The sequence below is a fragment of the Pseudomonas sp. PvP025 genome, from assembly GCF_017832155.1.
Lineage (GTDB): Bacteria > Pseudomonadota > Gammaproteobacteria > Pseudomonadales > Pseudomonadaceae > Aquipseudomonas.
In genome coordinates this window covers 5,624,471-5,665,944 of sequence record NZ_JAFIBJ010000001.1, presented here as the reverse complement: position 1 = coordinate 5,665,944, position 41,474 = coordinate 5,624,471, and the positions used below count along the sequence as shown (strand labels likewise).

The following is a 41,474-nucleotide window of genomic DNA, read 5'->3' as shown; positions in this document are numbered from 1 at the left end:
ACTTATATATTGATCCTTATTTTGTTGGCGGGCACTTTATCAAAAATGTTTTTTTGATATTACACAAGTTCATCCCGCAGAACCTCGCCAAACACTTAAATCTTTCACATAAAGAACAAGCCGCCCTCAGGCGGCTCATTATCAAACTAAATCTGTAATTGGTTTAAAATAATCCACCTAGTACTTTTGGTTCCCAATTCATGATTACCAACTCTCCACTAATTTCGGCTTTCCCCTGCCGCTGGTTCGCCGTGCTGTAACGGATGTCCACCGTTTCAAAGTGAAACCCCTCAAATACCCGCCGGATATCAGGGTGATCGTTGATGCACACCATCACCTTGCCTTTGCAACGTCGCATGAACTCGGCCATCCGCTCGTAGTTTTCGAAGGGGAAATCTACGCCATAGCCTGCGGTCTGCCAGTAAGGCGGGTCCATGTAATGGAAGGTATGCGGCCGGTCGTAACGTTCGGCGCATTCAAGCCACCCCAGATTCTCGACGTAGGTACCAGACAGCCGCTGCCAAGCTGCAGACAGGTTCTCCTCGATCCGCAGCAGGTTAATAGCCGGCCCTGTGGTCGCGGTCCCGAACGTTTGCCCGCTGACCTTCCCCGCAAAAGCATGGTGCTGTAGGTAGAAAAACCGCGCCGCCCGCTGGATGTCAGTGAGCGTCTCTGGCCTGGTCATCTTTTGCCATTCAAATACCTGACGTGAGCTGAGCGCCCACTTGAACTGGCGCACGAACTCTTCCAGGTGGTTCTGCACGACACGATACAGCGTCACCAGGTCGCCGTTAATGTCGTTGAGAACTTCAACCGGCGCAGCCTGTGGACGCATGAAGTAAAGCGCGGCGCCGCCAGCAAAGACCTCGACATAGCATTCATGGGGCGGAAACAGTGGAATTAGACGATCTGCCAGGCGGCGCTTGCCGCCCATCCACGGGATAATAGGTGTGCTCATAAGTGATCCTTGTTTTGGAAATTGGATTCGCTTAGGCTTCGCACCCCCTGCGCAGTGGGGCGAGGCCTTGGTTGGAGCACTCGGCGTGTTCGAGTGATTCAGCGTCGAACCGGTGTTGACGCACCGGTTCGTCGCCTCGTTTACTGCGCAGGGGGTTTTAAGCCCCTACGGGAATTTCATAAGGTTTGAAGCGCACGACCTCCTCCCCAAGCCAGTCATTCACCTGCGCCATACGCGCCTGAATCGGCTCCAGTTCATTAGCCGCGTAAATCTGCGCCGCCTCCCTGATCGACCCAAACCCGCCTGCGTTTTGCGGCACGATGCCCATCAACTGCGGCGGGATACGTAAGCTGGCCAGGACGTCGTCGCGGGTCTGATTTTTGATCGAGTTGAATTCGTCTTTGGCCGTCACTTCACTGACAGGAATGATCTGCAGCCCGTCTTTTTTGCCGTTCGGCGAATACACAAACAGGTTGCGGAAGTTGCCAGGCCCCTTGGAGTCCTTCAGCGCCTTGCGTAGGGAGTCGACGTCCGCTTCGTTCTGCGCGGCGTCGGTCATGTAAAGAATGAAACCGGCATGACTGCCGTTCTCGTAATACTTGCGACGGAAAAGCGTGGCTGACTCATTCAGCAATGCCGACTGCAGGGCGCTGATCCACTCGGGCAGGCCGTAGACTTCCTGATGCAGATCCGCCTCCCGCAGATGGAAAACGGTGCCTGGCTCAAATTCATGCTCTTGCTTCCAGCCCTGGACCATGAACTGCCGGCCGTCCTTGCCCTGGCGCATGTACTTCGCCAGGGGTGGAACCAGCTCGCGCACCGGACCAAGCATTGAGCGCCGGGCCTCCAGATAACCGTTTCCAAGGCACAGGAAGTCCAGAGCGAACTGTTCGAACGCCGCGCGCGATAGCAGCCGATGCGGGATGAAGGTCTTGCTCAACAGGTTGCGCTTGAACATTAAGCCCGAGTGCAGATGCACGCTGGAGCCCACCGACCGTGCCAGCCCATCCAAAGACAGCGGCGGCTCGTACCAGCGCCCGTTAAACCAGCACTCCAGATAATCGAACACCTCCCAACCGCTCAGTACGGGTGACGGGTCGCCGAAGCTGAACGCCTCCATCTTGCTGTCACTGCGCGGGATAAACTCTTGCGTTACCACGCCGGGTGCCTGAGCCAGTTGCTTGTTATTTCTGCGGCGGTTCGACATCAAAAAATCTCCATCCGCCCGGTATTGGCAGAGGTCTGCCCCTCCAGCGGTTCGTTGTGCAATGCGTGAAAGAGCGCCCATGCCAGATCGGCGTGGCCGGTGTTGTCGTTGCGGCCGGCGGTGTAAGTAAACTGGCGGCCGCCGGCGGTGATGGTTTTGCGGATCGCCATCAGCGACTGCGCCATGTCAGTCCAGCCGGCGTCGAACTCCAGCCGGCCCCGGTGGATCACGTCGTAAGCCTTCAGCACCAGGCGCGTCTTAACCTCGGGCGAATAGCTGAACGTGGTGACATTGGGGAAGAATTGGCGCACCAGCTGCGCCACGCCGCTGCCCAGGCCGGTGACGTCGATCCCGATGTACGTCACCCAGTAGCGGTCGCAGACGGCTTTAATCACGCTGGCCTGCGCCGCGAAGTCCATCCCACGGAATTGGTGACGTTCCAGCACCCGGAACTTGCCGCCCGGTACCAGCGGCGGCGCGACCACCACCAGGCCGGAGCAGTCGCCGGTTTCCGCAGGGTCATAGCCCACCCACACCTGACGATCACCAAACGGGCGCATGGCAAACGGCTTGTAGTCCTCGGCCCATTCGACCCAGCTGTCAACCATGCACGGCTGTAGCACCGTCAGCGGGAAAATGCTCGCACCGTCGTCAACGAACTCGCACATCAGCAGGTTGGCGAACGCCTCGGGGCTGTACTCGCGGCGCAGCTCTTCGATGTCGAACAGGTCGCATCCGCCCTGCTCAGCGTCGAGAATGGTGACGATCTGGCGCCACAACCGGTCCTCGCAGAATCGCCCTTGCTGGAGCGCGCCATGGGAAACATCGACCTTGGTGTGCTGCGCCGCCGGCTTGCCCTTGTTGAAGCGCTCCCCAGTCCAGAACGTGTACGCCTCATGAGCCATGGTCGACGGCGTCGAGAAGTAAGTTTTGCGCCACTTCTTGTGCATCGCCATACCCGACGCGACTTTGTTCAGCTCTTCGAATTTGAACGTCCAGAAGAATTCGTCAAAGTAGAAATTGCCGTGATAGCCCTGGGCGGTGCGCGCATTGGTACCGAGAAAAAACAGCTCGGCGCCATTGGGCAAAACGATGGGATCGCCGGTCAGCTCGACACCAATGACCTCGCGGGCGAACGCCTGGATGTACCCGCGAAACAGGTACGCCTGGTTCTTCGAAGCCGATAAGAAGATCTGATTGCGACCCGTCTCCAGCGCATCAATGAACGCCTCGCGAGCAAAGTAGTAAGTGGCGCCGATCTGCCGGCTTTTGAGGATGACGCGAGTGCGCTGGTTTCCCGCCCGATACCAATCTTTCTGGTAGTCGAAACACCCATCGATAAACGCTTCGCGCAGCAGCTCGATCTGGTCTTCGCTGATGTCGTTTTTTGGCGTCTTCTTCTTCGGCCCTTCGTTGCGCTTGGCAAGGTTGGGGTTGAGTTCGGTTTCGGTACCGCCCCCCTGAAAACGCTGAATACGCGCCTGGCGCTCCAACTGCCGGTGCAACAGGTCAATTTCCTTGAAGTCACCGCCGCTCTTGCCTTCCTTGAGGATCAATTGCACCAGGCGCGCTTCCAGTGCGCCCCCAATCCGCTCAACGTTGTCGGCCCGGTCCCACTCGTCACGGGCCTTCCAGCTGTGTAGCGTTTTTTCCTTTTCGCCCGTAGCCTCGGCAATCTCGCAGATACGCCAACCCATCCAATAGAGAAACTTGGATTGGCGTCTGGGATCGATGGGGAGCAGTTCGGTCGTAGTCATGGCCGCGATGCTGCCGCTCTGGCCTGCGACTCAGTAGCGCCGCCCCTTGTAGATCCGCCCTCTACAATCTCGTCCCGTTGCCGCAACTCGCGCGCGTCACGACCATGCCCCTCATTGCAACGCACTTAGCGCCCAACGCATTGAGGATTCCAGGCATGAAGAAATTTCGCAGTAATTGGTTCCGTGTCGCCGTCGAGGGCGCTACCTCGGACAAGCGCACCATCAAACGCAGTTGGCTGGAACAGGCGGCGAAAAACTTCAACCCATCCACCTACGGCGCCCGGATCTGGCTGGAGCACTTCCGCAGTTTGCTGCCAGACAGCCCGTTCAAAGCCTACGGCGACGTGCTCGCGGTCAAGACCGAAGAAGTTGAAATCAACGGTCAAAAGAAGCTGGCCTTGTTTGCACAGGTCGAGCCGACGCCCGACCTGATCGCTATGAACAAGGCCAAGCAGAAGATTTACACCTCCATCGAAATCGACGACAGCTTCTCGGATACGGGGGAGGCGTACATCGTCGGCCTGGCTGTGACCGATTCCCCGGCCAGTCTGGGCACCGACGTGCTGTCCTTCTCGGCGCAGAAACCAGAATCCAGCCCATTCAAGGACCGCCACTACTCAGCGACGTCGATGTTCACCGAGGCCGTGGAAACGGAACTGCGGTTTGAAGAAGTCGAAGACAAACCCAGCCTCAGCGCCCAGCTTTTCAGCAAGGTTCAGGCGCTGCTGGGCGGCAAACAGGCGAAGGACGATGCAGAGTTCGCCCAGATCGGCCAGGCCGTCGAAGCGATCGCCGACCACGTCAAAGACCTGCCGGATCAAATTGCCGCCGAGAAGAAATTCTCCGGTGAACTGAACACCAAGGTCGAGCAGCTCAGCAGAGACCTGGTCGAGCTGAAAACGACCCTCGGCAACACACAAGACCACTCCCAAGCCCAGCGCCCACCGGTAACCGGCGGCGGCAAACAAGCCCTGGCTGAATTCTGACCTGCGGCCTCAACCGCCCAGCCCCCTATCGGAGACACCCATGCGTAACGACACTCGAAAACTCTTCACCGGCTACCTCGCCCAAGTGGCACAGATCAACGGCGTCGAATCGGCCACCGCCACGTTCAGCGTGGACCCGACTATCCAGCAGCGACTGGAAACCAAGATTCAGGAATCGAGCGAGTTCCTGACCAAAGTCAACGTCATCGGCGTCGACGAACAGGAAGGCGAGAAGGTCGGTTTAGGCGTCGGCGGCACCGTTGCCAGCCGCACCAACACCAAGGTCAAGAAGCGTGAGCCCAGCAGCATTGGCACCCTGTCCAGCGACAAATACCGGGCTGAGCAGACCGACTTTGACACCTACGTCAGTTACAAGCAGCTCGACGCCTGGGCGAAGTTCCCTGACTTCCAAACTCGTCTTGCCAGCGCAATTGCCCAACGTCAGGCGCTCGACCGTATCCAAATCGGTTTCTACGGCACTTCGGCCGCCGAACAAACCGACCGCACCGCACACCCATTACTGGAAGACGTCAACATCGGTTGGCTCCAGCAGTACCGCACTCACGCGCCTGACCGAGTGCTGAAAGAAGGTGCCGTCGCCGGCAAGATCACTATCGGCAAAACCGGTGATTTTAAGAACATCGACGCCTTGGTCTACGACGCCATCCAGCTGCTTGACCCCTGGTATCGCCGTAACCCCGGCCTGGTAGTGCTGACTGGTCGCGAGCTGGTCCACGACAAGTTCTTGGCCTTGGTCAATAAGGACCAGGACGCGACCAATACCCTGGCGAGCGATCTGATCATCTCGCAACGCCGCGTCGGTGGCCTGCCCCTGTACGAAGTGCCGTATATGCCGGAAGGCGCCATCCTCATCACCACCTTCGCCAACCTGTCGGTGTACTGGCAGATCGGTGGGCGCCGCCGCTACCTCAAAGAGGAGCCGGAGTGGAACCGCGTCAGCAACTTCGAATCGTCGAACGAGGCCTATGTGGTCGAGGAATACGGCCTTGGTTGCCTGCTGGAAAACATCACCCCGGTCGAAGAAGCCGGCAGCGAGGGTTAACCCCATGGCACTCAGCATCGCTCAAGCACACCAGCGCCGCGCACGCGCGGCCATGGAGGCAGCTAAAACGGCACCACAGCAATCCATGGCCGGTGCCACTGCCTACGAGCACCAACTGAATCAGCTGCTGCAGGACCGCTTGCGCTTGAAGGCCATCCAGTCCAACGAAGGCAAGGCCGCACTCAAACTGCAACTGCTGCCTGAGTACATCCCGTATGTAGAGGGTGTGCTCCAGGCTGGCAACGGCGCCCAGGACGACGTGATGACTACCGTCATGATCTGGCGCATCGATGTCGAGGACTACAGAGGCGCCCTGGACATTGCCGACTACGTGCTCAAGCACAAGCTGATCATGCCGGACCGTTTCGAACGCACTACCGGATGCCTGGTGGCGGAAGAAATCGCCACTGCAGCACTGAAAGCTCAAAAGGCCAATGGTTCTTTCGACTTGGCGATCCTGCACCGCACGGTAGAGCTGACCAAAGACGAGGACATGCCCGACCAAGCCCGCGCCAAGCTTTTCCTGGCGACCGGCCGCGCCACCCTGAATGGCATCACCGCCGAGGAACCCGGTCAACCGGGGCAGATCCAGGCGGGCATTGATTTGCTCAAGCGCGCCATCGAGTTGCACGACGGATGCGGCGGCAAAAAAGATTTGGACGGCGCCGAACGCCTCCTGAAAAAACACGCTGCCACCGGCAGCTAACCGAGCGTCCCCACGCACCCCGCCGGCTCGGGGCGGATCGGCCAGGCCGCTCCTCCTGAACGTGAAGCCCCGACCACCGGCGATCTATCGGAGCCGTCATGAACACCGTCTTTGCCAATCTCTACCAGAGTGCTTTCACCCCTACGGAATCCGAACGACGCATGTCTGCAGCGGCTGAACAGTACGTCGCTGAAACAGAGGCATACGACCGCACCGTCTGCACTGGCCCCGTCATATGCGGCGCCATCATGCCTGCCAACTCGCACGAACGGGGCCTTTCGAATCGCAAAGCTGTGCGGGCGTTTGACTACCTCTGCACGCAACATCCCGAACTCACAACGCAGCAGATCCGGCGTGAGATTACCCGCGCGGACAGCCGGGGTCCTTCCCTATGAGCGCATTTGTAGCCAGCGGCACCGCCGCCAGCGGCCACATCAACACCGACCCGTTCTGGCCGTCGATTGACCTGGATAGCTTGCGCGCCACCCTGCGCATCGACTCCAGCGTCACACCGGCCCGCTTGGAAACCGCCGTAATCGCTGCCGCTATCAACCTCAACCGCGAGCTGAGTGACTGGCGAACAGCTCAACAGGCAGCTGGTTACGCCACCCTGGATACCGTACCAGGTGATCGGATTGAAGACGTATCTGTGCAGGCCCACCTCTACCGTCGCGCGATCGAGGCTGCAACCGGAGCCGAAGTATGCGAGCGCTACCGCGATTACAGCGCCACCAACACCGGCAACAAACAGGCCGAAGAGGTCGCCCCCACCATCGACGACTACCGCCGCGACCTGCGCTGGGCCATCCGTGATTTTCTCAGGAAAAACCGCACCACGGTGGAGCTGATCTGATGACCGTCGCCGTCCGCGCCAATCAAAACGACACCGTCGACGCCCTGTGCTGGCGGTATTACGGCCGAACCGCGGGCGTCACCGAAGCGGTGCTGCAGGCGAACCCCGGCTTGGCAGACCACGGCCCCGTCCTGCCGCAAGGTCTCGTTATCAACATGCCCGAAGCCCAGACCAGCGCGTCACAACGGCAGATGGTGAACCTATGGGACTGACCCACTGCTACCAAGGAAACCCACACCATGGCTGATCCGACTTCCAGCGTTGTGTCCGGCCTGCTCATTGGCTTGGGCCTGGCAAGCGTCACGCCAGTCATCGACGACGGGGCGCTGTTCGGCGCCATCCTCGGCGCTTGGCTGGTCACCAGCACCAAGCGCGACCTCAAGGTCTGGCAGCGCCTGGGCTCTCTGTTCCTATCGGCCGGGGTGGGCTACCTGTTCGCCCCCATGGCCTTGCAAGCAATCCCGTTCATCACCAGCGGCGGTAGCGCCTTCCTCTGTGCCCTGGTGGTCATCCCGATCAGCATCAAACTGATGGTGTGGGTGGAAAAGGCGGACATCTGGGACATCTGGCGTCGCATCCGAGGGGGCACCTGATATGCCGAACATCGAACTGGCCGTGCAGTTGATCGCGGCAATCGCCTACTTGCTGAGCGCTCTGCGCCTGGCCTGTTACACCCGAGGGGATGCGCGGTACCGGCGCAGCATCTCCCTGCTGGCAAGCCTGTTTGGCGGAGTGCTCTGCATCTGCGGTCTGGAAATCCTACTGGACCGTCAGCCGACGAGCTTCGGCCAGGCCGCAGCCATCGTGCTGCTCTGCATCCTGATTTTCCGTTCACGCGGCAACGTCGCCGCCCTATTGAGGCCCAGTGCATGACCACCACCCTTCGCCACGGCGACCGCTCGCAGGCGGTGCTTATTCTGCAAAAGAACCTCAACAGGTACGGTGCCAACCTGGTACCTGACGGCCACTACGGTGACGCCACCGAGATCGCCGTACGCGCCTACCAGTTGAAAGTTGGCTTGGTAGCCGATGGCGTTGCCGGTACCAAGACCCAATCCAGCCTGGCAGGCGGCGACTGTGCCCAACTGCTGCGCAACCACGACCTGGTAACCGCTGCTGAACGCCTCGGCGTGCCGCTGGCGACTATCTACGCCGTCAACGAAGTGGAATCGAAAGGCAAAGGCTTCCTGGAAAACGGTAAGCCGGTGATCCTGTTCGAACGACACATCATGTACCGACAGCTCGCGAAGGTTCGACACCCTGGCGACGATCCGGCGGAAGTCAAGCGCCATGCCGATGAACTCGCCGCGACCAATCCCGCCCAGGTCAACCCGAAGGCCGGTGGTTACATCGGCGGTACCGCCGAGCACCAACGCCTGGCCATGGCCCGCCAGATCGACGACACGGCCGCACTGGAATCGGCGTCCTGGGGCGCCTTTCAAATCATGGGCTACCACTGGCAACGTCTTGGCTACGCCAGCGTGCAGGACTTTGTGGCGGCAATGAGCGCCGGCGAATCGCAGCAATTCGACGCCTTCACCCGCTTCATCGAGACGGACCCGGTGCTGCACAAGGCCCTGAAGGCCCGCAAATGGGCCGAGTTTGCCCGTCTCTACAACGGCCCGGACTACCTGCGCAATCTCTATGACACCAAGCTTCAGCGCGCATATGAGCGGCACGCCAGCTGCGAGTGCGGGCAAGGGGTGGCGGCATGATCGACTTTGAAGCGGTTCAAAAACTTAGGGTGCAGGACGGTGACCTTTTGGTGGTACCGGAATCGACCGAACAGGAAGACATGGTGCGGCTAGCCGAGTGCATCCAGCTGATGAACAACGCAAGGGCGGTAATCGTGCGCGGCCCAATTAAACAGCTCGACACCGCTGCCATGAACAAACATGGCTGGTACCGGGCGTGAGCACCCTGCGCCAGGTTCTGTACGGCATCGTGCTGCTCGGCGCCCTGGCGCTGCTGATCTGGGGCCAGCAACAGCGCATAGACGCCGCCGAGGGCAAAGCCGCGCGGGCGAATGACGCCGCCAAAACGGCCCGCGAAGACGCGAACCGCAACCTGGCGACCGTCAACACTCTCGCCACCACCCTGCAGCAGGAGCGCGAAAGCCAGTCCGCTCTGCGCGCCCAGCAGGATCAACTGCGCCAGGCCCTGGCAAAGCGCGCACGAACCATAGAGGAACTCAAACGTGAAAACGACGAACTACGCGACTGGGCTGCTCGGCCTTTGCCTGACGCTGCTCGCCGGCTGCGTGAACGCCCCGCCCTCACCGGCGCCGCAGCTTACCGTGACTGGCTGTCCGGCCGTGGTGCCGTGCCAGCTGCCGGCGACAAGCCCAGCCAATAACGGCGACCTACTCAACGACGAAGACCGCGCCGAAGCCGCCTGGGCCGATTGCGCAGCACAGGTCGACATGGTCTACAAACACCAGCAGGCCCACCCATGAACAAGCCCGAAAGCCTGCGCGCCCACCTGCTGGCCACCGTTGCCGACTTGCAGCACAACCCCGACCTTTTGCTGATCTTCATCGACAACGGCAAGGTGCGCTGCACCGCTGCGGCGACCCTTTCTTTTGAGTACAGCTACGATCTGCAGATCATCTTGACCGCCTTTGCGGGTCACCCTGACAGCGTCATGCTGCCCGTACTGGGGTGGATCAGCATCAACCAACCGGAGCTGCTGGAAAACTACGAAAAAATGCAGACCGGTATTCAGTTCGAAGCCGACATTCTTGATAAAGAAAAAGTGGATCTGGGCCTTACATTGCGGCTGACGGAACGAGTGGTGGTAGGCACGGATGATCAAGGTAAAACCACTGTTCGCCATGTCGGTGAGCCACAACGAGTGGCTGGTTATCTCGATCCGCGTTGGATACCGGGTTCCCAAGGCAACGCCAGCGAATGGATGGCTCACGATGACAAATAAGCTGGAAGCGCTTGAGACCTGGGCGTCCGGCCTGCTTGAGCAGCTGCAGCCAAGTGCGCGCAATCAGCTCGCCCGCTCCATCGGTCAGGAACTGCGGCGCAGCCAACAAAAGCGAGTACTGACACAGCAAAACCCGGATGGCAGCAAGTTCGCACCACGGAAAAAGCGGGACTTGCGAGGCAAGCAAGGCCGTATCCGGCGTAAGGTTGAGATGTTCAAAAAGCTGCGTACCACGACCTACATGAAGGCCCGAGGCGACAGCAATGCGGTTACCGTAGGTTTCACCGGGCGCATTGCTAGGATCGCCAGAGTTCACCATTACGGATTGAAGGACCGCGCGGAGCGCGGCGCTATAGAGGTGCGATACGACCGACGTGAACTATTAGGCTTCAATGAAGAAAGTCTGGATTTAATCAAAGACAGCCTACTAGCTCACTTAGCGCAATAAGAAATTACTATTCTTGCTTTCCGTCCCTATTTTTAATTGCCTCTAACGCAGACAAAGGTAGAGCCTCATAGACTTCCCTTACATGTTTCGGCTCCGAAATAGTTCTTTCAACAATAAGATTTATCAACTTAAACAGCATTGTGGCGGTATCTTTATTGTCACGCAAATCGATCTGTCCGGGATGCACTGCGCTGTTGCCAATTACTCTTACTACATCTAGCGCCTGCTGAACGCGTGTATCGAGCCCAGAAGCGACAAGGGCCTTGATATCTTTATTGATATTTTCTCCAGGCTGACCAAGTTCTTTACACAATTTTTGAATAGCGAGTCTCAGTAGCGCTGCTGCACCTCTAGGAGACTGTTCCAATATCAAACTGGCCTCTTCATAATCCTTACGTATATCCTCTGACATATCAGGATTCGCCGGAATACTGATTCCAGTTTGAGGATATATAAGCCGATCAGATATCCAAAATGCAACGCCATCACAATTGAAGCACTTACTAACATGAGCATTGAATAAGTCCACCTTCACAGACTCATACCCGTTTTTTTCCTCAGAAAAAATATCACCTGCCGCCATCCTATATAGCCATTTTACAAATCCTTTGTGCGCTGCTTCGTCTTCCGGAGATTTAGCCGTGTACCCATCAGCGTAATGAGGAATTTCGCTCTTTGTTATTAAGTGGGGAAGCGGTGCATCCTGCGTTTTGGCATCCATTAAAACCCTATACCAAAATTGTTTAGCAAGCGCCCCACATCTAGGACAATTAAATGCTGTTTCCGCAATAGATGGTGTTACGTACTTCATATTCACCCCCCAAAAAAAACACTGACGGCAAAAAAATAGACGTTCGATACTTCTTTTTCTGCCACTAACAAGCTTCCTCGCTATCAATATACACCTGTCCCGAGTTAGCGCTTGTAGCTGACCTTCTCACAAGCCCAGCAAGATGCAGTCTCGCGTGTGTAGACCCACCATCGGCGCCATGAACGATCTCGCCGCCCTCTCTCGACTGCTCGAAAACCTCATCCGCTTCGGCGTCATCGCCGCTGTGCAGATGGAGCCCCCGCGTGTGCAGGTCACGACCGGAACACTGACCACCGCCTGGCTGCCCTGGCTGGCGTTGCGCGCCGGGTCTGATCGCGAGTGGGACCCGCCGACCCTCGGCGAGCAGGTGATCCTGTTCAGCCCATCCGGCCAACTCGCCAACGGGATCGTCGTGACGGGCGTGTTCAGTGACCACATCCCGGCCAACGGCAACCGCGAAGGCCTGCACCGTCGTACCTACGCGGACGGCACGGTGATCGAGTACGACAGCGTGGCCCACCATCTCAACGCCACGCTGGCCGACGGTGGCACCACCAATCTGATTAGCACCGGCGGCATCAACCTGGTCGGCGACATCACACACAAAGGCGACTACATCCAGACCGGGAATCAGACCGTCACCGGCCGAATCGACGTTTCGGAAGACGTCGTCGCGGCAAAGGTGAGCCTGGTAAATCACCTGACCTCTGGCGTTAAGCAAGGCAGCGATCAATCTGGGGTGCCCATCGCATCATGAACCGACACACCGGCGGCGCCATCAGCGAGCGCGAGCACATCAGTCAGGCGATCACCGACATCCTGACCACCCGCATTGGCACGCGTGTAATGCGCCGCGAATACGGCAGCTTGGTGCCCGAGCTGGTGGATCACCCCTTCAACGACGTCAACCGTCTGCGCGTTTATGCAGCCACGGTCATGGCCCTTATGCGCTGGGAAACCCGCATCAGCCTGAGCCGTGTGCAGTTCGCGGGAGCAAACATGCAGGGCCAGGCCTCGATCGATCTGGAGGGCACGGTGGTTGATACCAATGAGCCGTTGAGCCTCAGCGTGCCGCTGCAGCTGGGAGGCAGTGTATGAACAGTTTCGCCGCCATCGACCTCAGCCAGCTGCCGCCGCCGCAGATCGTCGAGCAGATCGACTTCGAACAGATCCTGGCCGAGCGAAAGGCCTACATGATCAGCCTCTGGCCGGCCGACGAGCAGGCCCAGATCGCGGCACGCCTGGAGATAGAGTCGGAGCCGCTCACCAAGCTGCTGCAGGAAAACACCTACCGCGAGACCGTATGGCGTCAGCGAGTCAACGAAGCATCGCTCGCCAACCTGCTCGCCACCGCGCGGGGCACCGACCTGGAACAGCTGGCCGGCAACTTCAACGTCAAGCGCCTGGTGATTCAGCAAGGTAAAGCCAATGCGGTCCCGCCTATCCTCACGTTGATGGAAGGCGATGACAGTCTGCGCGAACGTGCGCAGATGGCCTGGGAAGGATTGAGCACTGCCGGCCCGCGCAACAGCTACATCTTCCACGCCAGGGCAGCGGACGGCCGCGTGGCCGACGCCACCGCCGAAAGCCCCTCGCCTGCCGTAGCCGTGGTCACAGTCCAGTCATTGCTGGGCGATGGCACGGCGCCCCCCGAGCTGCTTGCCGTCGTCAACGCTTACCTGAGCGACGATGACCGCCGGCCGGTGGCCGACCGTCTCACCGTCCAGGGCGCGCAGATCCTGAATTACCAGGTCAAGGCCAAGCTCTATCTGCTGTCGAGCGGCCCGGAGTCGGAACCTATCCTGGCTGCTGCAGAACAGCGGCTGCTGGCCTACGTTCATCAACGGCGCCGCTTGGGCATGGAGGTCTCGGAATCGGCCCTCCATGCCGCGCTCCACGTCGAAGGCGTGCGCAAAGTCGAACTGGAAGACTGGGTAGACATCGTCGCGACCAAGGCTCAAGCACCTTATTGCACCAGCATCACCTTAAGCCGAGGCGTTGAGTGATGGGTGTGCAGCAGCTGCTACCGGGAAACGCTACGCCGCTGGAACGTCAGGCGGCACAGGCGCTCGCACAGATCCAGCGCGTCCCTATTCCGTTGCGACAGCTTTGCAACCCGAACACCTGTCCCGTCGACCTGTTGCCCTATCTGGCTTGGGCTTTCTCCGTTGATCGTTGGGACAGCAAGTGGACCGAAGCAGCGAAACGCGCAGCTATCCGGTCATCACACTACGTCCACTCGCGCAAAGGCACCATCGGCGCTTTGCGCCGCGTTGTGGAACCGCTCGGCTACCTGATTGAAGTGCTGGAGTGGTGGCAAACCACGCCGAACGGCGTACCGGGCACGTTTGCCATCAAGGTGGGCGTGCTGGAAACCGGCATCACCGAGGAGATGTATCAGGAGCTGACCTGGCTGATCGACGACGCGAGGCCCGTTACGCGTCACCTGACTGGCCTGGCTATCAGTCTTGAAACCACCGGTGGCATCAACATTTTCGCGAGCACATACGACGGCGATGAAATCGACGTTTATCCGCCGGTCCTCCGAGACATCGTTACCACAGGCTTAATCGGCGCACCTGGACGCGAACACACCATCGACACGCTCGACATTTACCCGCCAGTACCAGGGGTTATCAACCTCAAGTGCTACATCGGCGCCGCTGGTCGGGAACACTCCATCGACACACTGGACATCTACCCATGATTGATCCCAACTCTCAGTTCTTTGCGATTCTCACCGCTGTCGGTGAAGCCAAGCAGGCCAACGCGGACGCGCTGGGCATCCCCTGGAAACTCACCGAAATGGGGGTGGGTGATGCGAATGGCACCGACCCGATCCCAGACCGTAACCAGAAGAAATTGATCAACGAGCGCCGCCGTCGGCAGTTGAACAAACTGTCGATCGATCCTGCCAACGCCAACATCCTCATCGCCGAACAGATCATTCCGGCCGACGAGGGCGGGTGGTGGATTCGGGAGATTGGACTGTACGACGGTGACGGAGACCTGGTCGCAGTGGCGAACTGCGCCCCCAGCTACAAGCCGCTGATGTCTCAGGGCTCCGGCCGGACGCAGGTGGTGCGCATGAACTTCATCGTCTCCAGCGCGGCAAACGTGGTGCTGATGATTGATCCGGCAGTGGTGCTCGCCACTCGCAAGTTCGTGACGGACTCCATCACTGACGCCATCAATCAGCAGGATGTGAAGCAGTCGGTGCTGGTAGCGACCACCGGCCCAGTAGTCCTGGCCGGTGCGCAGACTATCGACGGCGTGGCGGTGCCGGTGGGTTCGCGGGTGCTGGTGAAAGACCAGGCGCAGGGCAAAGACAATGGCTTATACCTCACCACCGCCGAAATCTGGACCCGTACTGCTGATGCCGATATCGGCGTGGAGGTGACGCCTGGTTTGTTGGTTCACGTTGAGCGCGGCGCCGCCAATGGCGACACGCTCTGGCAGTTGATCACTGACGCGCCGATTGTGTTCGGCACCACGCCTCTTTCGTTTCAATGGGCAGGTGGGCAGAACGCCCCGACCCCACCGGTTAATGACCGATCGAAGCGGGTGGCGAACACCGAGACAGTACGCAATCAGATCGAGAGCCCACTCCAGCAGTTCCCGGTGCACGTATTCCGCAAGAACCGGTTGATCAACGGTGCATTCCAGATATGGCAGCGGGGCAAGTCAGGCGTCGTCGGAAAAGCCAACGGCGACCCCGAAAGCACGTTCGGCCCGGACCGCTGGATGATTTACAGCCCGAAAAACGCCACATGCAACTGGAGCCAACTGCCGCTCGAGCAGGACGCCAATATCAACGAGGCAAAATTTGCCCTGAGACTTTCGCGCCAGGGTGAAGGCCAGGGCTGGAACCTGAGTCAGCGCATCGAGAACGTCGAAACGCTGGCTGGCGGGAAGGTGACCGTCTCGTTCTATATGAAAACCAGCGTTCCACATACGTGCGCAGTGATTCTTCGTCAAAACTTTGGGGTGAATTCAACCGAGCCGAACGTGGATGTGGGCACCTCGGTGGAGCTGACCACGGTATACAAAAAGTACGTCGTTACCCTCGATCTGGGTGGGGTGGTGAACAAGAACAAAGGCGTCGCCAACGACTTCCTGGAAGTTATCTTTGCCAGCTGGGGGACTGGTGCCCACTACACGGACATTACCAACGTTCAGATCGAGCCTGGCAGCGTGGCGACTCCGTACGATTACAGGACGCACCAGGAGGAGTACCGCGCATGCCTGCGCTACTTCGAAAAGTCGTTCCTGCAGGATCATCCCCTCAAATCCAACAACGGGCCGTCCAGCTGTATAGCCACCTTCACGCAATCCGCCGCAGCGCAGGCCTCACAGTCAGCTTTGCGTATGGAATTCCGGGAAGTGAAACGTGTGGTGCCTACGTTGAAATTGTTTTCACCTGGTGAAAATTCGTCGGAGATCTGGGCGCAATCCTCTGTAAAACCCTGCACTGGCACGAATATCCAGAGCTTATGGGCGACAGGCTTTGCGCTTTCATGCCTGCCACCCGCCGGGTCCATTCCAGGCTATACCCTGCAAATTGAGTGGACCGCCGACGCGGAACTTTGAGGTAATGACGATGAATGATGTTGCGTACAAATTTACTCCTGCAGGTGTTCAGCGACTGACTGATCAGGTGTTTGTCCCAGAGGACATGGGCAACAAGGACTGGGTGTCGTACTTGGAATGGGTGGCCGATGGCGGTCAAACTCTACCCAAGTCGACCGCTGAAGAAGCGGCCATGGAAGAGCGCCGCTGGCGAGACTTGGAACTTCAGGGTGTCGCGTGGCTTCGCGAGCGCCACCGGGACCAGGCCGAGCTGGGTGGCGAGACAACCCTCACCGCCGACCAATATGGCGAACTGCTGACGTACATGCAGCAGCTGCGCGACTGGCCTCAGTCAGACAATTTTCCAGACGCCGACAACCGTCCAGTACCTCCCGCCTGGATCAAAGACCAGGCTCGATAAAACTCCCCCTGTAAACGCGGCCCCTACAAGGTGCCGCGCTCGCCCAGCCGGCGCGCGCGCGGCAACCTCTGCACTGTCATTCCATCACAGCGCAGGCACCAACCCATGGCCGATTATCTCCACGGCGTGCGGGTCATCGAACTCAACGACGGCACCCGACCCATTCGCACTATTCCCACCGCAGTTATCGGCATGGTTTGCACGGCTGAAGATGCGGACCCACTCGTTTTCCCTCTGGACACGCCCGTCCTGATCACCAACGTGCAGACTGCCGTCGGCAAAGCCGGCGTAAAGGGCACCCTGGCCGCGAGCCTGCAAGGCATCGCCGACCAGACCAAGCCCTATGTCATCGTCGTGCGGGTCAAAGAAGGTGCCGACGAAGCGGCCACTACCAGCGCCCTGATCGGCGGCACCACACCGACCGGCCAGTACACCGGCATGAAAGCCCTGCTCGCCTCCAAGTCTCGCGTGGGCATGGCCCCGCGCATCCTCGGCGTGCCTGGCCTGGACAGTTTGCCGGTGGCCACCGCACTCGGCGCCATCGCCAAAGACCTTCGGGCCTTTGCGTACGTCAGCGCCTGGGGCTGCAAAACCAAGGAAGAGGTGGTCGCCTACCGCGCGAACTTCGGCGCCCGCGAAATGATGGTGATCTGGCCGGACTTCCAGAACTGGGACACCGTCGCCAACAAGACCACCACCGCCTCGGCCGTGGCCCGTGCACTGGGCCTGCGCGCCAAGATCGATCAGGAGACAGGCTGGCATAAAACCCTGTCCAACGTGGCCGTCAGCGGCGTGACCGGTATCAGTGCCGACGTGTTCTGGGATCTGCAAAACCCGGCCACAGACGCCAACTACCTGAACAGCAACGACGTCACCACCCTGATCAACGCCAACGGCTTCCGCTTCTGGGGTAGCCGCACCTGCAGCGATGACCCGTTGTTCGCCTTCGAAAACTACACCCGCACCGCGCAAATCATCGCCGACACCATGGGCGAAGCGCACATGTGGGCTATCGACAGGCCTATGCACGCCTCTCTGGTACGCGACCTGGTCGAAGGCGTGAACGCCAAGATGCGCGAGCTGAAGTCCCAGGGCTATCTGATCGGCGGCAGCTGCTGGTATCCCGACGACGTCAACACCAAGGACACCCTCAAGGCCGGCAAGCTGTGGGTTGATTACGACTACACCCCTGTGCCCCCGCTTGAAGACCTCACCTTCCGCCAGCGAATCACCGACCGTTACCTGATCGACTTCGCCAAAGGCATCAACAGCTAAACCGGGCCTCCCCGCAAGGGGAGTTCACCCTGACCCCGTATCCCGGAGAACACCGCCATGGCAATGCCTCGCAAACTCAAAAACCTCAACCTGTTCAATGACGGCAACAGCTACCTCGGCTTGGTGAAGTCCCTCACCCTGCCCTCCCTCGGCCGCAAGATGGAAGGCTATCGCGGCGGCGGCATGAATGGCCCGGTCAAAGCTGACCTGGGCATGTCCGACGACGGCATCCAGTTCGAATGGAAGACCGGTGGCCTCGATCTGATCTCTCTGCGCCAGTTCGGCGCCGTCAGTGCCAACAGCGTGGCACTACGTTTCTCTGGCCCCTACCAGCAAGACGACACGGGCGAAGTCAGCAATGTGGAAGTGGTTGTGCGCGGTCGCCACGAAACCATCGAAATGGGCGACGCCCAGCCCGGTGAGGACACTGAGCACTCCATGAAAACCACCTGCAGCTACTACAAGCTGACCGTGGATGGCGAAGAAATCATCGAAATCGACCTGCTCAACTTTGTCGAGAAGGTCAACGGCGTGGACATGCTGGAGAAGCACCGCACCGCCATGGGCATCTGACGCGCCCGCTCAATCGAGACTCACCCTTTAATCACCAGGAGCAAATCCAATGAAGAACGAAGCCATCGAACAGCCCGACGTGCAGCAACTGGCCGACGACAACACCGTCACTCTCGACACGCCGATCCGTCGTGGCACCACCAGCATCGAAAGCATCACCCTGCGCAAGCCGAACTCCGGTGAATTGCGCGGCGTGAGCCTGGTGGAGCTGCTGCAGATGGACGTCGGCAGTCTGATCAAAGTTCTGCCGCGCATCAGCTCTCCGAGCCTCACCGCCATCGAAGTCGCCGGCATGGACCCTGCCGACCTGCTGGCCCTGAGCAGCAAAATCTCTGGTTTTTTGTTGCAGAAGTCGGCGAAGACGGATGCATCCCTCGTCGCGTAGAGGACGCCATGGCCGATCTGGCCGTGGTTTTTCACTGGGCACCGGCTGATATGGATCAGTTGGGCCTGCAAGACCTGATGGACTGGCGCGAGCGCGCCAGGGTGCGGAGTTCCAACGATGGCGAATGATCTGAGACTTCAGGTGCTGCTCAGCGCCATCGACAAAGCCACAGGTCCGCTGAACAAAATCACGGGCGGTAGCAAGGAATCCGCCCGCGCCCTCAAAGCCGCTCGCGACCGCCTGAAAGAACTCAACACCCAGCAACGCGACGTTGGCGCCTGGCGCGAACTGCAGGCCGCAACCCGCGCGACATCCGAGGCGCTCGCCGCCAACAACACCAAGGTAGGCGAACTCGCCCGCGAAACGGCCAAAGTCCGGCAGCAGCTCGCGCCGACTCAGGCGCTGTTCGACAAGTCCCGGCAGAAGGTCGACGCGCTCAAAACCAGTCAGACCGACCTCAAGCGCGAACTCACCGGGACACGCAATGCCCTGGGGTTGATGAGCGACGAACACCGCCAATCAGCCAGCCAAATCGCCGCGCTCAATACGGTGATGCAAAAGGGCAATGCCCTGACCCGAGCGCAGCACGACGAATACACCCGCCTCACAGCCGCACAGCGGGAGCGCAAGACCCAGCTGGACCAGCTCGCAGCCAAGGAAAAGGCCCTGGCTGACCGGTTCACACTCAACAACGCGCAGTTGCGCACCAGTCGTGCGGGCCATGCCAGTCTGCGCGACGAGATCCGCCGCCTGGAAAGCCCGTTCAAGGACCAGCTCGCGCTGCTGAAACAGCACACCGCCGAGTCGAAACGCTTGGGCGAGCAGTACGGCCAACAGCAGGTAAAGCTTGCCAACCTCGGCGAGCAGCTCAAAAACGCCGGCATCAACACCAATGCCCTGGGCGCGCACGAGCTGAAGCTCAAGCGCGATATCGACACCGCCACCCAAGCCATGAAATTGCAGATGGACCAACTGGATGCGCTGAAGCGCAAGCAGGACAGCCTGGCGAAGGCCCGCGCCACCTACGATAAAACCCAGAGCCTTGCTGGCAGTGTTGCTGTGTCCGGCGCCACCAGCCTTGGCGCGGGCTATGCCGCCAGCCGCCCAGTGGTGTCGGCAATCAAAGCTTTTGCCCCGAATGAGGATTCAGCCACTCAGCTCAAGGTGTCGATGATGGACGACACCGGCAAGGTCTCGGAGGACTTTCAGAGGATCACAGACCTGGCCACCAAGCTGGGCGACCGCCTGCCAGGTACCACTGCAGACTTCCAGAACATGATGACGATGCTTCGGCGCCAGGGCCTGAGTGCTAAGAGCATCCTGGGCGGCACTGGTGAAGCGGCTGCGTACCTGGGTGTGCAGCTGAACATGGGAGCGACAGAGGCAGCGGAATTCGCCGCCAAGATGCAGGACGCTACCGGAACCGCCGAAAAAGACATGATGGCCCTGATGGATACCATACAGCGTGGTTTCTACGCCGGCGTTGACCCGGGCAACATGCTGCAGGGGTTCGGCAACATCGCCCCTGTTATGGATAACATCAGAAAGGCAGGGCTCGATGCAGCCAAGGAGTTGGCCCCCCTACTCGTCATGATGGACCAGGTAGGCATGGAGGGAGGCTCAGCCGGTAACGCTTTCCGCAAGATTTTCGACGCGGGCCTTAATAAGGACAAGGTCGAAAAAGCCAACAACATTGCGAAATCCAGCGGCAAGGATATTTCACTCAAATTTACCGATGACAAGGGCAATTTCGCAGGTTTGAAAAACCTGTACGCGCAAGTAGAAAAGCTCAAAGCGTTCAATGACGAAGACCGGAAAGCGATTGTTAAGGAGCTGTTCGGTGATGACGCCGAAACCATGCGTGTTTTGAACACCATGAGGAATAAGGGTCTGGCGGGTTACGAAGAAGCCCAGCAAAAGCTGCAAGCCCAGGCTGATCTGCGTACCCGCGTCAACGAACAGCTCGGCACTCTAACCAACATCATGGAAGCCGCCGAGGGCAGTTTCACCAACGCCCAGGCAGAGTTCGGCGCTGCTGTTGCTCCCGAGCTGAAGAGCCTCATTAGCACCCTGGGCGAACTTGCCAACGGGGTTGGAACTTGGGCTAGAGAAAACCCGAAGTTGGCCGCAGGCCTGGTGAAAGTTGTGGCCGCTGTAGCAGCTGCTGCGGTGGTGTTCGGCACACTGGCCTTGACCATGGCAAGCATGCTCGGCCCCTTCGCAGTGCTGCGGTACGGCATGGCGATGTTCGGCATTCGCTTGGGCAGTATCAAAGCGCAACTAATCGGAACCCGCATCGCAGCTGCAGGCGCCGGTGTAGAGGTGGGCCGGATGGGACGAATCTGGAAGACGGTCACGGCCAGTCGCGCCGCCGGCAGCATGGTGAGTGTCATTCCAACCCTAATCAATTCTGCGCGGCTTGCGGCAGTCAGCGTGTTTCCAATGCTCGGCAGCGCCATCAGCGCGGTCGGTGCGGCCATCCTGGCAACCCCGGTCGGGTGGCTGATCGCCGCTGTCGCGGGCCTGGTCGCCGCCGCGTTGCTGATTTACAAGTACTGGAAGCCGATTAAAGGGTTCTTCCTCGGCTTCTGGCAGGGGCTCACTAAGGCCCTGCAGCCGGTCCTTGCCGGGTTCGGCAAGTTCGGCGGTTTGCTGGTCAGCCTGGCCAAAGCGACCTACTCCATTCCGGTTATCGGTTTCGCACTGCGTCTGCTGGGCAGGATCGTCCGACCGCTGTTCAACATGATCTCTTCCGGTATCAATAGTGTGATCAGTTGGTTCAGCGACCTATTAAAGCCGATCGAAGACGTAGGCGGTGCCGCGCAGTCGATGGGCCAGCGCTTCGGTGCCGCCTTTGGCAACATGGTCATGACACTGCTGCAGAGCATCGGCTCGATTGCCTCCGGGGCAGTCAACGTGTGGACCACCATCAAAGCCAGCTTTGACCAGGGCCTGGCGGGCATCCTGCAGCTGATCATCAACTTCAGCCCACTGGGGATGTTCTACCAGGCCTTCGCCGGGGTGATGAGTTACTTCGGAATGGAGCTGCCTGGGAAATTCACAGAGTTCGCCGGCATGATGATCAACGGCCTGGTCAACGGTCTGACCGCTGGCTTTGACGCTATCAAAAGCGCCATCGGGTCAATCGCGACTGGCGTAGTCAGTGTGTGGTCCACAATCAAAGCGAGCTTTGACCTGGGCCTGAAGGGCATCCTGCAACTGATCACTGGCTTCAACCCGCTCGGGCTGTTCTACCAGGCATTCGCTGGTGTGATGAATTACTTCGGCGCTGAGCTGCCCGGCAAATTCACTGAATTCGGCGGCATGATCGTCAACGGTCTGGTAAGAGGCTTGACCGCCGGGCTCGGCGCCGTGAAGGGTGCTATCAGTTCCATCGGTGATTCCAGCATCGGATGGTTCAAGGAAAAGCTCGGCATTCACAGCCCGTCGCGGGTTTTCGCTGAGCTGGGCGGCTTCACCATGGAAGGGCTGACAAAGGGCCTGGAGGGTGGACAAAAGGGGCCACTCAACGCGCTGGCGAGCATGGGCAAGCAACTCACTGCGGCCGGCACCATGGCCCTCACCGCGACAGCCATGCCGGCGTTAGCGGTCGATGATCGTCCTCCGATCAGCAGTGCGGGCACATCGACGGTTTATGACAGCCACGACACCTACCAGATCACCATTGCAGCGGCCCCTGGCATGGACATGCAAGCCATGGAGAAAAGCCTGCGCGCCATGCTCAACAAGATTGAAAACGAGAAACGCGCCCGTCAGCGCAGCCAGTTATCGGACCGGGATTAATCACCATGATGCTCAGCCTCGGCATGTTCGTATTCAGCCTATCGACCCTCGCTTACCAGGAGCTGCAGCGCCAAACCAATTGGCGCCATGCCAGCAACAGCCGAGTCGGGGCGGCACCCGCACTACAGTTTGTAGGCCGTGGCGACGACACGATCACCCTGCCCGGCATCATCCTCCCGGAACTGGCTGGCAGCGTGCTCAGCCTGGACGCTCTGCGTTTGATGGCGAACACCGGCAAGGCCTGGCCGATGGTTGAAGGTACAGGCCGGATATACGGGTTGTGGGTGATCGAAAGCCTGAGCGAGACCAAAACTGTATTTTTCAGAGACGGCACGCCAAAGCGCATTGAGTTCACCCTTACGCTCAAGCGTACCGATGATGACCGTATCGACCTGCTCGGCGCCGCGACCAGTACCGGGCTCAGCATTCTGCGGGGGCTGTTGTGATAGAGGCCGCGCTGTCCAAAGTCACCGGTTACCTGGTGGACACGGCGGAACGCTTCGTTCGGGATGCCGCCTACCCTGTCCCTGCCTTCCGTCTCACAGTGGACGGCAACGATATCGCCATGAAGGTGAGCCCGCGGCTGATGAACCTCGATCTCACAGACAACCGCGGCGTCGAGGCCGACCAGCTCACGATTACGCTGAGCGACCATGACGGCCTGCTGTCGATACCGCCCAAGGGCGCGGTGCTACGTTTATGGTTGGGGTGGAGCGACACCGGCCTGGTCGACAAAGGCACCTACACCGTCGACGAGACGGAACACACTGGCGCACCGGACGTGCTCAGCATTCGCGCTCGATCTGCAGATCTGCGTAAAGGGCTGAAGACCAAACGCGAACGCAGCTGGAGCAATACCACGCTGGGCAAGGTCATCGGCGACATCGCCATGGGAAACAACCTCACGTCGACTGTGGCCGGTGCGCTCGGTGCCCTGCCGATCTTGCAGCTTGACCAGGCCAACGAGTCGGATGCCAACCTGATTACCCGCTTGGGCGAAGAGTTCGACGCGGTGGCCAGCGTCAAGGCTGGGTGCCTGCTGTGCATCCCCGCCGGTGGCGGCAAGACGGCCAGCGGGCTCCCCCTGCCCCACATTACCCTCACCCGCGCCCATGGTGACCAGCACCGCTACTTGCAGGCAGATCGCGACAGCTACGACGGGGTGCGTGCATATTTTTACGACGTGCACAGCGCTAAGAAACAGGAAGCGATTGCCGGCGGCGGTGACAATCTCAAAGACCTGCGCCACACCTACAGCGACCAGCAGTCAGCACTCAGGGCCGCGAGGGCCGAATTTCGACGCCTGCAGCGCGGCAGCGCCACGCTCAGCTACACGCTCGCGATGGGCCGGCCGGATCTGATCCCCGAACTGACCTACACACTGCAGGGCGTCAAGGATGAGATCGACGAGATCATCTGGTACGGCGGCAATGTGCAGCACAGCCTGAGCCCGAACAGCGGCTATACAGTCAGCTTGGAGCTGGAAAGCAAGCTCCCAGAGGACAATGTTGAAGACCTGGCAGAAGAGAACAAGGGAGATTACACGGGGATTATCGCCTACTACCGCGATCAGAAAACCGGGAAAGAAAAAACAATTACTGCGGGGGATCAAACAAGGCCGAGGCGGTTGCGCTGGCTGTATGCGAGTGAGAAGACGGCCAAGCGAGCGGTAGATCGTGAGTGGAAGAGGATGCAAGCAGTAGGGGTGTGATATTCAGCACGCCGTAAAGAGAAAAACCCGGCACAGCCGGGTTCCTCAGTCATTAAGTGTTTAATAGCACAGCCATGAATCGCAGAATGTCCTTTTGCTGCTGCTGATCAAGTTGCCGGAACATCTGCAACACTAACTTTTCACGCTGATTCAGATCCTTAAATTCAACGTTGTCGGACTGCTCGGCCTGCACCTTTTTACTCGTAGACATGTGTTGCTCCCTTCAGCACATCCGAGTGCCCGGCACCAACCTAGGTGCCAACTAAAGCACCCGGAGGAGCGAGGAATTTTCAGTACGTGTGGGAATGCCACCAGCCTCCGTCACAATTTTTAGCAAAGAAATCAAGGCTTAGCGCATAACTCCTGCGCGATTTGTACGAGCTGGCTGTAGTCCATCTTAATGGCCGGTATGGACGGATCTTGCTTCGTAATGTCTTGTCCGTCTGACCAACCGCGACTCCTAGCCTGGGATCGGGCGCTTCCATTCAGTGCGTAAACAGTTCCGTCAGCCGTTCTCGCCAGTGCCTTCGGTGACGGGCCGTCGCACATGAGGTCGACGCTGCCGACAGTGAACGGCCAAGCATCGCCGAAATCCCCACTCGATACCGTCTTGACCCTCACGTCAGCGTGCACCACCACTGAAAAAAGAAGTCCGCCGATAAATATTGAAGCTCTCATTCCTTGATTCATTCCGACTGTCCCTATTGTTTTCGATTGAACGCACGAAGCAGCCTCTTCACTGCCCCTTTGTCTTCATCGTCTAGCGCCCGCACCTGTTCGACCATCTCAACTTCGTCAGAAGACAGCGTCGGTTCTGCAACAGGTAGCCGCTGACCAACGACGACGTAAAGGATGTCCACACCTCTTTCCGCAACAGCGGCGAGGTAATCAGCATCAGGACTTCGATCGCCCTTTTCGTAGTTGAACTGAGAGGTCTTTGCCACACCGGCAATAGCGGCGAAATCCGCTTGATTGAATCCCAAGCGGACGCGCTCCTCCCTCAGCCTTTCACCGATATTCAACAAAACGACCCCTTATTGAGTTGACTATTCAACACACGTTGAATATTCTTCCCCTGCCATCACACGAAACCACACGAAACGAGACTATGCCGAACGCATCCCCCATCGAGCAAGCATGCCAAGAGGCCCGTGACCGTCTCGCACGTCTCGGGATATCAGCCAAAGACTGGGCCGAAGAACATGAATTCAACCCATCGACGGTCTACGCGGTTTTGAACGGACAGAAGAAGTGCTTGCGCGGTGAAGCTCACCGCGCTGCCGTACTGCTCGGCATTAAAGACGGCGAGATTGCAAACTAGGGCCTCTGGCTCCAAGGGGAAACCAGAAGATGAAACGCCCAGTTCTAGACAGCAGAAAGAGCGTCGTTATGGCCGTCATCGGCGCCTACCCTGGCGGTCGGCAGTACGCCTCGGCTGACCTCGGCATGCCGCTTAAGAAGTTCGACAACCAGGCCTACGAGAATGCCGGCAGTCGTCCGCTGACCGACGAACACATTCACCGTCTGGAGCAAGTCGCCGGTACCACGTTCCTGGCCGACTACATCGCATCCATGTACGGCGGCATGTTCGTGCCCCTGAGCCTCCCGGACACCTTGGACAACGTCGAGTTGTACAGCCGCTCGCTCAAAGCGTCGGCTCAGCGGGGCAAAGTCGACCAGATCATGGCTGCGGCGCTGGATGACGGGGTGATCGAAAAGCGTGAGGCCGACGCGATTGTCGCCGCCCTGATCACGTACATGTCAGCCCGGTACGCCGAAGTCTTTGCAACCATCCAGCTTTACAGCCAGGGAGCCGTTTAGTGAGTACATACAAGCTGGTGTGCCCTTGCTGCAACAGTTCCATGCGCATCCGTACCTCCGAGGGGCAGACACCCTGCTTCCGCTCGATGTACTCGGAATGCACCAACTTGCTCTGCGGCGCCACCTTCTCCGGCTCGTTGGTTTGGGAGTATCAGCTCAGCCCGTCGGGCATTGAGCGGCCCCTGACGGTTTTGCCCACGGCGCCGACCAAAGTTCGACTCCTTGCCCGTCAGAACCTCAAGTCGAAAAACGATCAACCCGATCTGCTGGACCAACTGGAAATGGAGCGTGCGTGATGAACCTTGATCAACAAACTCATGACTACCGCAGCAGCATGCAACACGCTGCTTTCGCATACCTGCAACGCCATGAGGCAGAACACCTGGTGGATTCCGATCTGTTGTTCGATCGCTGCATTCGCCACCTGACACTTGCGTTGGAAGTGCCCGTGTTCATGGCACCGAAACTTGTCCACAACGCCTGGACAGAACTGCAGGTGATCAAAAAGCGCCGTTGGATTGGCGTCGATTGGGCGAGCGGGTCGGACAGCACCCGTGTCCACCTGGTGGATGTTCTCGCGGACCAACGCTTCCCGGTTTCGGCTCGGTTTCTGCCGCAGAAACTGCTCGACCAGCGCAGCACCGTACACAAGCCACACCCTCAGTAACGCTTCCCTTTAAACACCCGCCCTGCCCCATTCCCAATGGGTTTGGGTGAGCTTTGCCCGCAATCCGAGGTGGACCATGGAAATCGACATCGCCATCACCGCAAAACTGCCCCGCGACCACGCTGAGGCACTGCTCGTTGAGCTACGTGCGCAATACGCGGTGCTGCTCAACGAGCATTGGTATGACGACCGCTTTCGCCTGATCCCCGAGGGTTTGCGGCACGGCTCGTTGCTAGTGGCCTTCCCCGCGATGGCCGCACGTAAAAGCCTGATTGGCGCCCTTAAACACAGTCTCGACGAAGCGAAGTAAGCCACGATGGAAATGGAACAAAGGCTGCGCGCCGACGTCATCCAACGCATTGAGCGGGACTACCAGCTCAAGCACATGGCCAACACCAACTACATGCGTAAGGGTGTTTGCCCGGCCTGCCGCCAGAAGACCCTGTACACGTTCTACGACTCTCCCTGGACGCTGATCTGCGGACGGCCAGAGAAATGCGACCACCGCGTCTACGTCAAAGACGTCTATGACGACCTATTCAACGACTGGAGCAAGACCGCTCCATCGACACCCGACAACCCGCTTGCCACGGCACGCGCCTACCTGGAGTTTGCCCGGGGCTTCAAATTTGAGCTGATCACGGGCTGGTTCAGCCAGGAAAACTATTGGGATGGCCGTCAAAACATCGGCAGCGCCACGGTGCGTTTCCCCCTTGAGAAAGGCGGTTACTGGGAGCGTTTGATAGATCGGCCGGACCGGTTCGGCAAGATGAAAGCGCGCTTCCGGCCGACTGGCGAAGGCCAGCCCGGTTACAAAGGCGTCTGGTGGTGCCCGCCGAGCGTGGACCTTCTGGAAGGGGACGAGCTGTATATAGTCGAAGGCATCTTTGACTCTATCGCTTTGGTGCACAACGACGTATCGGCCGTGTCGATGATGTCCAGCGCGCCGTGCCCAATTGATTCGCTAAAGGCCCTGGTCAAGCTGCGCCACGACGCGGACAAGCGCCTGCCGGTGCTGGTTTGGGCGCTTGATAACGAGCCAGTTGCCAAGGCCAACATGCGCCGCTGGGCGAAGGAAGCTCGCGATCTGGGCTTCATCTGCAAGGCGGCAGTGATCCCCCAGCCCAATGGCAAGAAGGTTGATTGGAACGACTTGCACCTGCGGTGGAAGTCGATCGAAGGCGATGATAAGCGCGCCGAGCAGATCGAGCAGGACCTTGATGAAGCACGCCACCACGGCGACCTGCTGCTGGCTGATTCTGCTGAGGAAAAAGGTTTTCTCATTTACCTGCGCGACGAGCGCAAAGAATTCAACTTCACGTTCCGCAAGCGTCTGTACTGGTTTCGGCTGGACATTGATAAGTACGACCGCGCAATGAGCGATCTGGAAAGCTCTGAGCGACATGAAGACCAGTTGCTCACTGATGAACAGCGGCGCTACAAGGCACTGCGCCAGTCGGGCTCAGTGACCAGTATCGCCAACTGCAACTTCCAAGCGCTGTATTACATGCGCAATGACCTGACCGACGAGGCTTGGTACTACTTCCGCATCGAGCGCCCGCAGGGGCCCGCCATCAAGAGCACGTTCACGGCCAAGCAGCTCACGTCGGCACCTGAGTTCGCTAACCGCCTGCTCAACGTCTCCAACGGCGCAATGTTTGAGGGCAGCGCCCAGCAGCTCAAACGAATTCTTGCGCCTCAGCTCGACAACCTCAAATCCGTCAACACCATCGAATGGATCGGCTACAGCCGCGACCACGGCGCCTATGTCTTCAACGACCTGGCCTTCTACGGCGGCAAAGCGCAGGTACGCAACAAGGAAGACTTTTTCGACCTCGGCAAGCTGAGCATCAAGTCGCAGAGCCAGTCACCGGTGCTGCACATCAACACCGACCTCAACGCCTACAACGAAGGTTGGTTCGACATCTATTGGCGCTGCTTTGGCGTACAGGGCCTGGTGGTGCTGGCCTGGTGGTTGGGCGCATTGCACGCCGAGCAGATCCGCCAGATCCACAAGTCACTGATGTTCCTGGAGCTGGTGGGTGAAGCCGGTTCGGGCAAGACCACCCTGGTAGAGCTGCTCTGGAAGTCGGTCGGGCGTACTGATTACGAAGGCTTTGACCCGTCGAAGGCGACCGCCGCAAGCCGCGCGCGCAACTTTTCGCAGGTCAGCAACCTACCGGTGGTGTTGATCGAGTCAGAGCGTGAACAGAAGGAAGGCCAACCGGTTAAACACTTCGACTGGGACGAACTGAAAACCGCCTACAACGGCCGTAGCGTCCGCTCCACCGGTGTGAAAAACAACGGCAACGACACCCACGAACCGCCGTTTCGCGCCGCCCTGCTGATCGCGCAGAACAACCCGGTGAACGCCTCGGAACCAATCCTGCAGCGTATCTGCCACGTCCACCTGACACGTGAGCACCACACGCCAGAGACCAAGCAGTACGCCGAGCAGCTGGAGCGCATGCCGATGGACAGCATCAGCGGCTTCCTGGTCAAGGCGCTGCAGCGCGAAAGCGAAACCATGCGGCTGATGGAAGAAAACACCTCCGGCTACGAACAGGAGCTGCTGGCCTTGCCTGGCGTGCGCACCGTGCGTATCGCCAAGAACCACGCCCAGTTGCGCAGCCTGGTGGACGCACTGGCCAGCGTCGTGCCGCTGGGAGACCGCCGTAAGGCACTTGCGCACGCTGAAATCAACCGTATGGCCTTGGAGCGGCAGCAGGCAATCAACGCCGACCACCCGACCGTGCGCGAGTTTTGGGACCTGTACGAATTCCTCAATGGCATGGACGAGAAAGCCGCGTTGAACCATGCGCGCCGCGATGGGCTGATCGCCGTGAACCTCAACGAGTTTGTGGAAATGGCCGCCAATAAACGCCAGCAAGTGCCGCCGCTGAGCGACCTGAAACGCCTGCTTAAGACGAGCAAGTCACCCAAATTTCTGGAATCGAACAAGCCCGTCAACTCGGCGCGCCAGGTCGACGCCTTCGACAAACCGAAAACCATTCGCTGCTGGGTATTCCAGGGCGTTTAACCACCGCAACAACAGGAGCAGCACCATGCAAAACGAACTCAAATCGGCCATTCGCTTCAACGACTTTGTCGCCTACTTCGGCGCGCGCGGGGTACTGGCTATGGCCTGGTGGATGGGAGCGGTGCATGCGGGCCGAATTCGTGAGGACCAGACCAGCTTCCCATTCCTGCAGATCGTCGGCGCCGCCGGCAGCGGCAAGAGTTTGCTGCTGGGCTACCTCCAAAAGCTGAACGGGCAAACGCCTTATTCCAACTTCCTGGGGCATTCCACTCCAGCCGGGCGTGCGCGCACGTTTGCCAGCGCAGGGCAACGGATTGTGATTTGTGAGGAACAAGGCGAGGTAGGCCAATCCATTGACTGGGACGAATTGAAGCCGCTTTTCAGCTCCGGCAGGGTGAGCGTTCGCTCGGGGGATGGCATGAGTGAGGAAGTGACATTCCGCGGGGCTTTGGTGATAACCGCCAACCAACGGCTGGAATGCAGTGATGCGGTGACCAGCAGAATGGTGACGGTCGATCTCTCAGCTCACGACGCCCATACGCCAAGAATCCGGCCGGAAGCCATTGGCAACGTCGACGCAGCTGAGGCAAGTGCGTTCGGTATCGAGATTGCGCAGTCTGGTGAATGGATTTGCAGCAGTCTCAAGGCTTTTTTACCCGCATATCAAGGCCAGCTCACTCGTAAATACGGGACGGACCTCAACGGGCGCACAGCCCTCAACTGTGCACAGATGATCTGTCTGGTTGACCTGCTCTGCAATCTTCTCGCGGTTCCGCAGCGCCTTCAGCTTGAGACCAGGAAGTTGGTTCACGACATCGCCTTCTTCGACAACATCCCCTACTGACCCGGCCTTCGAAAGGAGAACCCGCATGACTACGTCTGCCCAAAAACAGCAACCCAACTGGTTCCAGCAACTGCAGGAGTTCGAAGCCAAGCGCCCTGCCATCCGCAAGGCCGGTATTGAAGCGCTGGCCCGGCTGGTCCCTGTCGCCCAGCGCGATACAGGCCAGAGCGCCGTGATCGGTCGCTTTCTGCTCGGGCTCTACAACGGCCGCGACTACCCCTTTGTCCTGACCAGCCTGCGCGGCCTCGACACCGCACTGTTCGACGACTGCCTGGCGGTGCTGCAACTGGACTACTCGCCGGAGCAAGAAGTGCACACGTATATCCCCAACGGAGATGCCATCTGGGAAGAATTGATAAGGGCGTGGGCATGAAATGGGCGCCGAAACGCAATAGGGACGGGCAAATCCAGCAGAACTGCTGGGTTACCGACAACGGCTACACCGTCGCGCTTTGCCGGTTGCCGGAGTCGCGCTACCCCGTCACTCGCCCAGGAGGCGAACTGCCCTTCGCTTATGCGAAAGACAGAGACGAAGTCATAACGATCATTGAGCAAGACCAGGCCAAATCGGCCTGAAAGATGGTGTCGAGGAGCGCCAACTCCCCGACACCTGCCACCAAAAGGAGAACCACCATGCAAGTGAATCAACCCCAAAGCGACATGGCAGAGGCTACCACACCTCGCTACGACACCATTTGAATCGCCTGTCTCTGTTTGGAGAGATCCGATGAATACAGCCTTTATCCTGATGGCCCAATACGATGGCCAGGCGATTATCTCGCTGGAACAGCTCTGCCGGGATTACTTTACCCACCTCACACCAGACATGTTCCAGCGCAAGGTGATGAGCGGTCAGATCAAATTGCCCATCACCCGCCTGGAGCTCAGCCAGAAGTCAGCCAAGGGCGTCCACCTCATCGACCTGGCCGCGTACTTGGACCTGCAACGCGCAGCCGCAGTTAAAGAGCACAACCAGATCAACGGGTTAAAACACGTCGTTTGAGCCACTTCATTGACGCGGCGCCCAGTTGGACGGGCGCCCTCAATATCTTTTGGTGCCACTCCCATCCCAAATAGCGGTCCCCCTTGCCACGCAGGTGGGTGTACCGCCGCATCGAATTCCAATCCCGATGGCCGGAAACACTCGCCACTCGCGGGATATCCCAATCCATCTCAAAAAGGCGACTGATACCTTCGTGGCGTAGATCGTGAAAGTGCAGATCTGCAATTTCCAGAAACTTGCAGGCTTTTGCCCAAGACGTGGAAATTGACTCAGGGCTGTAAGGGAATATGTCTTCGCCGGCTTTCGGCATTGTCTGGAGAATGTGCCACGCCTCGTCCGGCAGATAGCACCACACATCGTTGCCGATCTTCTGCCCAGGGTTTTTCATGTCGCGCACCAGCACCCGCTGACCAGGCTCGTCAACGTCCGCCCAGCGTATACGAGTTATCTCATCCAGCCGACGCGTGGAGAACAGGGCGAAACCCACGACCTTCATCATATTGGTGACAGTCGGACGCCTCGCTTGCATGTCCTCATAGTGCTGCAGCACCTTTCCCAGCTCGTCCAGCGTCGGCCGGCGGTCACGTTCGCGACTTTTCAGGTTGTAACCGAGCTTCCTCAGTACCCGCCGAGCGCCGCCCATCGCGAGCGGATCGACCTGGTATCCCCACGCGTCTTTGGCAATCGCCAGTACAGCGCCGAGGTGCGCCAGGTCATTGCCGGCGGTTTGTGGCTGAACCCCACCGCCCTCCTTGCTCATTCGCCATAAGGCAAAGTCGACCAGGGCCTGGGTGTTGATTTCTGTATCGGCCAACTGGCCCAAGTATGTCTCGCCGATTGCTGTTAGCGTCGCGCGTTTGGTCTTGCCCAGTGGTCGGGCCTTTTCCACCTCGACCAAATACTGAGCATTCATCTCCTTAACCGTGGCGCACTTGCGGCTTGCCCGCTCAATCGCACCTGGCTCATCCAGCTCCGTCTCGCGCTTACGTGCCCAAGCCTGAGCGGCCTGTTTTCGGGCGAAGGTCTGGCTCTCTTGATAGACTTGCACTCCGTCGCGCTTGATGCGGATCTGAGCCGTGTAGCTCACCGTCCCATCTGCCAGTTTTCTTGCCCTGATAGTCGCCATATAGAAAGTGGTACGCATCCGTTTCTGAGTGGTACATCGTACCACCGAGGCTTTAAAAACGCCGGAAAACGCCCCAAAACATGCCCAGAACACGTTGAGTAAAATGCTAGATAAACAGAGCTTTAGCCCAGCAGTATCAAGCCCCGCACTGTCTCGGCGCTTTAGTGTTGCACCCATGATGGATTGGACCGACCGCCACTGCCGCTACTTCCTGCGTCTGCTCTCCAAACACGCCTTGCTCTACACCGAGATGGTTACCACCGGCGCCATCCTTCACGGTGATCACGAGCGCTTCCTGCGCCACAACGAAGCCGAGCACCCTCTGGCATTGCAGTTAGGTGGCAGTGTTCCCGCCGACCTGGCTGCATGTGCTCGCATGGCCGAGGCTGCCGGTTACGATGAGGTGAACCTGAACGTCGGCTGCCCGAGTGACCGGGTGCAGAACAACATGATTGGCGCGATCCTGATGGCGCATCCGGCGCTGGTGGCCGATTGTTTGAAGGCGATGCGTGATGCGGTGTCGATCCCGGTGACCGTCAAGCATCGTATCGGCATTAATGGACGGGACAGTTATGCCCAGCTGTGTGATTTCGTCGGGCAGGTGAAGGATGCGGGCTGTACCAGTTTTACCGTGCATGCGCGGATCGCGATTCTGGAGGGGTTGTCGCCCAAGGAGAATCGTGACATTCCGCCATTGCGCTATGACGTGGCGGCGCAGTTGAAGCAGGACTTTCCCGAGCTGGAGATTGTTCTCAACGGCGGGATCAAGACGCTGGAGGAGTGCGAGGCGCATTTGCAGACGTTCGATGGGGTGATGCTGGGCCGCGAGGCTTATCACAATCCCTATGTGCTGGCGCAGGTGGATCAGAGGTTGTTTGGAAGCGAGGCGCCGGTGATCAGTCGGGCGCAGGTGTTGGTGCAGTTGCGGCCTTATATTGCTGAGCATCTGGCCAGTGGTGGGACGATGCATCACATTACTCGGCATATATTGGGGTTGGGCACCGGGTTTCCGGGGGCTCGGAAATTTCGGCAGTTGTTGTCAGTGGATATTCACAAGGCTGCGGATCCGTTGGCGTTGCTGGATCAGGCGGGGGAATTGCTGGAAGGGCGTTGATCGTTAATGTGTGGTGGTTGGGCTGGCGCTATCGGGAGCAAGCCCCCTCCCACATTGTGATCGGGATGGCATCCGGTAATCGGGTTGAACCTGCCACCGATTGCGGCCTCCAATTACCGAGTAAGGCCCGCCATTCAAACGGCTGTTTTCAGGTTGTTGCCCTCGCAAACGATCGAACGCATTTGCGCCCTTGAGCGCCTGCTGGCGCTCGGGTAATGTCATCAGACCCATAGGACAGAGCACGCCCATGACTTCCAAGCTGGAACAACTCAAGCAATTCACCACCGTGGTAGCCGATACCGGCGATTTTTCCACCCTCGCCAAGCTCAAGCCGCAGGACGCTACCACCAACCCTTCCCTGCTGCTCAAGGCCGCGTCGATCCCGGGCTACGCCAAGCTGCTGGACGAGTGTGTGCAGGACTGCAACGGCGATGTCGGCCTGGCCAGTGACCGTTTTGCGGTGGCGGTGGGTCAGGAGATTCTCAAGGTGGTGCCGGGGCGTATTTCCACCGAGGTGGATGCCCGCCTGTCGTTCGACACCGACGCCGTACTCAAGCGTGCGCACCGTCTGATCGACCTGTACGACAAAGCCGGCGTTGGCCGCGACCGCGTGCTGATCAAGATCGCTTCCACCTGGGAAGGCATCCGCGCCGCCGAGCAACTGGAAAAGGAAGGCATCCAGACCAACCTGACGCTGCTGTTCTCGTTTGCCCAGGCCGTAGCCTGCGCCGAGGCCGGGGTGTTCCTGATTTCGCCGTTCGTGGGCCGTATCTACGATTGGTACAAGAAGGCCAATGGCAACGACTACACCGGTTCCGATGACCCGGGCGTGCAGTCGGTGACGCGCATCTACAACTACTACAAGGCCAATGGCTACAAGACCGTCGTGATGGGTGCGAGCTTCCGTAATCTGAGCCAGATCGAAGAGCTGGCCGGGTGTGATCGCCTGACCATCAGCCCGGACCTGCTGGAGAAGCTGGCGGCCGATGAAGGCAAGCTTGAGCGCAAGCTGTCGCCAGGGCACGCCGGGGAAGCGCGGGTGCATATGACTGAAGCGCAGTTCCGTTGGGAGTCCAACGAGGATGCGATGGCGACCGAAAAGCTGGCGGAGGGGATTCGTCAGTTTGCCCGCGATCAGGAGAAACTGGAGGCGTTGTTGACTGCCAAGCTGTAAAGGCAGGCAGCAGCAAAAAGGGCGGCACCTGTGAGGGTGCCGCCCTTTTTTGTGGTCGCTGATCCCAAGCCGAACTCCCACATTTGATTGTGTTCCAGCAGTGGGGGATCAGTGGCGTTCGAGAGCATTCACGAGGTCGTGAAAGGCTTCGCGATTGGACTCGTTGAGCCCCATCAGGATCTTGTGCGCTTCCAGCACCTTGACCCGCACGATCTCCTCGGACTGGTCCTGGGACGGCAGGTCGGTGAGGCATTCCGGGCACGGGATCGGACGGTCGACGATGTTGAACACCTGATCGAAGCCCATGGACTGCAGCAGCCGGGTGATGTCGTCGTGGGTGGTGACGACGGTGGGCAACAGGCCGACCTTCTGCCGCGACAGAATGGACAGCTTGGCCAGCAGCCCCAGGGTGGTGCTGTCGATGCTGCGGGTTTCGGTCAGATCGATCACGATCGCCGAGAAGTTCAGCGCAGTGAAGATCCGCTCAATCGTCGCATCCAGCGCTGAACACAAGGTCAGGCGCACTTCACCGACGAATTTGAGGACGAAGGTTCCGTCCTGCTCGGCGAATTGGATTCTTCCGGTACTCATCAAAGATTCCTGCTCAACACCAGTAGGGCGATATCATCCGGCATCTCCCCCAGCGTGGCCAATCCAAAAACCTGCCGCAGGCCATCCAGGCTGCCGCCCGCCGACTTGACCTTTTGGGGCAAGGCGGCTTCTTTCTCTTTGAGTGTAGGCTCTGGAAGAAGATCCAGGATGCCGTCGGACATCAGCGTAAGGCTGAACGTCGGCGGCAGTTCCAGGATATGGTCTTCGTAGGTGGCTTCATTGAACAAGCCCACCGGCAGACCACGGCCTTCCAGATAACGCACACTGTCTGGAGTGTATAGAACAGGCATCGGCAAGTGACCGCCAATACTGTAGGTCAAAAGACCGGTTTCTTCATCGATCACGCCGCCCACCATCGTTACGTGCTTGCCCAGCTTGCAGCTGATCAGGCCCCGGTTGATGTGGCCCAGTACCTGCGAAGGCGTGAACTCCGGCAGCGTGCCATTGCGCTTGGACTCGAACAACAGCCGTGTGGTCATGAACTTCAACAGCACGGTGACGAATGCAGAGGACGCACCGTGACCGGACACGTCGGCCAGGTAGAACGCCACACGGCGCTCATCCACGCGGAAATAGTCGACAAAATCTCCCGACAGGTACAGCGAAGGGATGATCTGGTGAGCGAACTGAAAGTCGTCGATGGTCCAGGGGCTCACCGGCAGCATATTCATCTGTACCTGGCGACCGGCGTTCTGGTCTTCTTGGAGCAGGTTCAGGCTGGCTTCGAGTTCGCGGTTGGCGGTTTCGAGCTTTTCGCGGTAGCGCAGGTTTTCCTGCAGCAGGCGCGCGCGGTCAAGGGCGCGGCGCACCGAATGCTCCAGCACGGCCAGGTCTTCCAGGGGCTTGATCAGGTAATCGGCGGCGCCCAGGCGCAGGGCCTCGACGGCATCGTTCATCACGCCGGCACCGGACACTACGATCACCGGCGTCTGCGGCGCGCGCTCGGTCACCTGGCGAATCAGCTCCAGGCCGCCCATCTGGGGCATGCGCAGGTCGCAGATCACGAGGTCGGGCTGGTCGCGCTCGAACACCTGGAGACCCTGTTGGCCATTGCTGGCCTGCAGGACGCTGAAGCCACTGTCTTCCAAATAGGCCGCGAGGCTCGCGCGCACTACTTCGTCGTCATCGATTATCAGCAGCGTGGCACTGGTTTTTTGCATGTGGGCAAACGGCGCCAGAATTAGGTTGGCGTAGGCAGCGCGACAATGGCCGGGCTCACACTACTGGATTCGCTTTCTAGCCTCTCTGTCCTACAAAGCACGGGCGTTTTGCCCACGCACAACTGTAAAGCAGAGGTGCCCTTCTAAGGCGCAGACGGTACTCCCATCCGTCAGGGGTTTCAAGCTCACGCCGATGGTCGCCGAGCCTCTTTACACCGCAAATCACCGGGAGTTATAAGAACAGCTACCACCACAACACAAAGTAAGGATGGAACCTGTGAGCGAACACGAGCGCGACTACGCTGAAAAACGCGATTTCATCCGCATGCGGGTGGATGCCGATGTGTCATTGATCCATGCCGGGCAGGAAATTGCCGGGGTTTGCGTGGACCTTTCCAGTTCCGGCATGCAGGTGCAGGCACCTCGCCAGTTCAACGTCGGCGATCAGCTGACCGTCCGCATCGATTCGGAGCACGCCGCCCTCAAGGGCCTGGAGGCTGATACCGAAGTGGTATGGGCCAAGACGGCGGGCGAAGAACAGCAACTGGGGCTCAGGATCCTGAAAATGCGCTAAAAGCTGCGCACAAAAAAGGCGACCATTGGGTCGCCTTTTTCGTTTCAAAACGTCTCGACTTAGAAGTCGTCGACGACCTTGCCGTCCTTGACCTTGAACTCGCGGTTCTGCAGGTAAGCGTTACGGATAAAGGTGTATTTGTCGCCGGTGATCAGCTTTTCGCTGTCGAGCAGGCTGGCGCGGGTATCGACCAGGTTCAAGCCGAAGACGCTGTTGCGCCAGTCGATGTCATTCATGTAGCGGTACGGCGAGGTGTAGCTGTCGACGTATTTGGACGGCGCATCACGCAAGGTGCTTGGGCCGAGCAGTGGCAGCATCACGTAAGGACCGCTGCCCACGCCCCAGTAACCGAGGGTCTGGCCAAAGTCTTCATCGCTGCGCTGCAGGCCCATGCGGGTGCCGACGTCGACGAAGCCCAGCACGCCGAAGGTGGTGTTGACCAACAGACGGGCGGTGTCCACGCCAGCGTTGTGCGGCTTGAGCTGCAGCACGTTGTTGGCGAGGTTGCCGACATCGCCGATGTTGCGGAAGAAGTTATGCACGCCGTCCTGCACGAATTGCGGAGTGATGAACTGATAGCCTTGGGCAATTGGCTTGAGGGCGTAGGTATCAACCGTATCGTTGAAGGTGAAGATGGGGCGGTTGACGCTTTCCCATGGATCATCTTCCGATGCCGCCTGTGCAGCAAAGGGTACGAATAGTACGGTGGCACACACCGACAGCTGAGCGAAGTACTGGCTCCAGCGCATAGCTTTTGCTCCTTGAATGATCTGTCATGGGCGCTATGCCCTGAATTTGGCCGTCAGTATATGACGGAAGTGCGGGTTTAGGCAGCCACCTGGAAACGTCTTACGAAAAATGCGCAAATTTCTCACAATCAGCCTCGGTGTCATTTATTTGTCATGCCGACTCGATAGCGTCAGAGCTATTTCAGGGATGTTCTGATGCCACACGCTGAGATTGCCGTCGCCACGGCCCCGTCATTGACTGCCGTGCTATTTGGCCTGAGTGGCTGCCTGGTGGACTTCGGTTCCCTGGCCCGCAATGACTCGCCAGCCCCCGACTCCCAAGCCACCCCCGGCGCACTGAACAGTCTGCGCAGCCTGAAGGAACAAGGCGTGCCCTGCGCCTGGCTGGATGAACTGCCGCCCTCGGTGACCGCGCCCCTGGCGGCTACGCTGCCCGCCTGGATCAAGGCCACATCGCCCTCCTCCATTCGCTGGCCCGCGCCTCATGCGTGCTGGCAAGCCTTGATGGAATTGAACATCGAACGCCTGGAAGGCTGCGTGCTGGTCAGCGGCGAGCCGCGCCTGCTGCAATCGGGCCTCAACGCCGGCCTGTGGACCATCGGCCTGGCTTCCTGCGGCTCGCTGTGCGGCCTGGCACCCGAGCAGTGGCAAGCGCTCACCGAGCAGCAACGCGAGCAAAAGCGCGGCAAGGCGACTGTGGCCCTGTATGGGCTGGGTGTGCACTCGGTGATCGACCACCTCGGTGAACTCGGCACCTGCCTGGCGGACATCAGCCTGCGCCGGTTCAAAGGCGAGAAGCCCTGATCGAGAGCATGCACGGCGGGCCGCAGTGGATTAATCTACCGATCAGCCCGTAGACCTTTCGCGGCACGCCGCGGTCTATGCCAGTGCCTATCGATAAAAGGAAGAACACCATGCCTGCCCGCGAAAAACTGCAAGAACAGGTCAACATTCTGCGCGAGCAACTGGAACAGGATCCGCCACTGCCGGCCGAAAAGCGTGAAGCGCTGGAAGCCCTGCTTGCCAGGTTTGAAACGCAACTTGAACTGGAGCCGGCCACCCAGACGCCGAGCATTTCCGACGACGTGAATCAGGCAGCCATTGAGTTCGACGCTGATCACCCGGTTATTTCCGGGACCTTGCGCAACATCATGATCACCCTGGGCAACATCGGTATCTAAACGCTTCATGTGGGAGGGGGCTTGCTCCCTCCCACATTGGGTTTTATGTGCAGGCTACTGACGCGCCAGACGCACGTTCTGGAACGCCACCTCCTCAGTGCTGCGATACGGGTTGATATCCAGCCCGCCACGGCGCACATAGCGCGCGTACACCGTCAACCTTTCAGGCTTGAGCAAGCGCTGCAGGTCGAGAAAAATCCGCTCCACACACTGCTCATGAAAGTCCGAATGCTGGCGAAAGCTCACCAGGTATTCCAGCAGACTGGCGTGATCCAACGCCGCACCGCGATAGTCCACCACCACGCTGCCCCAGTCCGGCTGGCTGGTGACCGGGCAATTGGATTTGAGCAAGTGGCTGTGCACGCTCTCCTCCACCACGCGCGAATCGTCGCAGCGCAGCAGTTCCGGGCGCGGATGCTCATAGTTGCTGACGCTGATATCCAATGCATCAATGCACACCCCCGGCAAGGCCATCACGCCTTCGGCCTCGACCTCGGCCAGGCTGCGGATACGCACGCTCACCGGCTTGCCGGCGGCAAAGCTCAGGTCGTTGTGCAGTGTGGCTTGCAGGTCCTGGGTATCGGCGAACGCGGTCTGGTTCAGTGAATTGAGGTACAGCTTGAAGGACTTGGATTCAATGATGTTCGGCGAGTCGGCCGGGATGCTGAATTCGCCGATGGCCACCATCGGCTTGCCCGAAGGCAACAACCAGGACAGTTCGAAGCAGTTCCAGAAGTCCACGCCCTTGTACGGCAGGGTCTCGGCGCTCAGGCCCAGCTCGGCCCACTTGGCTGCGCGCGGAATCGGGAACAGCAACGAAGGGGTATAGGTGCTGATGTATTCACTGGACTTGCCCAGCGGTGAGTGTTCGGCGGCGGGATGCATGACGGGAACCTGGCTGAATAAACCGCGCCAGTCTACCAGCCTTTGCGCCCGCCCTTAATCATCGCCTCACTCAACGGTCAGCGTGCCGACCATTCCTGCCTGATAGTGCCCCGGCAGGTTGCAGGCGAACTCAAGACCGGTGGCCTTGGCGAAGGTCCAGGTCAGCTCGGCGGTTTTACCCGGCTCCACCAGCACACTGTTCGGGTCATCGTGCTTCATCGCACCATGGCCCATGGCAGCATGATCCATCTTCGCCATGCCAGTGGACGTGAGCATGCCGCTGGCCAGCATCTGCAGCATTTCCTTCTGGTGCTCGGCATGCATCGCCGCGTCGCCCAGGTTGAATTCATGGAGCAACTGGCCTTTGTTGACCAGCACAAAGCGCACGGTCTCGCCGGCCTTTACATCCAGGGACTTGGGCGCGAACGCAATGTCCTGCAGGGTCACCTCGACACTGCGCGTGGCTTTATCCGCCGCCGACGGATGACCAAAGGCGAAGCCGTGCGCCGCGTCGGCCAGAGCATCGACACTCAACACCAGCAGGCAGCCTGCCAATAACAAGGATGTACGCAAGGTCATTTCAACGCTCCCACAATGATCGAATCAGGAATATCTCAAGGCATGCGCCGGCTCGATTTTCGCCGCCCGGTACGCCGGGTACAGCGTGGCCAGAAAGCTCAATACAAACCCCGCCGTGCAGATCAGCAGCACATCCCCACCTTGCAGCTCCGAGGGCAGGTTGCTGACAAAATACACGTCCGAACTGAAGATATGCTGCCCGCTCACCCGCTCCAGCCAGCCCACCAGCTCGCTTACATTAAGCGCGGCAATCACCCCCAGCACGCCGCCGATCAGGGTGCCGACAATCCCGATGACCGTGCCCTGCACCATGAAGATCGCCATGATCTGCCGTGGCGTGGCGCCAATGGTGCGCAAAATCGCAATGTCCGCGCCCTTGTCGTTCACCACCATGATCAGGGTGGCAATGATGTTGAACGCTGCCACGGCGACGATCATCAGCAGCAACAGGCCGATCATGGTCTTTTCCATTTTCATCGCACTG

General features: G+C 59.2%; 54 protein-coding genes (1 of these 54 cut by a window edge). 41 read left to right on the top strand and 13 right to left on the bottom strand.

All coding sequences use genetic code 11. From position 1 onward, the window contains the following. Positions 1 to 163: 163 nt before the first annotated feature. From JOE32_RS24900 to JOE32_RS24890, 3 genes are all read right to left on the bottom strand, one after another. Entirely contained in the window at positions 164 to 958 is a 795-nt protein-coding gene (locus JOE32_RS24900; protein WP_209990229.1) for a DNA adenine methylase, read from the bottom strand. Between the two features lie 157 nt (positions 959 to 1,115). Next, positions 1,116 to 2,165 (bottom strand): phage portal protein, encoded by a 1,050-nt coding sequence (locus JOE32_RS24895; protein WP_209990226.1) that lies wholly within the window; start codon positions 2,163 to 2,165, stop codon positions 1,116 to 1,118. Then, on the bottom strand, positions 2,165 to 3,922 hold the full coding sequence (locus tag JOE32_RS24890; protein WP_124435144.1) for a terminase ATPase subunit family protein: 1,758 nt from the start codon (positions 3,920 to 3,922) through the stop codon (positions 2,165 to 2,167). The genes JOE32_RS24895 and JOE32_RS24890 overlap by 1 nt, the downstream gene beginning before the upstream one ends. A 155-nt stretch (positions 3,923 to 4,077) precedes the next feature. On the opposite strand from JOE32_RS24890, the gene JOE32_RS24885 reads away from it, so the two are divergent. From JOE32_RS24885 to JOE32_RS24825, 14 genes are all read left to right on the top strand, one after another. Further along, positions 4,078 to 4,908 carry a GPO family capsid scaffolding protein gene (locus JOE32_RS24885; RefSeq protein ID WP_122484443.1) on the top strand — a complete coding sequence of 277 codons (831 nt, stop codon included), beginning with the start codon at positions 4,078 to 4,080 and terminating at the stop codon, positions 4,906 to 4,908. Between the two features lie 40 nt (positions 4,909 to 4,948). After that, positions 4,949 to 5,971: a phage major capsid protein, P2 family gene (locus tag JOE32_RS24880; RefSeq protein ID WP_057704545.1), complete on the top strand. Its 1,023-nt coding sequence runs from the start codon at positions 4,949 to 4,951 to the stop codon at positions 5,969 to 5,971. Between the two features lie 4 nt (positions 5,972 to 5,975). Beyond that, complete coding sequence (locus JOE32_RS24875) at positions 5,976 to 6,677, top strand: terminase endonuclease subunit (protein WP_209990223.1); 702 nt, start codon at positions 5,976 to 5,978, stop codon at positions 6,675 to 6,677. A gap of 98 nt (positions 6,678 to 6,775) precedes the next feature. After that, complete coding sequence (locus JOE32_RS24870) at positions 6,776 to 7,072, top strand: hypothetical protein (protein ID WP_209990221.1); 297 nt, start codon at positions 6,776 to 6,778, stop codon at positions 7,070 to 7,072. Continuing rightward, complete coding sequence (locus tag JOE32_RS24865; RefSeq protein ID WP_209990217.1) at positions 7,069 to 7,530, top strand: head completion/stabilization protein; 462 nt, start codon at positions 7,069 to 7,071, stop codon at positions 7,528 to 7,530. Before JOE32_RS24870 ends, JOE32_RS24865 begins: the two co-directional genes overlap by 4 nt. Beyond that, positions 7,530 to 7,742, top strand: a complete 213-nt coding sequence (locus JOE32_RS24860; RefSeq protein WP_209990213.1) for a tail protein X — start codon at positions 7,530 to 7,532, stop codon at positions 7,740 to 7,742. Before JOE32_RS24865 ends, JOE32_RS24860 begins: the two co-directional genes overlap by 1 nt. 27 nt (positions 7,743 to 7,769) lie before the next feature. Further along, the gene (locus tag JOE32_RS24855) at positions 7,770 to 8,123 is read left to right on the top strand and encodes a putative holin (RefSeq protein WP_019818195.1); all 354 of its coding nucleotides are present in this window, start codon (positions 7,770 to 7,772) and stop codon (positions 8,121 to 8,123) included. A gap of 1 nt (position 8,124) precedes the next feature. Then, positions 8,125 to 8,403 carry a phage holin family protein gene (locus tag JOE32_RS24850; RefSeq protein ID WP_065932284.1) on the top strand — a complete coding sequence of 93 codons (279 nt, stop codon included), beginning with the start codon at positions 8,125 to 8,127 and terminating at the stop codon, positions 8,401 to 8,403. Then, positions 8,400 to 9,245: an N-acetylmuramidase family protein gene (locus JOE32_RS24845; RefSeq protein WP_209990210.1), complete on the top strand. Its 846-nt coding sequence runs from the start codon at positions 8,400 to 8,402 to the stop codon at positions 9,243 to 9,245. The genes JOE32_RS24850 and JOE32_RS24845 overlap by 4 nt, the downstream gene beginning before the upstream one ends. Next, a complete protein-coding gene (locus JOE32_RS24840; RefSeq protein WP_200648175.1) occupies positions 9,242 to 9,445 on the top strand; it encodes a hypothetical protein in 204 nt (67 codons plus the stop codon). The genes JOE32_RS24845 and JOE32_RS24840 overlap by 4 nt, the downstream gene beginning before the upstream one ends. After that, positions 9,442 to 9,885, top strand: coding sequence for an Rz-like lysis system protein LysB (lysB, locus tag JOE32_RS24835; protein WP_209990207.1), 444 nt, complete (start codon positions 9,442 to 9,444; stop codon positions 9,883 to 9,885). Before JOE32_RS24840 ends, lysB begins: the two co-directional genes overlap by 4 nt. Continuing rightward, complete coding sequence (gene lysC, locus JOE32_RS25080) at positions 9,791 to 9,985, top strand: Rz1-like lysis system protein LysC (protein WP_241194446.1); 195 nt, start codon at positions 9,791 to 9,793, stop codon at positions 9,983 to 9,985. Before lysB ends, lysC begins: the two co-directional genes overlap by 95 nt. Further along, complete coding sequence (locus JOE32_RS24830; RefSeq protein ID WP_209990205.1) at positions 9,982 to 10,464, top strand: phage tail protein; 483 nt, start codon at positions 9,982 to 9,984, stop codon at positions 10,462 to 10,464. Before lysC ends, JOE32_RS24830 begins: the two co-directional genes overlap by 4 nt. Beyond that, positions 10,454 to 10,912, top strand: coding sequence for a phage virion morphogenesis protein (locus tag JOE32_RS24825; protein WP_209990202.1), 459 nt, complete (start codon positions 10,454 to 10,456; stop codon positions 10,910 to 10,912). The genes JOE32_RS24830 and JOE32_RS24825 overlap by 11 nt, the downstream gene beginning before the upstream one ends. Positions 10,913 to 10,919: 7 nt before the next feature. Here the strand turns inward: JOE32_RS24825 and JOE32_RS25075 are convergent, their stop codons facing one another. Beyond that, the gene (locus tag JOE32_RS25075) at positions 10,920 to 11,723 is read right to left on the bottom strand and encodes a DUF4145 domain-containing protein (RefSeq protein ID WP_245229118.1); all 804 of its coding nucleotides are present in this window, start codon (positions 11,721 to 11,723) and stop codon (positions 10,920 to 10,922) included. A 178-nt stretch (positions 11,724 to 11,901) separates the two neighbouring features. Between JOE32_RS25075 and JOE32_RS24815 the strand changes: the two genes are divergently transcribed. From JOE32_RS24815 to JOE32_RS24755, 13 genes are all read left to right on the top strand, one after another. Then, positions 11,902 to 12,480, top strand: coding sequence for a phage baseplate assembly protein V (locus JOE32_RS24815; RefSeq protein ID WP_209990199.1), 579 nt, complete (start codon positions 11,902 to 11,904; stop codon positions 12,478 to 12,480). Beyond that, a complete protein-coding gene (locus JOE32_RS24810; RefSeq protein ID WP_014717558.1) occupies positions 12,477 to 12,821 on the top strand; it encodes a GPW/gp25 family protein in 345 nt (114 codons plus the stop codon). The genes JOE32_RS24815 and JOE32_RS24810 overlap by 4 nt, the downstream gene beginning before the upstream one ends. Beyond that, positions 12,818 to 13,729, top strand: a complete 912-nt coding sequence (locus tag JOE32_RS24805) for a baseplate assembly protein (protein ID WP_209990194.1) — start codon at positions 12,818 to 12,820, stop codon at positions 13,727 to 13,729. Before JOE32_RS24810 ends, JOE32_RS24805 begins: the two co-directional genes overlap by 4 nt. Beyond that, on the top strand, positions 13,729 to 14,430 hold the full coding sequence (locus JOE32_RS24800; protein ID WP_209990191.1) for a phage tail protein I: 702 nt from the start codon (positions 13,729 to 13,731) through the stop codon (positions 14,428 to 14,430). Before JOE32_RS24805 ends, JOE32_RS24800 begins: the two co-directional genes overlap by 1 nt. Next, entirely contained in the window at positions 14,427 to 16,313 is a 1,887-nt protein-coding gene (locus JOE32_RS24795; protein ID WP_209990188.1) for a phage tail protein, read from the top strand. The genes JOE32_RS24800 and JOE32_RS24795 overlap by 4 nt, the downstream gene beginning before the upstream one ends. 4 nt (positions 16,314 to 16,317) lie before the next feature. After that, positions 16,318 to 16,713: a phage tail assembly chaperone gene (locus JOE32_RS24790; RefSeq protein ID WP_245229116.1), complete on the top strand. Its 396-nt coding sequence runs from the start codon at positions 16,318 to 16,320 to the stop codon at positions 16,711 to 16,713. 105 nt (positions 16,714 to 16,818) lie between these two features. Next, the gene (locus tag JOE32_RS24785; RefSeq protein ID WP_200648182.1) at positions 16,819 to 17,988 is read left to right on the top strand and encodes a phage tail sheath protein; all 1,170 of its coding nucleotides are present in this window, start codon (positions 16,819 to 16,821) and stop codon (positions 17,986 to 17,988) included. A gap of 57 nt (positions 17,989 to 18,045) precedes the next feature. Further along, positions 18,046 to 18,561, top strand: a complete 516-nt coding sequence (locus JOE32_RS24780) for a phage major tail tube protein (protein ID WP_209990186.1) — start codon at positions 18,046 to 18,048, stop codon at positions 18,559 to 18,561. A gap of 49 nt (positions 18,562 to 18,610) precedes the next feature. Beyond that, positions 18,611 to 18,946, top strand: a complete 336-nt coding sequence (locus JOE32_RS24775) for a phage tail assembly protein (RefSeq protein WP_209990184.1) — start codon at positions 18,611 to 18,613, stop codon at positions 18,944 to 18,946. A gap of 8 nt (positions 18,947 to 18,954) precedes the next feature. Beyond that, entirely contained in the window at positions 18,955 to 19,074 is a 120-nt protein-coding gene (locus JOE32_RS24770) for a GpE family phage tail protein (RefSeq protein WP_082430453.1), read from the top strand. Next, the gene (locus tag JOE32_RS24765) at positions 19,064 to 22,750 is read left to right on the top strand and encodes a phage tail tape measure protein (RefSeq protein ID WP_245229114.1); all 3,687 of its coding nucleotides are present in this window, start codon (positions 19,064 to 19,066) and stop codon (positions 22,748 to 22,750) included. Before JOE32_RS24770 ends, JOE32_RS24765 begins: the two co-directional genes overlap by 11 nt. A 5-nt stretch (positions 22,751 to 22,755) precedes the next feature. After that, positions 22,756 to 23,196 (top strand): phage tail protein, encoded by a 441-nt coding sequence (locus tag JOE32_RS24760; RefSeq protein WP_124435138.1) that lies wholly within the window; start codon positions 22,756 to 22,758, stop codon positions 23,194 to 23,196. After that, positions 23,193 to 24,461 carry a phage late control D family protein gene (locus JOE32_RS24755; protein ID WP_209990180.1) on the top strand — a complete coding sequence of 423 codons (1,269 nt, stop codon included), beginning with the start codon at positions 23,193 to 23,195 and terminating at the stop codon, positions 24,459 to 24,461. The genes JOE32_RS24760 and JOE32_RS24755 overlap by 4 nt, the downstream gene beginning before the upstream one ends. Before the next feature lie 52 nt (positions 24,462 to 24,513). Here JOE32_RS24755 and JOE32_RS24750 read toward each other — a convergent pair whose 3' ends face one another. Together JOE32_RS24750 and JOE32_RS24740 are read right to left on the bottom strand one after the other, a co-directional pair. Continuing rightward, a complete protein-coding gene (locus tag JOE32_RS24750; RefSeq protein WP_164487813.1) occupies positions 24,514 to 24,672 on the bottom strand; it encodes a hypothetical protein in 159 nt (52 codons plus the stop codon). A gap of 490 nt (positions 24,673 to 25,162) precedes the next feature. Continuing rightward, a complete protein-coding gene (locus tag JOE32_RS24740; protein WP_209990176.1) occupies positions 25,163 to 25,483 on the bottom strand; it encodes a helix-turn-helix transcriptional regulator in 321 nt (106 codons plus the stop codon). 86 nt (positions 25,484 to 25,569) lie between these two features. On the opposite strand from JOE32_RS24740, the gene JOE32_RS24735 reads away from it, so the two are divergent. The 9 genes from JOE32_RS24735 (at position 25,570) to JOE32_RS24695 (ending at position 31,836) form a co-directional block, all read left to right on the top strand. Further along, positions 25,570 to 25,782 carry a DNA-binding protein gene (locus JOE32_RS24735; protein ID WP_124435134.1) on the top strand — a complete coding sequence of 71 codons (213 nt, stop codon included), beginning with the start codon at positions 25,570 to 25,572 and terminating at the stop codon, positions 25,780 to 25,782. A 29-nt stretch (positions 25,783 to 25,811) separates the two neighbouring features. Continuing rightward, the gene (locus JOE32_RS24730; protein WP_124435133.1) at positions 25,812 to 26,282 is read left to right on the top strand and encodes a YmfL family putative regulatory protein; all 471 of its coding nucleotides are present in this window, start codon (positions 25,812 to 25,814) and stop codon (positions 26,280 to 26,282) included. Then, positions 26,282 to 26,578 carry an ogr/Delta-like zinc finger family protein gene (locus JOE32_RS24725; protein WP_057709693.1) on the top strand — a complete coding sequence of 99 codons (297 nt, stop codon included), beginning with the start codon at positions 26,282 to 26,284 and terminating at the stop codon, positions 26,576 to 26,578. Before JOE32_RS24730 ends, JOE32_RS24725 begins: the two co-directional genes overlap by 1 nt. Beyond that, on the top strand, positions 26,578 to 26,949 hold the full coding sequence (locus tag JOE32_RS24720; RefSeq protein WP_124435132.1) for a hypothetical protein: 372 nt from the start codon (positions 26,578 to 26,580) through the stop codon (positions 26,947 to 26,949). The genes JOE32_RS24725 and JOE32_RS24720 overlap by 1 nt, the downstream gene beginning before the upstream one ends. Positions 26,950 to 27,025: 76 nt before the next feature. Beyond that, positions 27,026 to 27,259 carry a hypothetical protein gene (locus JOE32_RS24715; protein ID WP_116079536.1) on the top strand — a complete coding sequence of 78 codons (234 nt, stop codon included), beginning with the start codon at positions 27,026 to 27,028 and terminating at the stop codon, positions 27,257 to 27,259. 12 nt (positions 27,260 to 27,271) lie between these two features. Beyond that, the gene (locus JOE32_RS24710; RefSeq protein WP_209990731.1) at positions 27,272 to 29,989 is read left to right on the top strand and encodes a toprim domain-containing protein; all 2,718 of its coding nucleotides are present in this window, start codon (positions 27,272 to 27,274) and stop codon (positions 29,987 to 29,989) included. Positions 29,990 to 30,014: 25 nt separating this feature from the next. Then, positions 30,015 to 30,833, top strand: a complete 819-nt coding sequence (locus JOE32_RS24705) for a hypothetical protein (RefSeq protein WP_209990172.1) — start codon at positions 30,015 to 30,017, stop codon at positions 30,831 to 30,833. Between the two features lie 25 nt (positions 30,834 to 30,858). Beyond that, the gene (locus tag JOE32_RS24700) at positions 30,859 to 31,206 is read left to right on the top strand and encodes a hypothetical protein (RefSeq protein ID WP_124435129.1); all 348 of its coding nucleotides are present in this window, start codon (positions 30,859 to 30,861) and stop codon (positions 31,204 to 31,206) included. Between the two features lie 354 nt (positions 31,207 to 31,560). Next, positions 31,561 to 31,836, top strand: coding sequence for a pyocin activator PrtN family protein (locus JOE32_RS24695; RefSeq protein ID WP_124435127.1), 276 nt, complete (start codon positions 31,561 to 31,563; stop codon positions 31,834 to 31,836). Here the strand turns inward: JOE32_RS24695 and JOE32_RS24690 are convergent. After that, positions 31,811 to 32,962, bottom strand: a complete 1,152-nt coding sequence (locus tag JOE32_RS24690) for a site-specific integrase (protein WP_124436310.1) — start codon at positions 32,960 to 32,962, stop codon at positions 31,811 to 31,813. The two genes, JOE32_RS24695 and JOE32_RS24690, sit on opposite strands and share 26 nt — an antisense overlap. A gap of 103 nt (positions 32,963 to 33,065) precedes the next feature. Between JOE32_RS24690 and dusA the strand changes: the two genes are divergently transcribed. Further along, positions 33,066 to 34,076, top strand: coding sequence for a tRNA dihydrouridine(20/20a) synthase DusA (gene dusA, locus JOE32_RS24685; RefSeq protein WP_209990169.1), 1,011 nt, complete (start codon positions 33,066 to 33,068; stop codon positions 34,074 to 34,076). A 247-nt stretch (positions 34,077 to 34,323) separates the two neighbouring features. Beyond that, positions 34,324 to 35,250, top strand: a complete 927-nt coding sequence (gene tal, locus JOE32_RS24680) for a transaldolase (RefSeq protein WP_209990167.1) — start codon at positions 34,324 to 34,326, stop codon at positions 35,248 to 35,250. A gap of 108 nt (positions 35,251 to 35,358) precedes the next feature. On the opposite strand, the gene rssC is transcribed toward tal, so the two are convergent. Both rssC and rssB read right to left on the bottom strand, forming a co-directional pair. Continuing rightward, positions 35,359 to 35,841 (bottom strand): anti-sigma factor antagonist RssC, encoded by a 483-nt coding sequence (gene rssC, locus JOE32_RS24675; RefSeq protein ID WP_003235194.1) that lies wholly within the window; start codon positions 35,839 to 35,841, stop codon positions 35,359 to 35,361. Further along, complete coding sequence (gene rssB / locus JOE32_RS24670) at positions 35,841 to 37,022, bottom strand: two-component system response regulator RssB (RefSeq protein ID WP_209990164.1); 1,182 nt, start codon at positions 37,020 to 37,022, stop codon at positions 35,841 to 35,843. Before rssB ends, rssC begins: the two co-directional genes overlap by 1 nt. A gap of 277 nt (positions 37,023 to 37,299) precedes the next feature. On the opposite strand from rssB, the gene JOE32_RS24665 reads away from it, so the two are divergent. Next, positions 37,300 to 37,596: a PilZ domain-containing protein gene (locus JOE32_RS24665; protein WP_057009581.1), complete on the top strand. Its 297-nt coding sequence runs from the start codon at positions 37,300 to 37,302 to the stop codon at positions 37,594 to 37,596. Between the two features lie 59 nt (positions 37,597 to 37,655). Here the strand turns inward: JOE32_RS24665 and JOE32_RS24660 are convergent, their stop codons facing one another. Continuing rightward, positions 37,656 to 38,345, bottom strand: a complete 690-nt coding sequence (locus JOE32_RS24660) for a VacJ family lipoprotein (RefSeq protein ID WP_057009580.1) — start codon at positions 38,343 to 38,345, stop codon at positions 37,656 to 37,658. A gap of 195 nt (positions 38,346 to 38,540) precedes the next feature. Here JOE32_RS24660 and JOE32_RS24655 point away from each other — a divergent pair, with 195 nt between their 5' ends. Together JOE32_RS24655 and JOE32_RS24650 are read left to right on the top strand one after the other, a co-directional pair. Beyond that, the gene (locus JOE32_RS24655) at positions 38,541 to 39,149 is read left to right on the top strand and encodes an HAD family phosphatase (RefSeq protein WP_209990161.1); all 609 of its coding nucleotides are present in this window, start codon (positions 38,541 to 38,543) and stop codon (positions 39,147 to 39,149) included. Between the two features lie 110 nt (positions 39,150 to 39,259). Further along, entirely contained in the window at positions 39,260 to 39,526 is a 267-nt protein-coding gene (locus JOE32_RS24650; RefSeq protein WP_057009578.1) for a DUF4404 family protein, read from the top strand. Positions 39,527 to 39,580: 54 nt separating this feature from the next. On the opposite strand, the gene queF is transcribed toward JOE32_RS24650, so the two are convergent. The 3 genes from queF to JOE32_RS24635 all read right to left on the bottom strand — a co-directional run. Next, positions 39,581 to 40,411, bottom strand: a complete 831-nt coding sequence (gene queF, locus JOE32_RS24645; RefSeq protein WP_209990156.1) for an NADPH-dependent 7-cyano-7-deazaguanine reductase QueF — start codon at positions 40,409 to 40,411, stop codon at positions 39,581 to 39,583. 66 nt (positions 40,412 to 40,477) lie between these two features. Then, positions 40,478 to 40,990, bottom strand: coding sequence for a cupredoxin family protein (locus tag JOE32_RS24640; protein ID WP_209990154.1), 513 nt, complete (start codon positions 40,988 to 40,990; stop codon positions 40,478 to 40,480). 24 nt (positions 40,991 to 41,014) lie between these two features. Beyond that, positions 41,015 to 41,474, bottom strand: partial view of a lipoprotein-releasing ABC transporter permease subunit gene (locus JOE32_RS24635; protein WP_209990150.1) — the end only. It continues 785 nt past the right edge of the window; the window shows 460 of its 1,245 coding nt (coding positions 786-1,245); its start codon lies beyond the right edge, outside the window; the stop codon is at positions 41,015 to 41,017.

Excerpts from the sequence above, each read along its gene's own strand:
- queF (WP_209990156.1), bottom strand. The coding sequence starts at position 40,411 with ATGCATCCCGCCGCCGAACACTCACCGCTGGGCAAGTCCAGTGAATAC.
- JOE32_RS24640 (WP_209990154.1), bottom strand. The coding sequence starts at position 40,990 with ATGACCTTGCGTACATCCTTGTTATTGGCAGGCTGCCTGCTGGTGTTG.
- JOE32_RS24875 (WP_209990223.1), top strand. The coding sequence starts at position 5,976 with ATGGCACTCAGCATCGCTCAAGCACACCAGCGCCGCGCACGCGCGGCC.
- JOE32_RS24705 (WP_209990172.1), top strand. The coding sequence starts at position 30,015 with ATGCAAAACGAACTCAAATCGGCCATTCGCTTCAACGACTTTGTCGCC.
- rssC (WP_003235194.1), bottom strand. The coding sequence starts at position 35,841 with ATGAGTACCGGAAGAATCCAATTCGCCGAGCAGGACGGAACCTTCGTC.
- JOE32_RS24865 (WP_209990217.1), top strand. The coding sequence starts at position 7,069 with ATGAGCGCATTTGTAGCCAGCGGCACCGCCGCCAGCGGCCACATCAAC.
- JOE32_RS24760 (WP_124435138.1), top strand. The coding sequence starts at position 22,756 with ATGATGCTCAGCCTCGGCATGTTCGTATTCAGCCTATCGACCCTCGCT.
- JOE32_RS24850 (WP_065932284.1), top strand. The coding sequence starts at position 8,125 with ATGCCGAACATCGAACTGGCCGTGCAGTTGATCGCGGCAATCGCCTAC.
- JOE32_RS24650 (WP_057009578.1), top strand. The coding sequence starts at position 39,260 with ATGCCTGCCCGCGAAAAACTGCAAGAACAGGTCAACATTCTGCGCGAG.
- JOE32_RS24690 (WP_124436310.1), bottom strand. The coding sequence starts at position 32,962 with ATGGCGACTATCAGGGCAAGAAAACTGGCAGATGGGACGGTGAGCTAC.
- JOE32_RS24860 (WP_209990213.1), top strand. The coding sequence starts at position 7,530 with ATGACCGTCGCCGTCCGCGCCAATCAAAACGACACCGTCGACGCCCTG.
- JOE32_RS24825 (WP_209990202.1), top strand. The coding sequence starts at position 10,454 with ATGACAAATAAGCTGGAAGCGCTTGAGACCTGGGCGTCCGGCCTGCTT.
- JOE32_RS24710 (WP_209990731.1), top strand. The coding sequence starts at position 27,272 with ATGGAACAAAGGCTGCGCGCCGACGTCATCCAACGCATTGAGCGGGAC.
- rssB (WP_209990164.1), bottom strand. The coding sequence starts at position 37,022 with ATGCAAAAAACCAGTGCCACGCTGCTGATAATCGATGACGACGAAGTA.
- JOE32_RS24840 (WP_200648175.1), top strand. The coding sequence starts at position 9,242 with ATGATCGACTTTGAAGCGGTTCAAAAACTTAGGGTGCAGGACGGTGAC.
- JOE32_RS24660 (WP_057009580.1), bottom strand. The coding sequence starts at position 38,345 with ATGCGCTGGAGCCAGTACTTCGCTCAGCTGTCGGTGTGTGCCACCGTA.
- JOE32_RS24795 (WP_209990188.1), top strand. The coding sequence starts at position 14,427 with ATGATTGATCCCAACTCTCAGTTCTTTGCGATTCTCACCGCTGTCGGT.
- JOE32_RS24695 (WP_124435127.1), top strand. The coding sequence starts at position 31,561 with ATGAATACAGCCTTTATCCTGATGGCCCAATACGATGGCCAGGCGATT.
- JOE32_RS24830 (WP_209990205.1), top strand. The coding sequence starts at position 9,982 with ATGAACAAGCCCGAAAGCCTGCGCGCCCACCTGCTGGCCACCGTTGCC.
- JOE32_RS25075 (WP_245229118.1), bottom strand. The coding sequence starts at position 11,723 with ATGAAGTACGTAACACCATCTATTGCGGAAACAGCATTTAATTGTCCT.
- JOE32_RS24655 (WP_209990161.1), top strand. The coding sequence starts at position 38,541 with ATGCCACACGCTGAGATTGCCGTCGCCACGGCCCCGTCATTGACTGCC.
- JOE32_RS24715 (WP_116079536.1), top strand. The coding sequence starts at position 27,026 with ATGGAAATCGACATCGCCATCACCGCAAAACTGCCCCGCGACCACGCT.
- JOE32_RS24810 (WP_014717558.1), top strand. The coding sequence starts at position 12,477 with ATGAACCGACACACCGGCGGCGCCATCAGCGAGCGCGAGCACATCAGT.
- JOE32_RS24790 (WP_245229116.1), top strand. The coding sequence starts at position 16,318 with ATGACGATGAATGATGTTGCGTACAAATTTACTCCTGCAGGTGTTCAG.
- JOE32_RS24800 (WP_209990191.1), top strand. The coding sequence starts at position 13,729 with ATGGGTGTGCAGCAGCTGCTACCGGGAAACGCTACGCCGCTGGAACGT.
- JOE32_RS24890 (WP_124435144.1), bottom strand. The coding sequence starts at position 3,922 with ATGACTACGACCGAACTGCTCCCCATCGATCCCAGACGCCAATCCAAG.
- JOE32_RS24720 (WP_124435132.1), top strand. The coding sequence starts at position 26,578 with ATGAACCTTGATCAACAAACTCATGACTACCGCAGCAGCATGCAACAC.
- JOE32_RS24785 (WP_200648182.1), top strand. The coding sequence starts at position 16,819 with ATGGCCGATTATCTCCACGGCGTGCGGGTCATCGAACTCAACGACGGC.
- JOE32_RS24735 (WP_124435134.1), top strand. The coding sequence starts at position 25,570 with ATGCCGAACGCATCCCCCATCGAGCAAGCATGCCAAGAGGCCCGTGAC.
- JOE32_RS24805 (WP_209990194.1), top strand. The coding sequence starts at position 12,818 with ATGAACAGTTTCGCCGCCATCGACCTCAGCCAGCTGCCGCCGCCGCAG.
- JOE32_RS24765 (WP_245229114.1), top strand. The coding sequence starts at position 19,064 with ATGGCGAATGATCTGAGACTTCAGGTGCTGCTCAGCGCCATCGACAAA.
- JOE32_RS24870 (WP_209990221.1), top strand. The coding sequence starts at position 6,776 with ATGAACACCGTCTTTGCCAATCTCTACCAGAGTGCTTTCACCCCTACG.
- JOE32_RS24775 (WP_209990184.1), top strand. The coding sequence starts at position 18,611 with ATGAAGAACGAAGCCATCGAACAGCCCGACGTGCAGCAACTGGCCGAC.
- JOE32_RS24845 (WP_209990210.1), top strand. The coding sequence starts at position 8,400 with ATGACCACCACCCTTCGCCACGGCGACCGCTCGCAGGCGGTGCTTATT.
- JOE32_RS24780 (WP_209990186.1), top strand. The coding sequence starts at position 18,046 with ATGGCAATGCCTCGCAAACTCAAAAACCTCAACCTGTTCAATGACGGC.
- tal (WP_209990167.1), top strand. The coding sequence starts at position 34,324 with ATGACTTCCAAGCTGGAACAACTCAAGCAATTCACCACCGTGGTAGCC.
- JOE32_RS24750 (WP_164487813.1), bottom strand. The coding sequence starts at position 24,672 with ATGTCTACGAGTAAAAAGGTGCAGGCCGAGCAGTCCGACAACGTTGAA.
- JOE32_RS24880 (WP_057704545.1), top strand. The coding sequence starts at position 4,949 with ATGCGTAACGACACTCGAAAACTCTTCACCGGCTACCTCGCCCAAGTG.
- JOE32_RS24815 (WP_209990199.1), top strand. The coding sequence starts at position 11,902 with ATGAACGATCTCGCCGCCCTCTCTCGACTGCTCGAAAACCTCATCCGC.
- JOE32_RS24900 (WP_209990229.1), bottom strand. The coding sequence starts at position 958 with ATGAGCACACCTATTATCCCGTGGATGGGCGGCAAGCGCCGCCTGGCA.
- JOE32_RS24730 (WP_124435133.1), top strand. The coding sequence starts at position 25,812 with ATGAAACGCCCAGTTCTAGACAGCAGAAAGAGCGTCGTTATGGCCGTC.
- JOE32_RS24770 (WP_082430453.1), top strand. The coding sequence starts at position 18,955 with ATGGCCGATCTGGCCGTGGTTTTTCACTGGGCACCGGCTGATATGGAT.
- JOE32_RS24700 (WP_124435129.1), top strand. The coding sequence starts at position 30,859 with ATGACTACGTCTGCCCAAAAACAGCAACCCAACTGGTTCCAGCAACTG.
- JOE32_RS24885 (WP_122484443.1), top strand. The coding sequence starts at position 4,078 with ATGAAGAAATTTCGCAGTAATTGGTTCCGTGTCGCCGTCGAGGGCGCT.
- JOE32_RS24895 (WP_209990226.1), bottom strand. The coding sequence starts at position 2,165 with ATGTCGAACCGCCGCAGAAATAACAAGCAACTGGCTCAGGCACCCGGC.
- JOE32_RS24855 (WP_019818195.1), top strand. The coding sequence starts at position 7,770 with ATGGCTGATCCGACTTCCAGCGTTGTGTCCGGCCTGCTCATTGGCTTG.
- dusA (WP_209990169.1), top strand. The coding sequence starts at position 33,066 with ATGCTAGATAAACAGAGCTTTAGCCCAGCAGTATCAAGCCCCGCACTG.